Here is a 57,022-nt window from a genome sequence, read left to right as displayed (position 1 = left end):
TCGGCCTCCAGGTCAACGTCACCGGCTGGCTGGCCCTCGCCGAGAACATGCCGTCCGGCAACGCCACCCGCCCCGGTGACGTGCTGCGCATGTACAGCGGCAAGACCGTCGAGGTCCTGAACACCGACGCCGAGGGCCGGCTCGTCCTCGCCGACGCGCTGACCCGCGCCTCCGAGGAGAAGCCGGACGCGATCGTCGACGTCGCGACCCTGACGGGTGCGATGGTCCTGGCGCTGGGCAACCGCACCTTCGGTGTGATGGCCAACGACGACGCCTTCCGTACGTCGATCCACGAGATCGCCGAGGAGGTCGGCGAGGCCTCGTGGCCGATGCCGCTCCCCGCCGACCTGCGCAAGGGCATGGACTCCCCGACCGCCGACATCGCCAACATGGGTGAGCGGATGGGCGGCGGCCTGGTGGCCGGCCTGTTCCTCCAGGAGTTCGTGGGCGAGGGCATCGCCTGGGCGCACCTGGACATCGCGGGCCCGGCCTTCCACGAGGGCGCGCCCTACGGCTACACGCCCAAGGGCGGCACCGGCTCCGCCGTCCGCACCCTGGTGCGGCTGGCCGAGCGCACCGCGGCCGGCGACCTCGGCTGAGTCCCGGAGCCGGCGTCCCCGCACGGACCCCCGCGCGAGGTTCGCTCGCGGCGCACCACGGCCCCGGGCATACGTCCGGGGCCGTGGGTGTTCCCCCGGTGGCTCCGACCGCCATTTTTCCGGAAATCTGTACGTATCGGTAACCGTCCGGACAGGATCCTGGTCCGGCTCGGAGCAGGGGCCCGCGTCCCGTCCGCCCCCAACAAGTGCGAAGATGGGTTCTCGGCAGGACAGGGCCCCCACCACAGGGCCGAATAACGCAAGCGGCCGAACACCAGCCGACCGGCCGGTCACACCCCAGCGACGGGGCCCGGCGTACGGCGCACATGCATGGAGGACGTGACGTGGCGAACGACGCCAGCACCGTTTTCGACCTAGTGATCCTCGGCGGTGGTAGCGGCGGTTACGCCGCGGCCCTGCGCGGGGCTCAGCTGGGCCTGGACGTCGCACTGATCGAGAAGGGCAAGGTCGGCGGCACCTGCCTGCACAACGGCTGCATCCCGACGAAGGCACTGCTGCACGCCGGCGAGATCGCCGACCAGGCCCGCGAGGCCGAGCAGTTCGGTGTGAAGGCCACCTTCGAGGGCATCGACATGGCGGCCGTCCACAAGTACAAGGACGACGTGATCTCGGGCCTGTACAAGGGTCTGCAGGGTCTCATCGCCTCGCGCAAGGTGCACTACATCGAGGGTGAGGGCCGGCTCTCGTCGCCCACCTCGGTCGACGTGAACGGCCAGCGCGTCCAGGGCCGGCACGTGCTCCTGGCGACCGGCTCCGTGCCGAAGTCGCTGCCCGGCCTGGAGATCGACGGCAACCGCATCATCTCCTCGGACCACGCGCTGAAGCTCGACCGCGTGCCCACGTCCGCGATCGTCCTGGGCGGCGGCGTCATCGGCGTCGAGTTCGCCTCGGCGTGGAAGTCCTTCGGCACCGACGTCACGATCGTCGAGGGTCTGAAGCACCTGGTCCCGGTCGAGGACGAGAACAGCTCCAAGCTTCTTGAGCGCGCGTTCCGCAAGCGCGGCATCAAGTTCAACCTCGGCACCTTCTTCGACAAGGCCGAGTACACGCAGGACGGCGTCAAGGTCTCCCTCGCCGACGGCAAGACCTTCGAGGCGGAGGTGCTGCTGGTCGCGATCGGCCGCGGCCCGGTCTCGCAGGGTCTGGGCTACGAGGAGGCCGGCGTCGCGATGGACCGCGGCTACGTCCTCGTCGACGAGTACATGCAGACCAACGTGCCCACGATCTCGGCCGTCGGTGACCTGGTCCCGACCCTCCAGCTCGCCCACGTCGGCTTCGCCGAGGGCATCCTGGTGGCGGAGCGGCTCGCCGGCCTCAAGACCGTGCCGGTCGACTACGACGGCGTGCCGAAGGTGACGTACTGCCACCCCGAGGTCGCCTCCGTCGGCATCACCGAGGCCAAGGCCAAGGAGATCTACGGTGCGGACAAGGTCGTGGCCCTCAAGTACAACCTGGCGGGCAACGGCAAGAGCAAGATCCTGAAGACCGCGGGCGAGATCAAGCTCGTCCAGGTCAAGGACGGTGCCGTGGTCGGCGTCCACATGGTCGGTGACCGTATGGGCGAGCAGGTCGGCGAAGCGCAGCTGATCTACAACTGGGAGGCGCTGCCGGCCGAGGTCGCGCAGCTCATCCACGCCCACCCGACGCAGAACGAGGCGATGGGCGAGGCCCACCTGGCCCTGGCCGGCAAGCCTCTCCACTCCCACGACTGATCCAGTCCCGGGGACGACCGACCACTTCCGCACTTTCGTAAGGAGCAACTGAAACCATGTCGGTTTCCGTAACCCTTCCGGCGCTCGGCGAGAGCGTCACCGAGGGCACTGTCACCCGTTGGCTGAAGGCCGAGGGCGAGCGCGTCGAGGCCGACGAGCCGCTGCTCGAGGTCTCGACCGACAAGGTCGACACCGAGATCCCCGCGCCGGCCTCCGGCGTGCTCTCGGCCATCAAGGTCGCCGAGGACGAGACCGTCGAGGTCGGCGCCGAGCTGGCCGTCATCGACGACGGCTCGGGAGCGCCTGCCGCCGCCGAGGCGCCCGCCGCCGAGGCTCCGGCACAGGAGGCGCCCGCCGCCGCCCCGGCCCAGGAGGCTCCGGCCCAGGAGGCCCCCGCCGCCGAGGCTCCCGCCCAGGAGGCACCCGCGGCCGCCCCGGCCGGTGGCGCCTCCGGCACCGACGTCACCCTCCCCGCGCTCGGCGAGAGCGTCACCGAGGGCACCGTCACCCGCTGGCTGAAGGAGGTCGGCGAGGAGGTCACGGAGGACGAGCCCCTGCTCGAGGTCTCCACGGACAAGGTCGACACCGAGATCCCCGCCCCGGTCTCCGGCGTGCTGCTGGAGATCGTCGTCGCCGAGGACGAGACCGCCGAGGTGGGCGCCAAGCTCGCCGTCATCGGCGCCCCGGGTGCCGCGCCCGCCGCCGCTCCGGCGGAGGCCGCCCCGGCACCCGCCGCGGCTCCGGCCCCGGCGGCTCCCGCAGCACCGGCCGCTCCGGCTCCGGCTCCGGCTCCGGCGGCCCCTGCCGCTCCGGCACCGGCCGCACCCGCCGCCCCGGCACCGGCTCCGGCACAGGCCGCTCCGGCCACTCCGGCACCGGCTGCGCCCGCCCCGGCTCCGGCCGCGCAGGCCCCGGCCGCTCCGGCCGCAGCCTCCTCGGGTGACGAGGGCGCGTACGTCACGCCGCTGGTGCGCAAGCTCGCCGCCGAGAACGGCGTCGACCTGGGCGCGGTCAAGGGCACCGGCGTCGGTGGCCGTATCCGCAAGCAGGACGTGGTGGCCGCCGCGGAGGCCGCCAAGGCCGCCGCTCCGGCTCCGGCCGCCGCCGCCGCTCCCGCGGCCAAGGCCGCGCCGAAGCTCGAGGCGTCCCCGCTGCGCGGCCAGACGGTCAAGATGACCCGCATGCGCAAGGTCATCGGCGACAACATGATGAAGGCGCTGCACTCGCAGGCCCAGCTGACCTCGGTCCTCGAGGTCGACATCACCAAGCTGATGAAGCTGCGCAACCAGGCGAAGGAGTCCTTCGCCGCCCGTGAGGGCGTCAAGCTGTCCCCGATGCCGTTCTTCGTGAAGGCGGCGGCCCAGGCGCTGAAGGCCCACCCGGTCGTCAACGCCCGGATCAACGAGGACGAGGGCACCATCACGTACTTCGACTCGGAGAACATCGGCATCGCCGTGGACGCCGAGAAGGGTCTGATGACCCCGGTCATCAAGGGTGCGGGCGACCTGAACATCGCCGGTATCGCGAAGAAGACCGCCGAGCTGGCCGGCAAGGCGCGCGGTGGCGGCCTCACCCCGGACGACATGTCCGGCGCGACCTTCACCGTCAGCAACACCGGTTCGCGCGGTGCGCTGTTCGACACGGTCATCGTGCCGCCGAACCAGGCGGCCATCCTGGGCATCGGTGCCACGGTCAAGCGTCCGGCGGTCATCGAGACCGCCGAGGGCACCGTCATCGGCGTCCGCGACATGACCTACCTCTCGCTCTCCTACGACCACCGTCTGGTGGACGGCGCGGACGCCGCCCGCTACCTGACCACGGTCAAGGCGATCCTCGAGGCGGGCGAGTTCGAGGTCGAGCTCGGCCTCTGAGCCGTACAGCTGTAACCAGCCTCACCAGCGGCGCCCCCGTCCGGACCACTTCCGGACGGGGGCGCCGCCGTATTGTCTAGACACCGCCGGTCATCTCCGGCCGCCGTGTCGGCGCAGGCAGCACCGGTTCGCCCCGAAGGAGCCCCCCATGACCCCGCCCGTCGTCCACTCGCTGCGCGAACAGATCCGCGAGCACATCGTGGAAGGGATAGTCAGCGGGCGCTGGAAGCCGGGCGAGCGGATCGTGGAGCGCCGGATCGCCACCGAGCTGGAGGTCAGCCAGACGCCCGTGCGCGAGGCGCTGCGGGAGCTGGAGACGCTGCGGCTCATCGAGTCGGCTCCCAACAAGGGGGTCCGGGTGCGCAATCTCAGCGCGGCCGATCTCGAGGAGAGCTACCCCGTGCGGGCCGGGCTGGAGCAGATCGCCGCGGAGCTGGCGGCCCCCGCGCTCGCCGAGGACTGCTCGGCGCTGGCCCCGCACGTCGCGGCGCTGTACGAGGCGGACCGGCTGGCCGACGGCGAGGCGCAGGTGAGGCACACGGTGGCCTTCCACCGGGAGATGGTGCGGGCCGCGGGGAACGCCGTGCTGCTGCACACCTGGGAGGGACTGGGCATCGAGGTGTTCACGGCCCTGTCGATCCGCTGGCTGGGCACGGTGCAGAAGTCGTACGCGGAGGAGCACGAGGCGCTCATCGAGGCGTTCCTGCGACGGGACCCGCAGATCGCCGTGCTGGTGAAGGAGCACGTCCTCGGGTGCGCGCCGCGCGCGTGAGGACCGGCGGACCGTCGCGCCCATCTGCGGCGCGCGTCGCTCCTCCGTGCAGGTCAGTGCCCGTTTCACCCCCTTGATCCCGTCACTGCGTGCCCTGTTTCGCGGCACCCCATGCCACTTTTCTTCATATCGAGAAGTTTTGCCTTTCACCCTTTGATCGATCATCGATCGGCGACTTACAGTTCAGTCGCGGGCCCACCGGCCCGATCGCCCTGTCCTGCCAGTCAGGGCCTTCTCCACCCCCTCCCACTCCGGAAGGCGGCGATCATGACCGACCCCGTAGCAAAGCTTCCGAGCGAGCTCGACCAGCTCCCGGACCGCGACCCCGAGGAGACCGCCGAGTGGGCGGCCTCCCTGGACGCCGTCACCAAGGCCGCGGGCCCGCACCGCGCCGCCTACCTGATGCGACGTTCGCTGCAGCACGCCGAGGGCGCCGGCATCGCGCTGCCCAAGCTGCTGGAGACGGACTACGTCAACACCATCCCCACCTCCGCCGAGCCCGCGTTCGACGGCGACCTGGAGATGGAATCGAAGATCACCGCGTGGAACCGCTGGAACGCGGCCGCGATGGTCACCCGCGGGGCCCGGTACGGCGTCGGCGGCCACATCGCCACGTTCGCCTCGGCGGCCTGGTTGTACGAGACCGGCTTCAACCACTTCTTCCGCGGCAAGGAAGGTGACGGCTCCGGCGACCAGCTCTACATCCAGGGCCACGCCTCGCCCGGCATCTACGCCCGCGCCTTCCTCGACGGCCGCCTCTCCGAGCAGCAGCTCGACAACTTCCGCCAGGAGTCGGGTGGCGACGGCCTGCCCTCCTACCCGCACCCGCGGCGGCTGCCCTGGCTGTGGGAGTTCCCCACGGTGTCGATGGGCCTCGGCCCCCTCTCGGCGATCTACCAGGCGCGCTTCAACCGCTACCTGACCAACCGCAAGATCAAGGACACGTCGAACTCGCACGTCTGGGCCTTCCTGGGCGACGGCGAGATGGACGAGCCCGAGTCGACCGCTGCCCTCGCCCTCGCGGCCCGTGAGCAGCTCGACAACCTGACCTTCGTCATCAACTGCAACCTGCAGCGCCTCGACGGCCCGGTCCGCGCCAACTTCCGCGTGGTCCAGGAGCTGGAGGGCGCGTTCCGCGGAGCCGGCTGGAACGTCGTGAAGACGCTCTGGGGCAACGCCTGGGACGAGCTGTTCCAGCTGGACACCACGGGCGCGCTGATCCGCCGTCTCCGCGAGGTCCCGGACGCGCAGTTCCAGACGTACGCGACGCGCGACGTGGCCTACATCCGCGAGCACTTCTTCGGCACCGACCCGGCGCTCGTCGAGCTGGCGAAACTCCTGAGCGACGCGAAGATCGGCGAGTGTTTCTACAGCTCCCGCGGTGGTCACGAGGCCCGCAAGGTGTATGCGGCCTACCGTGCCGCGCTGGAGCACAAGGGCGCGCCGACCGTGATCCTGGCCCAGACGGTCAAGGGCTACACGCTGGGCAAGGGCTTCGAGTCGAAGAACGCCAACCACCAGATGAAGAAGCTGTCGATCGACGAGTTCAAGGGCATGCGCGAGCTGCTCGGCCTCCCGATCCCGGACAGCGCCTTCGAGGACGGGCTGGTCCCCTACGGCCACCCGGGCGCCGACTCCCCCGAGGTGCGCTACCTCCAGGAGCGCCGTGCGGCTCTCGGCGGCCCGGCCCCCGCCCGCCGGGTGCACGCCGTGGCGCTGCCCGAGCCGGAGGAGCGTGCCTTCAAGGCCCTGTACAAGGGGTCCGGCAAGCAGGAGATGGCCACCACCATGGCGTTCGTCCGCCTGGTGAAGGACCTGATGCGGGACAAGGAGACCGGCAGGCGCTGGGTTCCGATCGTCCCGGACGAGGCCCGTACCTTCGGTATGGAGTCGCTGTTCCCCTCGGCGGGCATCTACTCCCCGCTCGGCCAGACGTACGAGCCGGTCGACCGCGACCAGCTGATGTACTACAAGGAGGCCAAGGACGGCCAGATCCTCAACGAGGGGATCACCGAGGCCGGTGCCATGGCCGACTTCATCGCCGCCGCCTCGTCGTACGCGACGCACGGCGAGACGATGATCCCGTTCTACATCTTCTACTCGATGTTCGGCTGGCAGCGGACCGGCGACCAGATGTGGCAGCTCGCCGACCAGCTCGGCAAGGGCTTCATCGTCGGCGCCACGGCCGGCCGTACGACCCTGACGGGTGAGGGCCTCCAGCACGCCGACGGCCACTCGCACCTGATCGCGTCCACGAACCCCGCGTCGCTCAACTACGACCCGGCGTTCGCGTACGAGATCGCGGTGATCGTCAAGGACGGTCTGCGCAGGATGTACGGCCCCGAGGCCGAGGACGTCTTCTACTACCTGACGGTCTACAACGAGCCCAAGCAGCAGCCCGCGATGCCGGAAGGCGTCGAGGAGGGCATCGTCAAGGGCCTCTACCGCTTCAAGGAGGGCACGCCCTCCGCCGCGGACGCGCCCCGGATCCAGCTGCTGGGCTCCGGTACGGCGATCCACTGGGTCCTGGAGGCCCAGGAACTGCTCGCCGCCGACTGGGGCGTCACGGCGGACGTGTGGTCCGCCACCTCGTGGGGTGAGCTGCGCCGCGACGCGCTGGAGTCCGACGAGGCGCTGCTCCGCGGCGAGGAGCGGGTGCCGTACGTGACCCAGGCGCTGTCGGGTGCGGCAGGCCCGGTCCTGGCCGTCAGCGACTGGATGCGCGCGGTCCCGGACCAGATCAGCCAGTGGGTGGAGCAGGACTGGTCCTCGCTCGGCACGGACGGCTTCGGTCTCTCCGACACCCGCGAGGGCGCCCGCCGCCACTTCGGTGTCGACCCGCAGTCCGTCGTGGTCGCCGCGCTGGCCCAGCTGGCCCGCCGTGGCGAGATCCCGGTCTCGAAGGTCAAGGAGGCCCGGGAGAAGTACGGGATGTGAGCCCGCGCGGGGGCGGGTGCCGGGGCGACCCGGTACCCGCCCCCGTCGTGCTCGCCGGGCCGTCCCACAATGGGGCCATGCGTGCTGCCCGGCTGATCAAGATGGTGCTGCTCCTGCAGTCCCGGCCCTCCATGACCGCCGCCGAACTGGCGCGGGAGCTGGAGGTGTCGGCGCGCACCGTGACCCGGGACGCCCAGGCGCTCTCCGAGGCGGGTGTGCCGGTGTACGCCGACCGCGGCCGGGCGGGCGGCTACCGGCTCGTGGGCGGCTACCGGACGGGACTCACCGGACTGGCCCGTCATGAGGCCGAGGCCCTCTTCCTGTCGGGACTGCCCTCCGCCCTGCGGGAGATGGGGCTCGACGACGCCGCGTCGGTCGCCCGGCTGAAGGTCTCCGCCGCCCTGCTCCCCTCCCTCCGGGACGCTCCGCGCACCGCGTCCCAGCGCTTCCACCTGGACGCCCCCGGCTGGTACCACGACCCGGCCACCCCCGAGCTGCTGCCCGCCGTGGCCGAGGCCGTCTGGGACGACCGGCTGGTCCGGGCCCGTTACCGCCGCACGTCGGGCGAGGTGGAACGGGAGCTCGCCCCGTACGGACTCGTCCTGAAGGCCGGGGTCTGGTACCTCTGCGCGCGGGCCGGGAAGGACGTCCGGGTGTACCGGATCGACCGGTTCACCGCCGTCGCCGTCTCGGAGACCCGCTTCGTGCGGGACGAGGAGTTCGACCTGCCGGGCTTCTGGGACGACCGGGCCGCCCAGTTCGCCCGGTCGATCCTGCGCACCGAGGTGACCGTACGGCTGTCGGAGGCGGGCATGCGGTCGCTCCCGCACGTCGTGGACCGGGCCGCCGCCGACGAGGCGCTCGCCGGGGCGCCGGAGCCGGACGCCGGGGGTCTGCGCACGGTGGTCCTGCCCGTCGAGTCGGAGGAGGTGGCGTACAGCCAGCTGCTGCGCCTCGGTTCCGAGGTGGAGGTCCTGGCTCCCGCCGCCCTGCGCGAACGTTTTGCCGATACCGCCGAACGAATGCGCGACCTCTACCGCTGAAGTGGCCCGTACGTGAGGCCGAAGGCTTCATTTCGGTGTCTGGGCGTGCGTCGCCCGCCACCGGGGCAGATGCTGGACCCGTGATGGACGAGACGGAGTTCTGGGAGATCATCGACAGCACCCGCGAGGCCGCCGAGGGCGACCCCGAGGAGCACGCCGACCTGCTCGTCGAACGGCTGATGCGGCTCGATCCAGACTCCGTGCTCGACTTCGCCCGGCATTTCGAGGCCCGGTACAACCGCGCCTACCGCTGGGACCTGTGGGGTGCGGCGGCCGTCCTGCTGGGCGGGGCGAGCGACGACGCGTTCGACTACTTCCGCTGCTGGCTGATCGCGCAGGGCCGGGAGGTCTTCGAGGGCGCGGTGCACGACCCCGACGCCCTGGCCGAGCTGCTGGACGACTTCGACGAGGAGCTGGACGGGGACGGCGAGGAACTCGGTTACGCCGCCGACGAGGCCTACGAGCAGCTGACCGGGGTGGTCGCCCCCGATCTGGGGCTGCCGCCGCAGCCCTCGGAGCCCGCGGGCACGCCCTTCGGCTTCGACGACGACACGGCGCTGGCGGAGCGTTTCCCCGCGCTCTGGGAACGTTTCGGACCGGTCTGACGGCCTTCCGAGGGCTCAGGGCGTCAGTGGACGGCCCATCAGCACGTCGTCGACGTACCGTCCGCCCAGGAAGAACTCCCCGGGCAGTACGCCCTCGACGGCGAATCCTTCCGCCTCGTAGAGCGCCCGGGCGGCGGTGTTGTGGCCGAGCACGCGCAGGGTGAGCCGTCCCGCACCCCGACGTCGCGCCTCGGCGAAGGAGGCGCGCAGCAGCGTGCGCGCGATCCCCTGGCGCCGCGCCCAGTCGGCGACCGCGAGGCCCTGTATCTGCAGGACGTGGGCGTTGCAGGCGAGCGGGGTGGGGCGGGCGAGCCTGATGTAGCCGGCCGGACGCACCTCGCCGGCGCCGGTCACCGCGTCGGCGACCAGGAACTCGCGGGGCGGATGCCGGTCGTCGAAGAACGGCCCGTACGGCGGCTGCGGCCTCGGCTGCACGGCGTGGAGGGTCGACCAGGTGGCCCGGTCGAGCTCCCCGAGCGCCGTCTCGTCCTCGGGCACGGCGGGGCGGACGGGGCACGGGGACCGGAACAGGGGCGCGGACATGGGCGCCACTGTGCCATGCGTGTTTCCCGGTCCTCTCCGGCGCTCCCCTCCCGCGTGACGGGACGCGCATGGGGCAGGATGGTCGGCATGCTGCGTTCCCGAATCGCCGTCACCGGATCGACCGGCCTCATCGGAGCGGCGCTCGTGCGCTCGCTGCGCTCCGACGGGCACGAGGTGGTGCGCCTGGTGCGCCGCCCCGCCGCGACGGGCGACGAGGTGGAGTGGGACCCGAAACGCCAGTACGTCGACGCGGCGGGCCTGGTCGGCTGCGACGCGGTCGTCCATCTGGCCGGGGCCGGAGTGGGCGACCACCGGTGGACGGACGCCTACAAGCGGGAGATCCGCGACAGCCGGGTCCTGGGCACGGCTGCCGTGGCCGAGGCCCTCGCCTCCCTGGACACACCGCCGAAGGTGCTGCTGTCCGGATCCGCCATCGGCTTCTACGGCGACACCGGTGACCGCGCGGTGGACGAGGGCGCGCCCCCCGGCGAGGGCTTCCTGCCGTCGGTGTGCGTGGAGTGGGAGGAGGCCACGGCGCCCGCCGAGGAGGCGGGCGTACGCACCGTCCACGCGCGGACCGGTCTGGTCGTCTCCCGGCGGGGCGGAGCCTGGGGGCGCCTGTTCCCCCTGTTCAAGGCGGGACTCGGCGGGCGGATGGGCGACGGCCGGCAGTACTGGAGCTTCATCGCGCTGCACGACCACATCGCGGCGCTGCGGCACATCCTGGACACGGAGACGCTGTCCGGCCCGGTGAACCTGACCGGCCCCTCCCCCGTCACCAACGCCGAGGTGACGGCGGCGATGGGACGGGTGCTGCGGCGTCCGACCCTCTTCACCGCTCCGGCGCCCGCGCTGAAGCTCGCGCTCGGTGACTTCGCCGGGGACGTCCTGTCCAGCCAGCGGGTGCTGCCCGGCCAACTTCTCGACTCGGGCTTCGTGTTCGCCTTCCCCGGCATCGACGACGCCATCCGCGCCGCGCTGCGCTGATCACGGCCTGGCCTGCCGGGAGCCCGCGGTCCGGGCGCCCGTGCGACCCCGTGCACCGGTGCCCGGGGTACGCGCGACTGCGCCGCTCTCGGCCATCGACCTAGCCTCTACCCGAACTCGGGCATTCCGGGGGCCTGTTGGGGGCAATAGCCCCCCAGCAGCCGCACCGACTCGGGGAGGGGCACGTGCTGAGGGCACACACATCGGACCACGCGGATGTGGTCATCATCGGGGCCGGGATCGCCGGCCTGTCGGCGGCCCACCAACTGATCAGCGCAGGAGTGGACGTCAGCGTCCTGGAGGCCGCGGCGCATCCCGGCGGCCGGATGGCCACCGACGACGTGGACGGGTTCCGGCTCGACCGTCTGGGCCCGCTGCTGAGCTCCGCCTGTCCGGAGCTGGGCAGCACCCCGGGGCTCGACGGGCTGGTCCTGCGGGACTTCGCCCCCGGGGTGCTCGTCCACAGCGAGGGCCGGCAGTACCTCGCCGGGGACGTACGGAGCGCTCGGGGCGCACTTCGTGCTGTGCGCTCCCGTCCGAGCGCCCCTCACGCGCCTCTCGGTGGGGCGATCGAACAGGCCAGGCTCGGCGCCTGGCTGGCCCGCCTGGCCGGCGCTCCGGAGTCCCGGATCGCGGCCCGGCCCGACGGGGCCGCGCTCGACGCGCTCCCGGCGCGCGGTCTCCCGCCCCGCGTCGTGGACGGATTCCTGCGCCCCCTGCTCTCGGCGCTGCTCGCCGACCCCGGACTCACCACGTCGAGCCGCACGGCCGACCTCGCCCTCCGGGACTACGCGCGGGGGCGGCTCTGCGTGCCCTCGGGAGGCTCCGCGACGCTGCCGGGGCTGCTGGCCGCCGCCCTGCCGCCCGGGACCGTACGCACCGGGGTGCATGTGACGGCCGCCGACATCACCTCCGTACGCACCAAGGAGCACGGCGAGCTCGGCTGCCGGTCGCTCCTGCTGGCCACCGGAGCGGGAGCCGCGGCGGAACTGCTGCCGGGGCTGCGGACACCCGCCTTCCATCCCGTGACCGTGCTGCACCACACCACCGCCCAGGCGCCGCCGACGGGCGCCCGGCTGCTGCTGGACGCGGACCGCTCGGGTCCGGTGGCCCACACGGCCGTGATGAGCGAGGTGGACCCCTCGCGCGCGCCGCACGGCCGGGTCCTGATCACGTCCACGGTGCTCGGCCCGCCGCCGCCGGACCTCGACGACGCGGTCCGCGCCCACCTCGCCGCGCTGTACGGCACGCCCACCGACGACTGGGAGCTGCTGGCCGCCCACCACGACCCCGAGGCGGTCCCCGCCATGCCGCCGCCGCACGATCCGCGGCGGCCGGTGAGGCTGCTGGCCGGGCTCTACGTCTGCGGCGACCACCGCGACACGAGCACGGTCCAGGGCGCCCTTCGCTCCGGGACGCGGGCCGCCTCGGCGATCCTGGCCGACCTGGGGGTGCGCCGCCCGCAGGCGGACGGGACGGGGCTGCCCACCGCCGCGTAGGACCCGGCCCGTCCGGGCCGGGCGGGTGCCGGTCGCGGTCAGCCCAGAGCGGCGACCCGTTCCCGGTATCCCCGTACGGCGGCGGCGTCCCGGTGGGGCTCCAGCCGGCGCTCGAAGTCCCGCACGTACTCCGTCGCGCGCACCGACCTCATCTCCGCCGCCTGCTGGGCCGCCTCGGCACCCAGCAGGCACGCCTGGTCCAGCTCACCGAGCCCGAGCCGGGCGGTCGCGAGCACCACCCGGCAGAACAGCCGGCTCCGGGCGTACGCCGGTGCGCGCAGCTGGAGTGAGCGCTCGGCGTGCTGGGCGGCGACACGGTACTGCTGCAGGTCGCGGTGGCAGTGGCCGAACTCGTCGGCCAGCTGTGCCTCGTCGAAGTAACGGGCCCAGTGGGGCACGTCGTCCCCGGGCCGGGAGATCCCCAGGGCCCGCTCCGCCCGTACGAGTGCGGCGACGCAGGCCCGGGTCTCCCCGAGCACGCCGTGTCCGCGCGCCTCGACCGCGTGCAGCAGGGCCAGGACGACGGGCGGCGCGGAGGACCCGATGCCCTGCTGGGCCACGCGGGCGAGCTGGACGGCCTCCCTCCCGTGCCCGAGGTAGACCGCCTGCCGGCTCATCGTGATCAGGACGAAGGCGCCGTACGCCCGGTCCCCCGCGGCCTGGGCGAGCCGCAGCGCCTGGACGAAGTAGCGCTGGGCGAGGCCGTGCGCGGCGATGTCGTACGAGGTCCAGCCGGCCAGCCGGGTCAGGTCGGCCACCGCCGAGAACAGCCTGCGGCCGATCGCCTCGCCGTACCTCCCCCGGAGCATCGGTTCCGCCTCGTGCTCCAGGTAGCGGACGAGGGCCTGCCTGGCGTGGCCGCCGCCGTAGGAGTTGTCCAGCGCCCGGAAGAGCTCGCCCACCGACCGCAGGGCCGCGACGTCGCCGCTGCCGACCCGCTGACCCGTGCCGCGTTCGGTCTGCCGCTGGCGCGGGACGGCCTGGGGCGGCGTCGCGGGCGCGGGCGGACGCGAGGAGCCGGGGCCACGGGTGCCCGCGTGCCGGGGGCCGTGGACGGCCGCTCCGGGGGCCTGGAGGGTACCGGCCCCGCTGCCCTGCTGGAGACCGTGCGGGGGCCGCGCGCCGAGCGCCTCGGCGGACGTGCGCGGGGCGGGCAGGCCGGCGGCGCCGTTCGCCCGCTCCGGCGGCTCACCACGGCCGACCCATTCGTCGGCCCGACCGATCAGCCAGTCGCGGCTGGGAACGACCAGTCCGGCGGGTGTGAACGCGATCTTGCGCAGCTCCGCGTGGCTGCCCGAGTCCTTGCGCCACAGCCCGCTGACGATGTCGACGGCCTCACCGGGCGTGGCCGCGAACTCCAGGCCGGCGTAGACGGGCGCGCACGCGTCCAGGCCCAGGTCCTGGGCGGAGAGCCTGCGCCCGAGCCGTCTGGTGAAGACCTCGGCGATCAGCGCGGGGGTGGTGCCCCGGGGCTGCTGGCCGCGCAGCCAGCGGGTGACCGAGGTCTTGTCGTACCGCAGGTCCAGCCCGTGTTCGAGGCCGAGCTGGTCCACGCGGCGGGCCAGGCCCGCATGGGAGAACCCGGCCTCCGCGATGAGGGCAGCGAGCCGCCGGTTCGGGGTGCGCTGCGGAGGTCGTTCCGACATCAGCTGTGAGGTCTCCTGCCTTCGGCGCCGGGCGGGCAGCCCTGTACGGGCTCCCCCACGATGGGTGGCGGGCGAGCCCGTTATGGAACGGCGCGAACTTAACGGCCATGGCGGTGGCGCCGACGGGCTTCGCTCCACGTTCATCCGATCGTGTGAGGATTGTCGGATCGCTGACGGAATCCACCCGCACACACCTGCCGGACCTCCCCCTCCGGAGCGGTCGTACAGTGGCCGGGGGCGCACATCAGTGCATGGTGACGTGGTTCCGGGGACACCCCCCGGCCCTGCGGCACCACGAGTAGGGAGGCACCCGAGTGAGTGAGCTGCGGTTCGTCCGTCTGGGATTCGGCGAGGAAGCGGTCGACTACCAGGAGGCATGGCAGAAGCAGCGCGAGGTGCACGCCGCCCGGTTCGAGGACACCGTCCCCGACACCTGCCTGCTCCTCGAGCACCCGCCCGTCTACACGGCGGGACGGCGCACCACCGAGAGCGAGCGGCCGCTGGACGGCACCCCCGTCGTCGACGTCGACCGCGGCGGGAAGATCACCTGGCACGGCCCGGGACAGCTGGTCGGCTACCCGATCATGAAGCTCCCCCGGCCGGTGGACGTGGTCGCCCATGTCCGCCGCCTCGAGGACGCGCTGATCCGCACGGCCGCCGAGTTCGGCGTGGAGACCAGCCGGGTCGAGGGCCGCAGCGGCGTCTGGGTCCTCGGTGACCCGGTCGAGGACCGCCCCGCGCTCGGTGGGCTCTCGCTGGACTTCGACCCCCGTCTGCACGACGAGGAGTTCGACCCGCGGCTCAACGGCCCCGAGTACGCGCCGTCCAACGCGGGCCAGCGCCGCGAGGACCGCAAGCTCGCGGCCATCGGCATCCGGGTCGCCAAGGGTGTGACCATGCACGGATTCGCCCTCAACGTGAACCCGGACAACACCTGGTTCGACAGGATCGTGCCCTGCGGCATCCGCGACGCCGGAGTGACCTCGCTGGCCTACGAACTGGGCCGTGGGATCACGATCGCGGAGGTCCTCCCGGTGGCCGAGAAGCACCTGCGGGACGTCCTGGAGAACGCGGAGCTCGCCCCCCGCGCGGTCGGGGCGGCCGTCCCGGAGCCGTCGAACGCGGTGGCCCCCGCCTGAGGCGCCCCGGGGCCCGCGCGGAATAGGGCCCCTCGGCCACAGGTTGGCCATACGTAAGACCGTTCTAACCACGGGCGTACCCTGGTGTTCGCCGAAGAATCCAATGCAGCGAAAGCAAAGGGGTGCCGGAGTGTCCGGTGTCGCACCCGACGGGCGCAAGATGCTGCGCCTGGAGGTCCGAAACAGCCAGACCCCCATCGAGCGCAAGCCCGAGTGGATCAAAACCCGGGCGAAGATGGGCCCCGAGTACACGAAGATGCAGGCGCTCGTGAAGGGCGAGGGGCTGCACACCGTGTGCCAGGAGGCCGGCTGTCCGAACATCTACGAATGCTGGGAGGACCGCGAGGCGACGTTCCTCATCGGCGGCGACCAGTGCACCCGGCGCTGCGACTTCTGCCAGATCGACACGGGCAAGCCGCAGGCGCTGGACCGTGACGAGCCCCGCCGTGTGGGCGAGTCCGTCGTGACGATGGACCTGAACTACGCCACGATCACCGGCGTCGCGCGCGACGACCTGGACGACGGCGGCGCGTGGCTGTACGCGGAGACCGTGCGCCAGATCCACGCCCAGACCGCGGGCCGGGAGGGCGGCGCCACGAAGGTGGAGCTGCTCATCCCCGACTTCAACGCGGAGCCCGCGCAGCTCGCCGAGGTCTTCTCCTCGCGCCCCCAGGTGCTCGCGCACAACGTCGAGACGGTCCCCAGGATCTTCAAGCGGATCCGGCCCGGCTTCCGTTACGAGCGTTCGCTGGAGGTCATCACCCGTGCCCGTGAGGCCGGTCTGGTGACGAAGTCCAACCTGATCCTCGGCATGGGTGAGACCCGCGAGGAGGTCAGCGAGGCACTCAAGGACCTGCACGACGCGGGTTGCGAGCTCATCACGATCACGCAGTACCTCCGGCCCTCCGCGCGGCACCACCCGGTCGAGCGCTGGGTGAAGCCGCACGAGTTCGTGGAGCTGAAGGACGAGGCCGACGCGATCGGTTACTCGGGCGTCATGTCGGGACCGCTGGTGCGTTCCTCCTACCGCGCCGGCCGCCTCTTCCAGCAGGCGATGGAGCGACGCGGCGTGACCGCCGCGGCCGCCCAGGCCGTGTGAATCGGCGCACAAGGGATCACTGAACAGCAGGAGCCGCGACGACGCGGTCCGCACGTCTCCCGCAGGTAGGGGGCCCGTACGGACCGCGTCGACGTGCGCGGCGCCGAAATCAGAGTTTCATTGGTGTTTGACCGACCGGTCATGCACTGGTAACACCGAGCAGTGACCCTAGGTACATACGCGGTGGCTCCCGCAGCCCCCGTCGTCATTGCTTCCCGCTACTCAGTGCGCGCCGGACGCGCGCATCCGCTCCGAGGGGGAACACCCACGATGCACGCAGCACCGGTACGAGCCAACACCATCCCGACCGTCACCACCGCGCTCCGCGCGGTCGAGTCGCTGCTGATGAGCAGCGGCCAGCGCACCGCCCGCCGCAACGCCTGGACGGCCGTCCTGGAGGACCGCCGCAGGGCGCAGGACCGGGTCGACGCGGAGCATGTGCTGAAGGCTGTGGCCGACCACCGTTCCTAGGTCACTCCCGCGCCACGTAAACTTCGGTACATGGCGAGGAAGGCACAAACTGAAGGCGCGGACAGCGCCGAGAACGCGGGGCGGCTCAAGCAGATCGCCCTGACCTACAAGATGACCAAGCGGTCGGACCCCAAGGTGGGTCTTGTCGTCGCGGGTGTGGGAATCATCACCTTCGGTGTCCTCCTCGCCATCGGTTTCCTGATCGGTCACCCTGTCTACGCGGGAATCCTGGGCTTCGTCCTGGCCTTCCTCGCGATGGCGATCATCTTCGGACGGCGTGCCGAGCGCGCGGCCTTCGGTCAGATGGAGGGCCAGCCGGGCGCGGCCGCGGCGGTGCTGGACCGGGTGGGACGCGGGTGGACCACCACTCCGGCCGTCGCGATGAACCGCAGCCAGGACGTCGTCCACCGGGCGGTGGGCAAGGCCGGCATCGTGCTGGTGGCCGAGGGCAACCCGAACCGCGTGAAGAGCCTGCTGGCGGCCGAGAAGAGGCGCATGGCCCGCATCGTCGTGGACGTACCGGTGCACGACATCATCGTCGGTGACGGCGAGGGCCAGGTGCCGCTGAAGAAGGTGCGCACCACGATGCTGAAGCTTCCGCGGGTCCTCACCGGCCCCCAGGTGACCGCCGCCAACGACCGGCTCCGGGCGATGGGCGACCTGATGAGCAACATGCCGCTGCCCAAGGGGCCGATGCCGAAGGGCATGCGGATGCCGCGCGGCGGGAAGATGCGCTGACCGAGCACATACAGGAGAGCGGCCCCGGACGAGGTGATCGTCCGGGGCCGCTCTTCTGTTTCCGGGCAGAACCGTGGAGCCGTGGTGGCCGCGCAGTCACCGGGGCCGTGAAGTCACCGGAACCGTCCCACTCCGCGGACGCCTGGGCGGGCGCCGTGCGGACGGCCGGGACGAGCACCTGTGCGAGCGCCGTCACGGAGCCTTCAGATACGGACCTGGACGGCGCGGGCGAGCCTGTCGTGGAGGCCCCGGCTGTCCCGGTCCCAGACGATGGCGGGGATCACGAGGAGGAGCAGCACGCTCCGCAGGGCGACCCGTACGGCACCGAGCCGCCCGCCGTCCTCGGCGATCACCCGCAGGCCGAGGATCCGCTTGCCCGGTGTGGAACCCACGGTGCCGACGGTCAGCAGGCTCATGACGAGGAAGACACCGAGCGCCCAGTTCCCCGCGGCCTGCTGGTCACCACGAGCGAACAGCCCGTATGCGATCAGCATGCTCACGGCCCAGTCGACGAAGAGTGCCCCGAAGCGCCGGCCGAGCGGGGCCACGGACCCCGGGCCTTCCCGGGGCAGACCGAGGCGCTCGCCCCGGTAACCGAAGTCGGCGCCCATCTCCTCGGCCGCCGCGCGCGGCCCCGAGAGCCACGATCCGATTGCTTGCCTGTTGTCCACCCGTCCACGGTACTGCGCCCACGTTTGCACCTGGCCGGGCGGGGCACGGAACACGTCGCCGAGGTGCCGTCCGCAACCGGGCTGGTTAACTTGTGCGAAACAAATGGGTCATGCTGGAGAAATGCCGTCTGCCTATGGTCGGTCCAGCGTGCGCCACCGCACTGGCCACACAGACGAGCTGCAACCCCGCCCTTTCCCGGGTCGGGAGTAGGAGGAGTTGGATGTTCCAGAACGCCGACGAAGTCCAGAAGTACATCGCCGACAACGACGTCAAGTTCGTCGACGTCCGGTTCTGCGACCTGCCGGGTGTGATGCAGCACTTCACGATCCCCGCGGCGTCCTTCGACCCGGCCGAGGAACTGGCATTCGACGGCTCGTCGATCCGTGGCTTCCAGGCCATCCACGAGTCGGACATGGCGCTCCGCGCGGACCTGTCGACAGCTCGTGTCGACCCGTTCCGCCGCGACAAGACCGTGAACATCAACTTCTTCATCCACGACCCGATCACGGGCGAGCAGTACAGCCGTGACCCGCGGAACGTGGCCAAGAAGGCCGAGGCCTACCTCGCCTCGACCGGCATCGCCGACACGGCGTTCTTCGGCCCCGAGGCGGAGTTCTACGTCTTCGACAACGTCCGCTTCCAGACGTCGGCGAACGAGAGCTTCTACCACATCGACTCCGAGGCCGGCGCCTGGAACACCGGTGCGGTCGAGAACAACCGCGGCTACAAGGTCCGCTACAAGGGCGGCTACTTCCCGACGCCGCCGGTGGACCACTTCGCCGACCTGCGTGCCGAGATCTCCATGGAGCTGGACAAGAACGGCCTCCAGGTCGAGCGCCAGCACCACGAGGTCGGCACCGCCGGCCAGGCCGAGATCAACTACAAGTTCAACACGCTGCTCGCCGCGGCCGACGACCTGATGCTCTTCAAGTACATCGTGAAGAACGTCGCCTGGCGCAACGGCAAGACCGCGACCTTCATGCCGAAGCCGATCTTCGGTGACAACGGCTCGGGCATGCACGTCCACCAGTCCCTGTGGTCCGGCGGCTCCCCGCTGTTCTACGACGAGCAGGGCTACGCGGGCCTCTCGGACATGGCGCGCTACTACATCGGCGGCATCCTGAAGCACGCCCCGTCGCTGCTGGCGTTCACCAACCCGACGGTGAACTCCTACCACCGCCTGGTCCCGGGCTTCGAGGCTCCGGTCAACATGGTGTACTCGCAGCGCAACCGCTCCGCCGCGATGCGCATCCCGATCACGGGATCGAACCCGAAGGCCAAGCGCGTCGAGTTCCGCGCCCCGGACCCGTCGTCGAACCCGTACCTGGCGTTCTCGGCGCTGCTGATGGCCGGTCTGGACGGCGTCAAGAACAAGATCGAGCCGCCGGAGCCGATCGACAAGGACCTCTACGAGCTGGCCCCCGAGGAGCACGCGGGCGTCCAGCAGGTCCCGACCTCGCTCCCGGCGGTCCTCGACGCGCTCGAGGCCGACCACGAGTACCTCCAGGCCGGCGGTGTCTTCACCCCCGACCTGATCGAGACGTGGATCGACTACAAGCGCACCAACGAGATCGCCCCGATCCAGCTGCGTCCGCACCCGCACGAGTTCGAGCTGTACTTCGACCTCTAGGCCGCGGATCCACGCGAAGGCCGCCACCCGCTCGGTGCGGGTGGCGGCCTTCGCCGTGCGCAGGACATCTGCGGGGACGGCCGGGCGGTGCCCGGCCGTCGCGCGCCCGGAGGGTCAGTCCGTCAGCAGCTCGCGCAGTTCACCGACCGCCTCGCGCAGGTGTTCCGCGAAGGCGTGCATCTGGTCGGCCACCGCGAGCGGGGTGCTCAGATAGAGGTTGAAGCGGTCCGGGAGCAGGACGTAGGCGACGCCGATGCACTTGCTGCTCGTGGAGCCGAAGCCGAAGTACTGGATGTTCTCGGACGGTGCCGAGCTGGTGCTCAGGTAGTCGTCCCGCATCGTGAGCCAGCCCGGTGAGCGGTACAGGGCGGGCTGTCCGGTGACGCCGAGTTCCTCGCCCCGGCGGCGCTGGATGAGTTCCAGCTCCCAGAGGTGCTGCTCGGGGGCCTCGCCCGCCTGGCATTCCTTCGCGCGCGCCACATGGGCCGCGGCGGCGGCCCGGAACGCGGCGCGGCGGGTGTCGCGGCCGGCCCCGGGGTCGTCCATCGCCGCGACGAACGCCTGCATCTCGGGGGTGACCACGCGCATCGCCTCGGTGCGGCCGTAGCGGTACTGGCGGGTCGCGATCGACTCGTACGTCGCTCCCAGGTGGCCCTTGGCCCACTGGTGGGCCAGCTGGTACGCGGACTGGACGAAGGCGTCCGGGGACACTCCGAGTGCCTTGGCGGCCCTGCTCCCGAAGTCGCCGAACGACACGGTGCGGGTCGCGGTGTCGTTCCCGTACGCGGCGAACGCCTCGGCCGCCGAACGCACCCGCGCGCGCTGGGCGGCGTCCAGTTCGAAGGTCAGCGGCCGCGGCACCGGTACGCCCTGGGGGCGCGCCCCGGACGCGCGGGAGTGCTCGTCGGGCGGGGTGCCGAGCAGCGCGTCGGTGAAGCTGAGGACGGTCGTGCCGTCCAGCTCGCAGTGCTCGACGTTGATGCCGGCCCGGCCGTCCGCGAAGACGACGAAGGAGACGGCCTTGTCGAACCAGCGGTTGCCGCGGTCCCCGTGGAGCAGTTCGTCGCAGGCGGCCTGGATGTCCCGGGGGGCGAAGTCCTCCAGGCACACACAGAACAGGGCGGTCTCGATGTCGTCCAGTGTCCGGGCGTTCGCGGGGCGGTCCTCGACGAGCGACGCGCGGGTGGCCGCCCACTCGGCCCGCGCCATGGTGGTGAGATGGCCCGCCCGGTCCTCCTCGGCCGTGTGGACGTCGGACTTGGTGACGGCGCGCAGGCCGGCCTGGATCTCATCGAGGCCGTGCGGAACGCCGTCCGGTCCGATGACGTCCAGCCGGAACATGGTGCCCCGGAAGAACACCACGATGTGGCGGGCGGTGGACGGCCCGGGGGCCTGCTCGCTGTAGGGGGCGCGCACCGTGTCCAGCGGCACGCCGGGGACGCGGGTCGTGGAGAAGAGGTACTGGTTCTGCACCATCGACTGCGGCACGCCCCGCTGCTCGACCGGTGCGATCAGCCCCTCGTCGAGCTGCCGCTTGTAGTGGAGCGCGCCCGCGACAAGCCCGGCGGCGCGGTCGAGTTGTCCCTCGCCGGTGTCCTTGAAGAGGAAGAAGAAGTTGGCGTTGAGCGCGATCCGGTCCCGGCGGCCGAGGTAGCGGTACGGCCAGAAGGTGTCGAGCCAGCTGTGCACTCCGTCCGTCGCGTCGTACTCCTCCAGCGCCGCGTGCAGGATCCGGCCGGTGCCGCCGGGCCGCAGGAAGGCGGTGACCTCGGCCTCCGTCGCCGCCCTCTCCTCCGCGGTCAGCAGCGGGGCGCACCAGGCGAGGAACCTTTCGCAGCTCGCCTCGAGCGTGGGAAGGGGCACCCGCGGGAGGCTCCTCTCACGGGCGGAGGCGGTGCCGGCTGCTGCTTCCTGACTGACGTTCAATGCGGCTCTCTTCTCGGGTGAGTGGGGTGGAGAGGGCTAGGGGTGCTGCGGCCTGGAGAGGTGGAGCTGAGCGTAGAGCCAGCCGTCCTCCTCCAGCCCGCTCGCGTCGAGACCCGCGGCGGCCATGCCGTCCAGCACGCCACGCTGTTCCTGCGGGCCCGCGAACCGCCGCTGCCGGAATACCCCGTCGACCCGGACCGTCCGGTAGCCCAGCTCCGCGAGGGCCTTCTCCATGGGGTCGAACGGGAACATCCGCAGGACGAAGTGCGCCATCCAGGGGAGGCGGCCGTCCTGCGCGCGCACGACGCGGGTGAGGGTGCGCTCGGTGACGTAGCCGACGCATCCCGTCGAGATCACCAGGTCGGCCCCGGCGAGCAGGTCCCGCTGGGCGGGGGTGGGGTCGTTCGACTCGAGGTCGGCGTTGACGGTGGCGTCGAGGAATCCCGCCTCATGGGCGTAGGCCAGGGCAGGGGCGGAGGCGTCCAGGCCGGTGAAGCGCAGCGGGTGCGCGGGGCGGCGGGAGTGTGCGAGGTCCCGGTCGCGCTCCAGCAGTCCGGCGCGGGAGGCGGGGCCGCTGCCGTCGTAGCGCGCGTACAGCTCGTCCATCGTGGTGTCGTACTTGAGCAGGGCGGCGTTGATCCCGTACGAGCAGCCGATGTCCAGCACGTGGGGGACGGCCACGTGCTCCGTCTCCCGGTACTCCTTGAGGATCTTGTCGAACCAGGGCTTGGCGAGTTGGGGGACCTGGTAGCCGAGCGGGCGGAGCGCCTGGAAGTAGGTGCGGGGGTCGGGCGCGGTGTAGATGTGGTCCAGCGAGACTTTTCCGGACGCGTCGAGACGCAAGGGGCTTCTCCTCGGTGGTGCGCGTGGCGGTACCTGGGACCGTTCGCGAGGTCCTAGTCCAGAAGCCGGTCCCCCCGCACGGCCCGCCCCTCCGCGGCCAGGTGTCCGGGCAGGACGCGGCCGAAGAGCTGGCGGGTGCGCGCCACGCTGCCGATGACGCCGGGTCGCTCGCTGTAGGCGAAGATCGCGCTGTGCCGCGCGAGGCCGCCCCGGACGGGGCTGACCCGGTGCAGTGAGTAGCGGCCCTTGAACAGCTGGAGGTCGCCCGGCCGCAGCGGAAGACGCTCCGGCTGCCGCGTGCCGTCCAGGACGTCGCGGACGTCGTCGAAGCACTCGTCGGCGGCGGACCGGATGTTCGGGCAGTACTCGAAGGAGCCGCCCTCCTCCGCCTCCTGGGTCAGCATGCTGACCGTGTACTCGTTGGTGTCGAAGTGCCAGGGGTGTTCCATGCCGGGCCGTACGACGTTGAGCACGAGGCCGGAGAGCGGGTCGGCCAGCTCGTACAGCCGGGGCAGTCCGAAGCAGTCCGCGACGAAGCGCTGGAACGAGTGGTGGGTGTGGAGCCTGCTGATGAGGGAGCCGCCGGGGATCCGGTCGCGGGCGACGAACGCGTTGCCGCGCTCGAAGGTGCGCCGGCCCGGGTGGTCCTCGGGGAGATCCGTGTCCACGTCGATGTTGTAGACGTTGACGGTCTCGACGTCGAAGTAGGCGTGCGGGGCGAGCGCGACGCACTCCTGGCGCAGGACCCCGTGCAGCTCGGGCCGGACGAAGTCGGGCAGGACGGTGCAGCCGACCTCGGCCAGTTCGCGGCGCGCCCGCGCCACCACGGCACGGGCTTCGGTGCTGTCGGGGTCGGACAAGGGGTAGCGGTCCGTGTCGACCACCTGGTCGAGCGTGATGGCTTGCAGAGTGCTCATACGACCCTCTCCACGCGCACGTCGATAACTCAACTGACGAGTAACAGCGTTGAAGTTCCCACAGCCCCGACTCATTGTCTGTGACACGTCACACTTCTGGCCCGCGGATGCCGTGGTCAGGGCCTCTCCCGTGCCGCTTCCCGTCAGTCGAGACCGATGACGGGGCGCACGCCGAAGTCCTCGAACATGTCCTCGCCCTCGGGGCCGTGGAGGAACTCGGCCGTGGCCGGATTGCGGTTGGCGGTGGCCAGCGGCAGCCATTCGAGGAGGGTGCCGTACCCGCCGCAGACCGCCTCTCCCCCGTCGCCGCCGTATACGGAACCGGGGTCCGAGGTCATCTCGGCGGTGTCGTAGACGTCGGAGGCGATCTGCAGCCCGAAGGCGTTGCGCCGGTGGTGCGGGCCGTCGCCGGCGCCGTACGGGGACGCGCCCTGCGGGACGTCCCCGCCCCAGCGGAACAGCGTGCGGGCGCCGGCGCCGCAGGCGTGCTCCCACTCGTCGGGGCCCGGCACCCGCAGACCCTGCTCGGCCAGCAGGGCGGGTACCAGCGCGGGGAGTTCGGGGAGCTTGCGGGGCTCCACGGCCATGAGCACGGTGGGCAGGACGGCCGTGCGGAGCGGGGTCATCACGCGGGCGAGGTGGGCGCGCGGGTCCTCGTCGAAGCCGAACCCGCCGGCCACGCTCTCCTCGCGGTAGGAGACGAGCTGTTCGGGGGACGGCTCCCAGGCTTCCACGTCGAACCCGACGGTCACCTCGCCACCGGGGACCAGTGCGTACCGCTCACCGTCGCGCTCGATCACGGCACGGTGCAGCGTCCCGCCGAGGTGCGCGGTGGCATCCACCGACAGGACGGAGCCGTCCACGCGGCGGGCGGCCTCCTCCGCGAACCGGGCGGCGGCGGCCGTGTCCAGGGTGCGCCAGCGGGCGAAGGTCAGGTCGCTGAGAGACATGGCGCGCAGTCTGCCACCCGGTCCGGACACCCCTGCGCCCGCCCGGGCCCCCGGACTTCCGGGGCCCGGGCGGACCGGGTCAGCGGCCGTAGCGGATCAGCGCACGGACCATGCGGCAGGTGGTGTCGGACGGCGGGTGCATGGCGAGGCGGTCGGCCGTCGCGCGTATCCGGGCGTTGTCGGCGGTCGACGGCTGGTACACCCCGGAGTCGAGCAGGGCGATCGTCAGGCGCATGGCCTTCAGGCGGCGGTTGTGGGAGACGTACCACTCGCGGGGCCGGCCCGCGGGGAGCCGCTTCTTCCGCAGCGGCTTGTGGAGCGGCTCGGTCGTGACTGTGGCGACGGCCATCGGCAACCTCCTGGCACGGTGGTGGAACCCTCACGAACTCCCCCTATTCTACGGTCCCCCACTGACAATCGCCCCTGGCCAGAGGCCATTTCGAGGATCCCTCCCGTACCCTTGGCCCCATGGAGATCTGGATCAATCCCGCATGTTCCAAGTGCCGCAGCGCGGTGAGTCTGCTCGATGCCGAGGGCGCCGACTACACCGTCCGCCGCTACCTGGAGGACGTGCCGTCGCCCGACGAGATCCGGGCGGTGCTCGGCCGTCTCGGACTGGAGCCGTGGGACATCACGCGCACCCAGGAGGCGGACGCGAAGGAGCTGGGGATCGCGGACTGGCCGAAGGACGCCGGATCGCGTGAGCGGTGGATCACGGCGCTGGCCGGACACCCGAAGCTGATCCAGCGGCCGATCATCACCGCGCAGGACGGCTCGGCGGTGGTGGCGCGGACGGACGAGGCGGTCAGGGACGCGCTCGGGCGCTGAGGAACTCCTCCATGCGCAGGCCGACTTCGGATGCGCCGGGATCCGTCTGCGGCAGCGAGTGATGAGTGGCGCCCGGAAGCGTGACCGTCTCGGCGTCCGGGAGCAGCCGGGTGGCCCTCGCCGCCACCCGCCCGGCATCGTGGGCCCGGCTGTCCCCGGCGAGCAGGACGAGCGTCCTGGTGCGCAGCCCGCGCAGTTGACCGGGCGAGGGCCGCGGTCCGGTGACCGGACGGGCGGAAGGGAAGCCCACCGCCTCGTCACGCAGCCGGGCACGGGCGGGGTCGGGGGACACGCCTCCCGTCTCCCAGTCCAGGAAGGCGCGGCTACGCCGGACCGTGGGGCGGAGCAGCATCGGCAGGGCGCGCAGCAGATAGCCGGGGCGCAGTCCCGCGAAGCACCCGGTCGGATCGACGAGTACGAGCCGGCCGACACGCCGGGGCGCGTACAGGGAGTACCGCAGGGCGATCCAGCCGCCGTACGAGTGGCCGCAGAGGGCGGCCGACTCCACGCCGAGCCCGCCCAGCAGGGCGTCGAGCCACGCGTTCAGATCGGCCACCGTCCTGATCGGCCGCTCCCCCCGCACGCTGCGGCCGGGTTCGCCGACGAGATCCACCGCGTGGATCCGGTGGGTGCGGCCGAGCAGGGACGCCTGGGCGGACCACACGGTGGAGGTGGCGCCGCCGCCGGGCAGCAGGACGAGGGGTGGCGCACCCACGGGACCACAGCTGTTGACGTGCGTCGCGCCGTACGGGGTCGGGACCAGGGACGACGACGTTCCGGCGGGCCAGTGGGCCGCCAGGACGTCGTCGTACGCGGCGAGCAGACCCGGCGGGACAGGGCGGTTCGCGTGCGTCATCGATGCCTCCTGCGGAGCATTTTATCTCGCCGAGCGAGATAAAATGCGGCAATGACCGAACAGGACGAGCAGGACGGGCCGGAGATGGAGACGGTCCATCTGCTGCGCCGGGTGTCGATGGAGTTCGGGCTGCGGCAGGCGGAGTTCGCCCATCGGAACGGGATGCACCCCACCGACGTGCGCGCCCTGGTCTGCCTGCTCGACGCCGGCCGCGCGGGGACGCCCGCGACCGCCGGCTGGCTGGGGGCGCGGCTGGGGCTCAACTCCGCCGGGACCACCGCGCTCATCGACCGGCTGGAGGGCCTCGGCCACGTGACCCGCACCCGTGACCCGCACGACCGGCGCCGGGTGCTCCTCACGGTCGACGCGCGCGCGGTGGAGCGGGGGCGGGAGTTCTTCGGGCAGCCACTGGCCCGGATGGCCGGCCTGCTGCGCACCTTCGACGACCGGGAGACCGCGGCCGTCCTGCGCTTCCTCCAGGAGGCGCACGCGGCGCTGGGCGGGGACCGGGACCGATCCGCCGCTCAGGGCCGCGGGCCCCTCGGGGTCAGCGCCCCAGCTCCGCCTCGGCCTGCGCGAGGACCTCGGTGAGCCGCAGTCCGAAACGGACGTCGCAGTCGTGCGCGACCCCCGTGCGCGCGGCGTCGGACAGCGCGTCCACGGCGGCCCGGAACGCGTCGAGCGCGTCGCCTCCTCCCTCCGGGAGGGCGGACACCCCCGCCGTGCCCCGGAACTCGACCTCGGTGCCCGCCGCGCCCTCCGGCGCGCCCAGGGCCAGCGTCACCGTGCTCGACGCCCCCGAGGTGTGCCGGAGCAGCAGGTGGACGGCGTCCGCGGGACCGCGGGCCGCGACCACGTCGGTCACGTCGCCCAGGACCGGGATCAGGACCGAGAGCGCGTGCGGGCCCACGTCCCACAGGCCCCCCTTCTCGCGGCGCCAGGGCGAGGCGGTGAACTCGCTGGGCGCGTCCGGGGCGAACAGCGCGCCGATCCACGACGCGCGTGCCGTGAACCAGCCGCCCGTGGCAGCCTGTTCGGCGATCCACCCCGCCGTGCCCCGGGCGAACCGCAGGGTGCAGAAGACCACGGAGGCGACCCCGGCCCGCTCGGCGGCGTCCGCGGTCCCACGCGCCCCTTCCACCGTGGTGGCGACCGGTTTGTCCAGCAGCAGGTGGCAGCCCGCGTCGGCGGCCCGCACGGCCAGGTGTGCCTGGACGTCCGGCGGGACGGCGAACGCCACGGCGTCGCTCGTGGCCAGGAGTGCGTCGAGGCCCGCCTCCCCGCTGTAGGCCTCGGTGCCGTGGGCCGCGGCCAGTGCCCGCGCCGCCTCGGGCCTGCGGCCCCATACGCCGCCGAGCACGGCCCCGGGGTGGCCGGCGAGTGCGGGGGCGTGGGTCAGGCGTGCCCAGGGGCCGGCCCCGACGAGGCCGATCCGCAGCGGCGGGGCGGAGGAGACGTGTGTGGTCATGCCGCCAGTCTGCCCGGACGTCCGGCCGGACAGGGGCGGGAACGGTCCCGGCGCTGCCTGGAAATGGGTCCCGCCGACCGGAACGTATCCAGTGCGCCGCAGGCTGAGACGGCCCCGGGCGGCGGCACCAGGCGCCCGACACCCCCGGGAAACACCGGTAACACCGGGTTCACACGCGGGCAACGGTCGGGAAATCGCACTTTGCGAAGCTGCGCGGCATAGACCGCAGCACCCGCAAAGGATGGCGTCCGTGACGTTCAAGGCTGAGTACATCTGGATCGACGGCACCGAGCCGACCGCGAAGCTTCGCTCGAAGACGAAGATCATGGCGGGCAGCCCCACGCAGGACGTGGCGGACCTGCCCATCTGGGGCTTCGACGGTTCGAGCACCAACCAGGCCGAGGGCCACGCCTCCGACCGGGTGCTGAAGCCGGTCTTCACGTGTCCGGACCCGATCCGCGGCGGTGACGACGTACTCGTCCTGTGCGAGGTCTTCAACATCGACATGACTCCGCACGAGTCCAACACCCGCGCCGAGCTGCGCCCGGTCGCCGAGCAGTTCGCGGGCCAGGAGCCGGTCTTCGGCATCGAGCAGGAGTACACCTTCTTCGACGGCCACCGTCCGCTGGGCTTCCCCGAGGGCGGCTTCCCGGCCGCGCAGGGCGGCTACTACTGCGGTGTGGGCGCGGACGAGATCTTCGGACGCGACATCGTCGAGAAGCACCTCGACAACTGCCTGACGGCGGGTCTGGCCATCTCCGGCATCAACGCCGAGGTCATGCCCGGCCAGTGGGAGTTCCAGGTCGGACCGGTCTCGCCGCTGGAGGTCTCGGACCACCTGTGGATCGCGCGCTGGCTGCTCTACCGCACCGCCGAGGACTTCGGCGTCTCCGCGACGCTGGACCCGAAGCCGGTCAAGGGCGACTGGAACGGCGCGGGCGCGCACACCAACTTCTCGACGAAGGCGATGCGCGAGGGCTACGAGGCCATCATCACCGCGGCCGAGTCGCTCGGTGAGGGCTCGAAGCCGATGGACCACGTCAAGAACTACGGCGCCGGCATCGACGACCGTCTGACCGGCCTGCACGAGACCGCCCCGTGGAACGAGTACAGCTACGGCGTCTCCGACCGCGGCGCCTCGGTCCGCATCCCGTGGCAGGTCGAGCAGGACCGGAAGGGCTACATCGAGGACCGCCGTCCGAACGCCAACGTCGACCCGTACGTCGTCACCCGGCTGATCGTCGACACCTGCTGCACCGCGCTGGAGAAGGCCGACCAGGTCTGATCCCGCACCGTCCGTCCCGAAGGGGCGCCCGTCCGACGGGCGCCCCTTCGGCGTACCCGGACCGGGACGGCCGGTGAACGGGCGGAAACGGACGGTACGGAAGGGGTGCGTGAGGAACCTGACACGGTGGTCCGTATCGACGGGTGAGAGGACCCTGCTGCGCGGCCCCGAACTCTGCTTCAATAGGGACATGGCCAGCCACCAGTACACCGCGTCGGGTCGCAGCGACCTCGAGCCGTTCTGGCCCTCCCGTCAGCACCATGACTTCGACCGGGTGTGTTGCCGCGCGTGGAACGCGCAGGCCCTCTAAAGCCGCCTCATCCCGGCCTTCGGCCCGCGCGCACGACGTACGTCCTCGACGACTCCTCGCGCGAAAGAGCTGACCCCTCATGGCGAACACCCGTACCTTCTCCACCGCGGCGACCGCGGTGCCCGCTGCGGCCACCACCCGCACCCCCCTGTCACCCAACCGCCCCCGGCTGCGTGCCGTCGACCGTGACGAGGTCTCCGACCTCGCGGACGTGGCCGGCTTCCTGCCTCCGGGCGCGACGTGGCTGCCCGCGCCCCAGCACACACTGCCCGCTCTGCCGGGCCGGCCGCCGATGGTCGGATACCTGGTCCTCGTCCCCGCCGACCAGCAGCCGGACCTGGCGGGGGCGGGGGCGGTGGCGTCCGCCCAGCACCGCGCCTTCGTCCCGGAGCCCGCGGCCGACGTGCCGGCGAGCGGCCCCGTGCAGATCGACTCCACCCGGCGCACCGCCGCCGTGGACGGCGTCACCCTGGACCTGACCTATCTCGAGTTCGAGCTGCTGGCACACCTGGTGGCCCACCCGCACCGGGTGCACACCCGCGATCAGCTGGTGACGACGGTCTGGGGGTACGGACACGTGGGCGACGGGCGCACCGTCGACGTCCATGTGGCCCGGTTGCGCCGCAAGCTGGGCGCCGAGCACCGCAGGTCGATCCAGACCGTGCGGCGCGTGGGTTACAAGTACGCGCCCTGACCGCGCACCGTGCGCACCAGGAGGCCCCGGGTCCTGACCCGGGGCCTCCTGGCGTCGCGGGGCCACCGGGAGGGTGACGGGGGTGGTGCCAGGTACACCCCCGTCGGGTGGCGGAACGGCTGACGGTGCCCCTGGCGCGCGGGAGAGACTGAGGGCCGAACGGGATCCGACGTGGGGCCCGGCGAGGGGAGAGACCATCATGAGATCGGCCAAGAGCCGGGTACGGACCGCGCTGCGGAGCGGCGGACGGGCGTTCGTCCTCTCCTTCGAGGCCCTGGCGGGCTCGGCCGTCCTCCTCGTCCTGTCGCTGCTCTCCTTCACCCTGGTCCTGCTGGGCGTGGGCCTGGTCACGACACCCAGGCTCACGGAGGCGGTGCGCAAGCACGCCGACCGGCGCCGCCGGCTCGCGGCGACGTGGTCGGACGTCCGCATCCCGGTCCCCTACCGGCCGTTCCCGAAGGACGTGCGCGACGGCCTCACCGGGCAGGTCGAGCGCACCAGGCACATCCTGAAGGACCCGGCGACCTGGCGGGACCTGCGGTGGCTGCTGCTCGACATGACCGCGGGCTACGTGCTGCTGGCCTTCTGCTGGGCGCTGCTGGTCTATCCGGTGGAGGGGTTCGCCCTGGCGGCGGGGCTGTGGCGGGTGTTCGAGGACAACACGTACTGGTACGGCTTCGTGCCGGTCGACAGCCAGGCGACGGGGCTGGCCGCGGCGGCGCTCGGCGTCGTGCTCCTGCTCGTGGGGATGTGGGCGAGCCCGTCCCTGCTGCGGCTGCACTTCGTGCTCGCCCGGTCGGTTCTGGCACCCACCCGGGAGGAGCTCGCACAGCGCATCGACCGGCTCACCGAGACCCGGCACGAGGCCGTGGACACGGCCGCCTCCGAACTGCGGCGCATCGAGAGGGATCTGCACGACGGCGCCCAGGCCCGGCTGGTGGCGATGGGCATGAACCTCGGCACCATCGAGGCGCTCGTCGAGAAGGACCCGGCGCAGGCGAAGAAGATGCTGGCCATGGCGCGCGCCTCCTCCGCGGAGGCCCTGACCGAACTGCGCGATCTCGTACGGGGCATCCACCCGCCGGTGCTCGCCGAACGCGGGCTCGGGGACGCGGTGAAGGCCCTGGCCCTCCGGCTGCCGGTCGCCTCGGAGGTGACCGTGGAACTCTCCGGGCGCGCCGAGGCCCCGGTCGAGTCGGCGGCGTACTTCGCCGTCAGCGAGGCGCTGACGAACACGGTGAAGCACGCGGGCGCGGACCGCCTCTGGGTGGACGTCCACCACAGCGAGGGGATGCTGCGGATCTCGGTCACGGACAACGGCAGCGGCGGCGCGGCGATCGGCACCGGCTCGGGGCTCAGCGGAATCGAACGCCGGCTGGGTACATTCGACGGCGTACTGGCCGTCAGCAGCCCCGCGGGCGGCCCCACCATGGTGACCATGGAGATCCCTTGCGCGTTGTCCTAGCCGAAGATCTCTTCCTGCTCCGCGACGGCCTCGTGCGGATGCTGGAAGCCTACGATTTCGAGATCGCGGCGGCAGTCGAGAGCGGGCCCGAACTGACGAAGGCTCTGGCGGAGTTGCGGCCGGACGTCGCCGTCGTCGACGTGAGGCTCCCGCCGTCCCACACGGACGAGGGACTGCAGTGCGCGCTGACGGCCCGCCGCGAGCGGCCGGGGCTTCCCGTGCTCGTCCTGTCGCAGCACGTGGAGCAGCTCTACGCCCGGGAGCTGCTGGCCGACGGCAACGGCGGCATCGGCTATCTGCTGAAGGACCGGGTGTTCGACGCCGACCAGTTCATCGACGCGGTGCGCCGGGTGGCGGCGGGCGGTACGGCGATGGACCCTCAGGTCATCTCGCAGCTGCTGTCGCGGCGCTCGGTGGACGAGCCGATGGGCGCCCTGACGCCCCGGGAGCGTGAGGTCATGGAGCTGATGGCGCAGGGCCGTTCGAACGTGGCGATCGCCGCGCAGATGGTGGTCACGGAGCGGGCGGTGGCCAAGCACACCTCGAACATCTTCAGCAAGCTGGGGCTGCCGGTGTCGGACGACGACAACCGCCGGGTGCTCGCGGTCCTCGCCTACCTCGACCGGGGCTGACCCGACGGCCGGCGTACCCGTGGGTGCCGTGCCTTGCCGGGCCTGCTGGCCGAGGTGCGGCAGAGGGCCTGAGCCGTTCGGCACCCGGACCGATTCCGCGGAGGTCTGAACGGGCGGGGCCCGCGTTCCGTATGAGACGTCACGCTTCTGACTCGAAGCCTCGAAGCGGAGGAGTTCCATGGGACGCACATCGCGCAAGAAACGTTCGACCGCGGCCAACCGGGCGATCGCCGCCTCGGCCGCGCTGATCCTGGGCGGAGGTGGGCTGGTCGCGGTCAACGTCCACGCGAGTGCGGGCGAGGGCGCGTCCGGTCCGCCTCCCGGGCGGTTCCGGGAAGCGGCCCGTCAGCTGTCCACCATCGACTGTCCCGACGCGGGCTTGGCCCTGCCCGACGTGCCGGACCGGGCCCGGCCGGAGGTCGACCGCGAGCTGGCGGCGATGGATACGCAGATCACCGACGCCTACCGGCAGTTCGCCGACCGCAGGGAGCGGATCGCCCGGGATCCGGATCTCGCCGAGAACGCCGTGCTCGGCCCGTTGAGGGCGAAGCGGACGGCCAGCCTCGACCGGATCGGGACCGCCGTCGAGCGGGTGGCGGGCAACCGGCCGCAGGGCCTGGACGGGCTCGCGGGCTGCGGGCTCCGCGCCGACGACCAGAGCGGCGGCGACGACGGGGGCGGCGACGGTGCCGGTGGTGGTGACGGCCAGGGCGGCGACGGCGGCCAGGACCCCGGGGACGGCACGGACCAGGGCCATGACGGCGGCCAGGAGGAAGGCCAGGACGGAGGCGGCGGCGCGGACGACGGTCAGGGCCGGGTGGGCAACGGCCCCGAGGCGGCCGACTTCGTCGACATCCGGTCCGTCCAGCCGGACACGGACCGCCCACGCAACCGCCGGGGCGCGTCCCGCGGCACGTTCACCACGGACTGCGGCCGCAACGAGAACGGCAAGTTCAACCCCGACAACGTCATCGCCGCCCCCGGCGTGAGCAACGGCGCCCACCACATGCACGACTACGTGGGGAACCAGGCGACCGACGCGTTCGCCGGCGACGACGACCTGGCCGGCGGGGAGACGACCTGCCGGAACCAGGGCGACCGGTCCACCTACTACTGGCCCGTGCTCCGGCTGCAGAACGGCCAGGACGAGGACGACGTGGACGCGGACGGCGGCGGCAGGGACGGGAACGCCGGGGAGATCCAGACCCCCTCGCAGGTCACGCTGCGGTTCGTCGGATCACCCGTCGGGAAGGTCACGGCCATGCCGCGCTTCCTGCGCATCATCACGGGGGACGCCAAGTCCTTCACCAACGGCGACGCCAACGCCAACGCGTCCTGGAGCTGCACCGGTTTCGAGGACAGGCAGCTCGCGGACAAGTACCCGATCTGCCCCGAAGGCAGCAAGGTGGTGCGGTCCTTCGCCTTCCAGAGCTGCTGGGACGGCCGGAACACCGACAGCGCCAACCACCGCACCCATGTGGCCTTCGCGCGGGAGGACGGGCGGTGCCCGGACGGTTTCAGGGCCGTCCCGCAGCTGGTGCAGCGCATCGTCTACGACGTCCCGCCGGGTCCCGGCTTCGCCGTCGACTCCTTCCCCGAGCAGCTGCACAAGGCCGGTACCGACCACGGCGACTTCATCAACGTCTTCGACGACAAGCTGATGAAGAAGGTGGTGAGCTGCATCAACGGCGGACGCAGGTGCCGCTGACGCCCGGCGCCCCCGGGGCGGCGTCCGTCCGCCCCCTCGATCCTGCGCGGTCAGCTCCCGTGGTGACCGGAGTGCCCTTCCTCGCTCCCCCCACCGCCACTGTTCCCCGAGTGGTGCGGCGAGGCGGTCTCCACCGTCCCCCCCAGCCGGCCGCGCAGTGCCGCGACGACCTCCGGGTCACCGACCGCGACCCATTTCCGGCCGACGAGGTAGGAACCGCCGTAGTCGTTGGCCTCGTTGATCCACTCCCGCTGCCCGCGGTCGGTGGCGAAGGTGGCCAGCACGTAACGTCCGTCCTCAGTCGTGCAGTTGGCCTGCCTGAGCTCCTCGGCGTCGGTCTGCAGCCTGGGGTCGCAGTCCGCCTTCGAGGCGAGCTGTTCCAGGGTGCCGCTCGCGGTGGGCGGCTTGGCGGGCCGGTCGTCCCGGTCCGCTCCCCCGCCGCACCCGGCGAGCGCTGCGCACGCCGTGAGCAGGGCGAGCCCCGCCCGCACGGCCGCCGTGGTCCGGCGGACCCGTCCTCGTCGCCATCCCAGCCGCTGCGCCATGCGGTCATCGTGCCCGGTGCGCCCGGCGCGCGTGGGGAAACCGCGCAACCCGCCCGGAGCGTTCACGCCGGAGTGACCATCGCACCATTCGCTCGTTCAGCTGAACATGCCCCCTCTGCGAGCAGTACCGCCGTCCGCCGGCCGCCCGTACGCGGAGCAGGCCGGCGGGGAGCGGGCCGAGGCCGTGCCCGCCGAGCACTACGCCCGGCTGGCACGGATCGCCTATCTCGTCCTGGCGCCCTCCCTCGGCCGCAACCGCCGGGTGGTCTCGGCCCACTGGCTGACCCAGCGGGCCCTGGCCGCCGGACAGGGCCCCGACCCGGGGCAGGCCTACGCGTACGTACGCCTGCGGGTGCTGCGTCTCGCGCTGGAGGCGGGGCTGCCGCTGCTGCGGTTCGCCCGGCCGCGCCGTGCCCAGTTCCCACCGCTGGTTCCGCAGGTGTGGGGACTCCGGCTCTTCCCGCACTCCTGCGGCGCGGACGAACTGGCGCTGGAGCAGGCCCTCGCCGAGGTGTCGGCCCCCTGCCGGGCCGCGCACGTGCTGCGCGGGCTCGAAGGGCTCGACGACGCCGAGGTGTGCCGGGTTCTCGACGCGGTGGGCGTCGGGGATCCACGGGCGTCGCTGCTGGAGGCCGACGGGCTCACGGCGCCCCACGCGCTGCTGTCCTCACCGGAGTTCGATCCGTGCTCCTTGCAGGTCAGACCGGCCGATCCGGCCCGTCGGCGACGGCGGGGGCGCACCCTCCTGGCCGGTGCCGGCGCGCTGCTGGTCTGCGGGACGCTGCTGCTGATGCCGGGTGACGGCCTGGGCGGCCCGAGTGCCGCCTCCGCACCGCTCTACGCGCGCCATCGCACCGCCCAACAGGCGCTGGATCCGTCCGCGTTGCGCCGGGTGCCCGACGGCCTCTGGCGGACCTCCGCACGGCGGGACTTCAGCGTGTGGCCGACCCGTGGCGACCGGACCGGGGACACCGGTCTGCTGCGGCGGGCGCTCGCCGCGTGGGCCCGGCCCGGACCGGCGGTGGTCTCCTCCGCCACACCCGGAACCCCCGACGGTCCGCCGATGGGCCCGCCACAGCTGCTGTACGCGGGCGAGGTCGGCCCGGCGTCCGTGGTGCTGTTCCACGACGGCCTGCGGGTCGTGCGGTACGCCGAGCCGCGCAACGCCGACCCGTCGAGGGGGGCCGCGCTGGACTTCGCGCGGGTGGACGGTGCCGACGCGGTGGCGGCGGGTGCGCTGGTGGCGCAGCGCCGGGACGGCCGCATCCGCTATCTGACGGCGCCCTGGGTGCGGGAGGTCGGCGTACGGGATCTGCTCGCGCCCCGCGGGCCGGCCCGCCCGCTGTCCCGCGACCGTCACGGGGTGACGGATCCGCTGACGGGGCCGGGTACGGAGTCGGAGGGCGGGGCGGACTGCCGTTCCTGGCAGGCCCTGGAGCTGCGGGACGGCTCGGCGGCGCGGCTGATGACGGACCTCGGTGAGCTCACTCCGGTGCGGCTGACGTCCGGCGCGCCGTCCGCGCCGCACGACGTGTCGGGGCGGGCCGAGCGGGAGAGCTGGGCGCGCACGGCCTGTCTGCTGCCGGCGGTGCGGTCCAACGGGGTCCGGTCGGTCAACTCCTGGCCGTACGCGAAGCAGCGGCTGCCGGAGGGCGCGGGGGAAGCGCTGTGGTTCTGCACCCGGGCGGACACCTGGCGGGGCACCGGCAGCAGGGTGCTGGCGCAGTTCCAGGCGCCGCCCGAGCTGTCGGGCGGGGCCCGTGCCCCGGGGGCGGTCGCTGCGCGTTCGGAGGACTCGCCGGACTGCGGGGTCCGCAGACCTCGGGTGCTGGCGGGCGTGCTGTGGAAGTCGGACGGCGGGCGGTGGTACGTACTGGCCGCCGGTTCGCGGCAGTTCGCCTCCCTGACCGCGTCCGGGGGTGTGCGGGGCCGGGCGGACGGGCGGCTGCTGACGCTGCCGGCGGCGGAGGGGGACCGCCCCCGGCTCGCGGGGCTGCTGACGGACGGCAGCCGGGCGGGCTCGCTGCACTGACTCCGGACGGGCGGCGGGTGTGCCGGGAGTCCGGGAACCGGCCGGTGGGAGTGCGGATGAGGGCCACCTGCCCTGCCCCGTTAGGCTGTTCGGCATGACGACCCGGGTACGGCGCAGGATGGGTGTCGAGGAACGCAGGGCCCAGTTGATCGGTGTCGCACTGGAGTTGTTCAGCCACCGCTCGCCCGACGACGTGTCGATCGACGAGATCGCTGCGGCCGCCGGCATCTCGCGTCCGCTCGTCTACCACTACTTCCCGGGCAAGCGCAGTCTGTACGAGGCGGCGCTGAAGCGGGCGGCCGACGAGCTGGCCGGCCGCTTCCTGGAGGCCCACGAAGGGCCCCTGGGGGCCCGGCTGACCCGGGTGATGCACCGCTTCTTCGATTTCGTCGAGGAGCACGGCCCCGGGTTCGCCGCCTTGATGCGGGGCGGTCCGGCCGGCGGTTCGTCGACGGCCGACGCCTTGGTCGACGGGGTGCGCCAGGCGGCGTACGAGCAGATCATCGCGCATCTCGGTGTGGCGTCCCCGCCCGCCCGGCTGGAGCTCGTGGTGCGGTCGTGGGTGTCGCTGGCCGAGTCGACGGCGCTGCTCTGGCTGGACGGGAAGCGTGTTCCGCGTGCCGAGCTGGAGTTGCAGCTGGTGCACGACTTCGCGGCGCTGGGGGCGGTGAGCGCGGCGTACGACCAGGAGATGGCCGGCGTCATGCTGCGGGTCTTCGCGCAGGAGCCGGCGGACGGCCCGTTCGGCGAGCTGCTGGCCAGGCTCTCCGTCCTGGCGCCCGCCGCACCGGCCGTCCCGCCGCAGCGGCTGCCTCAGTCCTTGCGGTAGGACGCGTCCAGGTCCCTGACCTCGGCCGAGGCGTGGACGGTGAGTCCGTCGACGGGCTTCAGATGTCCGGCCAGCAGCTCCAGCACGGCTTCCGTCAGCTGCGCCTTGATCTCGGGGGTCCGGCCCGGCAGCATCGCGATCCCGACGTTCACGACGGCGTCGCCCGTGGCGGCGTCACCGACGACGGAGTCCTCGGCCCGGCGGAAGCGGGTCTTGCAGGCCGGGATCTTGGTGGACACGGTCTCGGCGACGAGCGGGTGCAGGGCCAGCGCGAAGCCGCGGCGGTCGAAGCTGTCGTCGAGCTCTGCGGAGTAGTCGACGGTGATCTGCGGCATCAAGCGCTCCTGGGTGCGGTTCGGGTGCGTATACGTGTACGGCGTGCATGCACGTGTACGGCTTCAGCTTCGCGTGATCGTGCCGCCCGCACAAGGGAGACCCTCCGCGACACGGGAACGGCCGGTCCCGGCTCCGGGCCGCGGGGCTCGGAGCCGGAGACCGGCCGGTGGGACGGGTCCCGTCAGCGCTGGGAGAACACGGCGACCGTGCGTCCCGGCACGGTGAAGCCGCCCGACTTCCTTTCGTACGAGGACTTCTTGACGGTGGCGTCCGCGCCCGAGGCCTGGACGGGGTGCAGCGCGTACGTCTTCCCGGCCAGGCCGGGGAGCGCCTGGACCTGTGTGTCCGGGGTGGCGTTCATGACGACGACCAGGTCGCCCAGGCGCATCGTGATCACCCCCGGGGTCTCCTCCGTGCCGGAGAGCGGGAAGGACAGGGTGTCCTGGACCTGCCCGGTGGTGGCCAGGCCGAAGTCCTTCTCGGTGCTGCGGATCGTGAGCAGGTCCTGGTAGGCGGCGGAGGCGCCGGTGATCTGCGCGCACCCGGGGCTCAGCGCGGCGTTGGTCAGCAGCGGCTTGCCGTAGGACCACTTGTCCTGATTGTCGGCGGCAGGCGGCAGTCCCCGGCCGAAGCCGTTGCCCTTGCGGCAGTCCCAGTGGAGCGCGTTGAACCAGTCACCGCTGTCGTAGGAGTTGCGGTCCAGCGACTTGGAGCGCAGCAGGTCGGTGCCGGCCTGGGAGAGCGCCGGCCCCTGGGAGAGCACGGCGGTCGCCATCGCCACGACCTGCATGCGGGCCCGGTCGGCGGCCGGGGTGTCCGCCGGGAGCTTGAAGGCGAGGGCGTCGTAGAGGGTCTCGTTGTCGTGGGCGTCGGCGTAGGCGAGCGCGTCGCCGGGCGCCGCCGCGTATCCGGCGGGGGCCCCGTTGTAGTCGACTGCCGAGCCCTTGACCGTGCGGCCCTGCGTGTCGGTGAAGGTGTAGTCGGCGAGGTTGCCGGTGAGGCCGACCTTGATCAGGTCCTGGTAGTGGAGCAGCCGGGCCTTCTGTTCGGCCTCGGTGCCGTTGGCGGCCGAGGTGTTGGGGTCGGTGTAGAGGCCGGAGGCGAAGCCCTGGACGCCGGGGTCCTCGTCGAAGGGGCCGCCGCCGCGCACGGCGTCTCGGGCCCGGTCGGAGAAGGTGGCGATGCCGGTACCGGCCATGTTCTTCTGGGTGGCCTGGACGAAGCGGGCGTCGTCGGCGATCTCTCCGAAGTTCCAGCCCTCGCCGTACAGGATGATCTTCTTGCCGTCGACGCCGTCCTTCGCCACGGTGAGCTCGTCGAGGGCCCTGCGGACCGCCAGGATGTTGGCCTTGGGGTGGTGGCCCATCAGGTCGAAGCGGAAGCCGTCGACCTTGTACTCCTTGGCCCAGGTGACGACCGAGTCCACGACGAGCTTGCCCATCATGGTGTTCTCGGTCGCGGTGTTGGCGCAGCAGGTCGAGGTGGCGACGGTGCCGTCCTCCAGGAGCCGCTGGTAGTAGCCGGGGACGATCCGGTCGAGGACGGACTTGTCGTCCTGGCCGGAGGCGACGGTGTGGTTGTAGACGACGTCCATGACGGTCCGCAGTCCGGCGCCGTTGAGTCCCTGGACCATCTGCCGGAACTCGGTGGTGCGCTTCGTGCCGTCGGGGTCGGAGGCGTACGAGCCCTCGGGGACCGTGTAGTGGAGCGGGTCGTAGCCCCAGTTGAAGCCGTCCTTCGCGGCGGCCTTCGCGACGCAGGCCTGCTGTTCCTCGGAGTCGGGGGCGTAGACGGACAGGTCGCAGGCGGGCTTACGCTGGTCGGCCTTCTTCTCCGGGACGGTCCCGATGTCGAAGACGGGCAGCAGGTGCACGTAGCTGGTGCCGGAGTCCGCGAGCTCCGCGAGGTGCTTCATGCCGTCGGAGCGGGTGTCGGTGAAGGCGAGGTACTCGCCGGGGTGCTTCGACGTCGGGTCCGTGATCGAGAAGTCACGGACGTGCAGCTCCTGGATCTGGGCGTCGCGGAGCGGGACGGCGGCGGGCTTCTTCAGTGCGGACCAGCCGCGCGGCGCGAGCTTCGGGTCGTCGAGGTCGACGACGAGACTGCGGGCGGAGTCGGCGGTCAGGGCGGTGGAGTAGGGGTCGGTGACCTTGTTGGTGACCAGCTTCTGGACGGTGGGGGCCCAGACCTGGACGGCGTAGCGGTAGGGCTTGCCCGTCCAGGACTTCTTGCCGGTGACCGACCAGACGCCGGTGCGGTCGTCGCGCCGCATCGGGACGGTCTTCCCGTCGAGTTCGAGCGAGACCGTACGGGCGGTGGGGGCCCAGACGGAGAGGGTCGGGGCGTCCTTGCGGAAGACGGGCCCGAGGGCGGCGCCGCTCGCCGCCTTCCCGTACAGCTCGTCCAGGACACCCGCGGTCTGTACGCCGGTGGCGGCGAGCAGGGCTCCGTTGGCGGCGCGCTGGGTGGCGATCAGCTGGCCTCGGAGGGACTCGCGGACGCGGTCCCGGTCCCGTGTGTCGACGGTGAACGCCGGATAGTCCTTGAGGTGCGGGTACTTCGCCTTCTGCGCGTCGGTGAGCCCGGTGGCGCCGAGCCGGAGCCACTGCCCCTCGTCGGAGAGCGCGCCGTCGACGACGGAGATGCCGCCCTCCTTCGCGTACACGAGCTGCTGGCTGGTGGCGTCGGTGGCCTTCACCTTCCAGACGACGGTGTCCGCGTCGATCCACTGGGCCTCGGCCTTGGCGAGGTCGGGCGTGGGCACCCCGCCGGCCTGCGGCAGCAGGTAGCCGGGCTTGCCGCCGAGCATCCAGACCTCGTGCCCGTAGGAGGCGATGTCGAGGGACTGGTCGCTCGGGAGGTCCTTCTCGTCTCCCTTGTGGAGGATGTAGCTGAGCGAGGTGGCGCCGTCGGTGAGCGGGACCTCGAAGGTGACTCCGTAGGCGTCGCTCTTCACGGGCTGCAGGGGCTTGGCCCAGTCCGTGGGGGCGGCGGCACCGGTCCAGGTGTGCAGGCCCCAGCCGTCGTAGTCGCCGTCGGCCCGGTGGTAGTGCAGGACGGCCTTGCCCGTGTCCTGCGGCGGGGCCTCGGGCGCCTCGGTGCTCTGGCCCTCCTTGCCCTGCTCGATCCAGACCTGGCCGGTCCTGGCGAGGTCGACGGTCCGCTCGTGGCCGTCGGCCGTGCCGTCCTTCTCGACGGTGTACGGCACCGAGGAGGCACCCTCGTCGAGGTCGATCCAGGCGAAGGCGCCGTAGGCGTCCCGGCCGATGAAGTCGGCGGTGCTGTCGCCGGACCTGAGCTGCCAGCCCTCGTAGTCGCCGTCCGCGCGCTTGTAGTGGACGACGGCCTGGTCACGGTCGACCGCGACGGGCTTCGGGGCGGGCGGGGTCCGGCCCGCGGTCGTGGAGGCGAGGGCGCTCGTGGTGCGCCCCACCCGGTCGACGGCCACGGCCTTGTAGCGCAGCGCGGTCCCGGCCTGCACCGACGCGTCGAGGTGCTGGGTGACCTTGTACGGGGCGTGGTCGGCGGAGCCGAGGGTGGTCCACTTCCCGTCGCCGGTCTGCGCGGCGAACACGACGCGGTTCAGGTCCCCGCCGTCGACGTCGGCGGTGAGCTCGACGGTGCCGGTGGCTCCGGCCGCCGGGGCCTTCAGGGTGAGGGAGGGCGTGGTGGCGGGGGTACCGAGCTGCTTGTCGGCGCGGAGCACGAGGCTGGACAGCGCGGGCACGGTGACCTCGACGGTCTTGTCGGCGGCGCTGCGGACCGTGCCGTTACCGCCGTACAGCGTACGGAAGTTCATGCCGGCGGACTCGGTGGGGAGCTTCACCGTCCGCGCCTCGGTGCTGTTGTTGGAGGCGACGAGGTATTCGTACGGGCGCGTGGTGTCCGTGCGCGAGAAGGCGTGGACGGAGTCCTTCGCGTAGCGCTCGGTCTGGGTTCCGTCGCGCAGGGCAGGGTGCTCCCGGGTGAGCTTCGACAGGGCCGCTATGGAGCGGTAGAGCGGGTGGCCGGTGTCGTACGCGTCGGAGGCGTGCGTGCGGTCGGTGCCCAGCTGGTCGTCGTCGAGGTAGTCGGCGGTCTTCGAGGCGAACAGCGTCTGGCGGGCGTCCTTGTCGCCGCCCGCCCCGGTGTAGCCCTGCTCGTCGCCGTAGTAGACCACCGGGTTGCCGCGGCCGAGGAACATCAGCTCGTTGGCCAGGCGGGCGCGGTCCAGGAGCTCGGCGTCGGAGGCCTTCGGGTTGTCCTGCTTCAGGAAGGTCCCGATGCGGCCCATGTCGTGGTTGCCGAGGAAGGTGACCTGCTCGTAGGCGTTGGCCTTGTCGGTGGTGTAGCGGTAGTCGTCCGCGTAGACGGCGGCGAGCTTCGAGGCCGGGGCGCCCTGGGACGCGTACTGCCGGGCGGCTTCCTGGAACGGGAAGTCGAGGGTCGCGTCGAGCCTGCCGCGCGTCACGTAGGGCGAGGTGATCGCGGTGTCGGCGGAGTAGACCTCGCCGAACATGAAGAAGTCGTCCCGGCCGTGCTTCGCCGCGTATCCGTCGAGGGCGGTGGCCCACTGGGTCCAGAAGTCCATGTCGACGTGCTTGACGGTGTCGATGCGGAAGCCGTCGATGTCGAAGTCGCGGACCCACTTCTGGTAGATCTTCTCCATGCCGGAGACGACCTCGGGGCGCTCGGTCCACAGGTCGTCGAGGCCGGAGAAGTCGCCGTACTCGGTGGACTCGCCGGCATAGGTCGAGTCGCCCCTGTTGTGGTACATCGTGGCGTCGTTGAGCCAGGCGGGGACCTTCTTGCCGGTGTTCACCGGGGTGTACGGGAAGGAGTCGGCGTCCACCTTCGCCATGCCCCGGGTGTCGTCGAAGGGCCGGCCGTCCTCGTCGAGGTACGGGAAGGCGCCCTTGGGCTTGTAGCCGTACTTCTTCTCGGCGTAGTCGACGGTGTCGGCCGTGTGGTTGGTGATGACGTCGAAGAAGACCTTCATGCCCTTGCCGTGGGCCTTGTCGATCAGCTTCGTGAGGTCGGCGTTCGTCCCGAAGTGCGGGTCGACCTGGGTGAAGTCGGTGATCCAGTAGCCGTGGTACCCGGCCGACGTGTTGTCGCCGGTGCCCTGCACGGGCCGGTTCTTGAAGATCGGCGCGAGCCAGATCGCGGTGGTGCCGAGCCCCTTGATGTAGTCGAGCCGCTGGGTGAGGCCCTTGAGGTCACCGCCCTGGTAGAACCCCTTGTCCGTGGGGTCGAAGCCGGTCTCCGTCCGCGAGCCGGTGAGGCCGCCCCGGTCGTTGGAGGTGTCGCCGTTCGCGAACCGGTCGGGCAGCACGAAGTAGAACTGCTCACGGGTCAGGTCGTGCCTGGCCGGTTCCTTCGCGAGTTTCGCGTCCGAGGGCGGTGCGGGGGGTCTGGGTGCGGCGGACGCGGTGGCCGCCGGCACGACGGGCAGCAGCGCCGCGCACAGTGCGGCGACGGCTCCCCGACGGAGGGTGGTTCGGGACACGGGCGGGTACTCCTCGGCGTTCGGGGATCGGGCTGTGCGGTGGAGCGGTGCGGGCCGGGAACGCTCACCCTCGCGTCCCCGGCCCGCGACGAGCGGGGTCAGCTGCGCCAGACGTCGGCGGTCAGCGCGACCTTTCCGGAGGACGGCACGGTGGCGGTGCGGTTGGCGCCGCTCTCCCACGTGACGTTGCCGCTCGCGTCCTTGCGGAGGTACTTGTACTCGAAGGAGGTCCCGGCGGGCAGTGCCACGTCGAGCTTCCAGACCGGGTAGGAGGCCGGGTCGAGCTTCAGTGCGCTGCCGGGTGCCCAGCTGCCGAGGGCCGCCTGGCTGCCGGTGACGTAGATGTTCTGGCCGACCTGGGTGGTGGCGTTCACGCCGAAGGAGGCTCCGGACTGACCGGTACCGGGGTCGGGGGTCGTACCGCCGCCCGTGCAGGTCCGGGCGCCCACGTGCAGGGCGACGGCGGTGTTGGATCCGAGGGTCGCGGTGAACTGCCCGGAGCTGTTGACGGTGACGCCCTTGCCGGACTGGACGTCGCAGTAGTCACCGGCCGGCAGCGACGTCTGGAAGGTGCGGCTCAGCGACGAGCCCTCGTGGTTGATGGCGACGTACGCCTTGGAGCCCCGGCCGAACGCGATCTGGTCGCCGCCGTTGTCCCACCAGTTCGTGACCGCCTGGCCGCGGGCGGTGTTGCGGAAGCCGACCATGGAGGAGATCTCGCGCCAGGCGTGCTGGCACTTCCAGCCGTCGCTGTAGCAGGCGTTCACCTGGCCGCCGTTGGGCGGACCGGCGTCCTTGTCGGACCACTCGTAGCCGGAGTGGACGTCCGGGGAGCCGTAGGGGTAGGCCAGCATGAAGACGCTCGCCAGCGTGTAGTTGGCGCCGTCCTTGTAGTTCAGGGTGTCGCCGCCGCGCTCGGTGTCGTGGTTGTCGACGAAGACGGCGGACCTGCCCGACTCCATGAAGCCCCAGCCCTCGCCGAAGTTCTTCAGGTAGGCGAGGTTCTCGTTGTTGAAGACCTGCTTGAGACCGCGTCCGTAACGGAACTCCTGGACGTCACCGCTGCCGAGGTACTCGGAGGGCGACACGGCCTCGCCCGCCCCGTAGATCGCCTCGTGCTTCCAGTACACACCCGGGTTGCTCAGCCGGGACTTGATGTTCGCGAGGTCGGCGGCCGGCATGTGCTTGGCCGCGTCGATACGGAAGCCGTCGACGCCGAGGGAGAGGAGATCGTTGAGGTACCCGGCTATCTTGCCGCGGACGTAGTCCTCACCGGTGTCCAGGTCCGCGAGACCGACCAGTTCGCAGTTCTGGACGTTGGCGCGGTCGCCGTAGTTGCTGATCTGCGACTGGCAGTCGTTCATGTCGTTGGCCGAGTAGAGGCCCGGGTAGTTGTACTTGGTGTACGAGGAGCCGCCCGTGCCGGTGCCTGATCCGGCCGACATGTGGTTGATGACCGAGTCGGCGATGACCTTCACACCCGCGGAATGGCAGGTGTTCACCATGTTCGCGAAGGCGGCGCGGTCGCCGAGACGTCCGGCGATCTTGTAGCTGACGGGCTGGTACGAGGTCCACCACTGGGCACCCTGGATGTGCTCCTGGGGCGGCGAGACCTGGACGTACCCGTATCCGGCGGGACCGAGGCTGCTGGTGCACGCCTGGGCCACGGAGCTGAACTTCCACTCGAACATCACCGCGGTGACGTCCTTCTCTCCGGGTGGCGCGGCCTGCGCCGTACCGGCGGCGCCGAGCCCTGCGGGGACGGCGAGCACGGCGGCGCCCATGGTGAGGGCCAGCGCGCCGGACAAGGGCCTGCGTGCCATGACGTTCCTCCTGCGGTGGGGGAAGTGCGGGGGATGGCGGAGCAGCCTCCATGGCAACGCGCCGTGCCTTCAAGGCTCATGAAGGTTCTTGCAGCAAGGATGCAAAACCCTGTGTGCCGCAGACCGTACGAGCCTGACCTGCCCTGGTCAACCCCCTGGACACGACCCGATTACACGCCGCTCACATCCGCGAAATCTCGGAGATTTCTTCCTGCAAGGTCTTACGCAAAATATTGCGCGGCTGTTAAGTTCGTCCCGACTCCGGCCCGGTCGGCCGGGGGGCCGGTCCGCCGGGCCCCACGCGCCCGGCCGACCGGTCCGGTCACGCCATGGAGGGGCCCGGACATCGCTTCCCCGCCGGCCCGCCCTGGGCCGATGTCCGGCCCCTTCCTGCGCGTGACCCCGGTGACGACGGAGAGCGCCGCCGCACGTCCCCCCGACTCACCGTGCGAGCGGGCGCCCCGCGCGTCGCCGCACACCTTCGCCGCCTTGGGCAGGTCGTGCACTCAGTAGGTGTGCCCGGGCCAGTGCGGGTCCTCCCAGCGGGCGGGCCCGGAGACCCCGAGCAGCCGTACGCAGTGGCGCAGTTCCTCGGAGGCGCCCTGGGAGTCCAGACGAGCGGGGGCGTGGACGGCCAGCCAGGCGCTCAGCTCGCCTATCAGCTTCTCGTCGTGGACCCAGGCGTACCAGGGGAGTTCGCCTCCCAGCAGGTCGTACTCCCAGTGGTCCACGGCTTCCACGAGCCTCCGGTCGGCCGTGGGGTCGACCGCCCTCTCCCATTCGGCGAGCCAGGGAGCCACCGCGCCCGAGGCCTCGGCGCACAGGGCGAAGACTTCGTACGCCGGGACGGCGGGGTCGGGCGCCGTGAGACTGTCGGCCCACCACGCGTGCAGGAACTCCCGCACGGATGCGGCCTGCGGGGCGGGCCACTGCTGCCATCCGCCACGTGCGAAGGACTGGCCCACGTCCCCCATGTCGAAGAGCGGCTCCACCCGGCCGTCGACGAGAGCGGCGGCGAACTGGGGCAGTATGCGGCGCAGTACGGCCCCGTGATCGCACCAGTCGACCGCCTGCCAGGTGCGTCGCAGCAGGTCGGGGGCGAGTTCCACGTCGGGTGTCTTGAGCTGGGCGAGTTCCTCCGCGCTGCCCCAGTGACACTCGCAGTTGTTCTCGTCCGGGACGGCCGTCATCCCACCGAAGGTGGTGGCGAGGTCGGCGAGCGCGGCGTCGAGACGGAGGCGGGACGGTGTCCGGCCGGTCTGGGTCATGGGCTGTCGCCTTTGTGACTCCGGACGGTCGCGCCGACCGAAGAGCGACACGTTACAGGCTTCCGAGCCGGCTCACTGCTCGGACGGCGCGTCCTCGCCGAAGATCTCTTCGGCGGTGGCGACCACGGCGGAACGGAGCAGCCACCCGCGCAGGAGTTCCGGGTCTCGGCAGGTGGTGATCTTCTCCCGGGTGGCATGAGCGACGTCGATGCGACGCGCACCGAGAACGATCAGGATGTTCTCGGCCCGGCCCTCAGCCCGGCCCTCTTCCCGGATTTCCTCGGAGAGGGGTGAGACGTAGAAGGAGAGATCAGCCATGCGTTTTCTCCGCTCTTGTGCAGGCGAGAGACCTGTGCCGGTGCACGGGGCCGCCGGCACCGGCACCGACGTCGGCACTACCGGTGGGCGGGGGCTTCCTCGTCGAAGATCTCGTCGGAGGTGGTGGCGAACGCCGCACGAACCAGCCACCGGCGGAGCAGGTCCGAGTCACCGCAGGCGGTCACCTTCACGCGAGTGGCGTGGTTGATGTCGACACCACGCGCATCAAGGACGAGCAGCACATCCTCGGCGGCCCTCTCGACATGCCCCTCGGCACGGCCCTCGTCCCGGATCTCCTCGGACAGCGGCGAGGTGTAGAAGGAAAGATCCACGGCCACCAGATTCCTCCACTGTTGTGCGGCCGGGCGGTTGCCCAGGCCTTGTGCGATGAATTCGACGAAGGGTCCTACGATCACATCCGGTGCGTCGCGCAGAGCGACGGACATCGTCTTCAGTATCGCATCGACGTCCGGATTGTCAGCGTGTGTGATCGCCGAGAGCGTGGCGAGCGCGAGGTCTTTTCGCGCCTCTGCCACGTTCCTGATGACGGGCATGTTGTGGGGTCCCGCCACGAGGGGGCGGGTCGTGACTGTCGGCCATTGGGGCAGGCCGATGGTGAGGGGACGGGCCGCCCATGCGGCAGTGGCGTGATCCTGGCAGATCACGAGGAGCAGCACCGGGATCCGGTACTTGTTGTTGAGGTACGTGACGTAGTAGGGCCAACTGGCCGTCTTGCCGGGGTCCTTCTTGCCCTGGGCTTCGACGATGAGGAGGAAGGGCCCGTCGTTCTGCGTCTCGATGCGCAGGAGGGTGTCGACGCGCCGTTCGAGCGGTTCGGTCTCGGTGAGGTCGACGGTCAGGGGCTTGCCCGCCCCGAGGGGCGGCAGGTCGAGCCCGAGGACGCCGGAGAGCCGGGAGAAGAGGCCCGGGTCTTCCTGGAAGATGCGGTGCATCGCTTCGTGGGGTGCGCTGACCATGGAGTTCCGTTCGGGATCAGGCGGTGGGGGCAGGTCGGTCTGCTGGGTACCCATCGGGAAGCCTTCGCTTCCTCGTCGGTCCAGGCCCTCGATCGGGTGCCGATGGGGGCGAGCATATGCCCGGTAATACGTACTAAATCCAGCTCAGTTGCTTCATGTCACCCGCGTGAGTGACGGCGGGTCGAGCCGGGCACCTCGGGCTCCGCGCCCCGGCGGCGGTGGTCACCGGACGAGGTCGAGTTCGGCCCAGACCGTCTTGCGCAGGGCGGGTTCGGCATCGATGCCCCAGCGGTCCGCGAGCGCCCCGACGATCAGCAGACCGCGCCCCGACTCGGCTTCGCCTCCGGCCTCCACGACGGTCCCGGGCGCAGGAGGCAGCCGTTCGCCCCGGGCGTCGGTCACCTCGATGCGGAGTACCGCGTCGCGGTGAACGGTGAGGCGCAGCCGGAAGTCCCGGCCCTCCGCGCGGCCGTGCAGCACGGCGTTCGTGGCCAGCTCGGCCACGATGTGCGCGGCCGCCCCGGTGGGCAGCCCCCAGTCCCCCAGGTGCGCCGTTGACAGCAGACGGGCGAGCCTGGCGCCCCGGCGGGTGGGCGAGAGCAGCACGGTGAACTGGCGCGTGGGAGCGGAATGTTCGGTTCGAGTGATTTCTTGGGTCACGTCCTCCAGAGTGGCCCCGCCTGCCTACCGTGATGAGCGACAAACCGGTTACGTACGGTGATTGTCCCGACCTTGTCCAGTGCTGTCCCGGCTGTCCGGGGTGACTCGCGGGGGACGGCCGACGTTGGTGCGGGAACGGCAGGCGCATCGGAAGTGGGGTACGGATGACCGTGGATGAGACCGGTACGGCTCAGGGTGACGCAGGGGCGGACGAGCCCGGCTGGGACGTGGATCCCGACGACGAGTCGGGAGCCGCCATGGCGGCGACGGTGGGTCGCCAGATCAAGGCCTGGCGGGAAGCGGCAGGCATGCGGGCCAGCGAGTTCGGGGCCGCGATCGGATACGGGGAGGACCTGGTCTACAAGGTCGAGGGCGGCCGTCGCATCCCCCGCCCCGAGTTCCTGGACCGTGCCGACGAGGTGCTGGGGGCGGGCGGCAAACTCGCACTGATGAAACGGGAGCTGGCGGAGGTCCGCTACCCGAAGAAGGTGCGGGAGCTGGCGAAACTGGAAGCGCGGGCAGTCGAGCTCTTGGCCTACGGCTGCCATAACCTGCACGGCCTGTTGCAGACGGAGGAGTATGCGCGGGCGTTGTTCGGGATGCGGCGTCCGGCGTTCTCGCTGGACGAGGTGGAGAGGTTGGTGGCGGCTCGCGTGGCTCGGCAGTCCATCTTCGATCGATCACCTGCACCGGAGCTGAGTTTTGTCCAGGAAGAGGTGACACTGCGGAGGCATCTGGGGGGCAGAATGGTTCTACGTCGGCAGCTCGAACACCTGCTCACACTTGGGCAGTTGCGGAACGTCGAAATCCAGATCATGCCGACCGGGCGCGACGACCACGCGGGCATGGGGGGTGAGATGCAGGTGCTGAAATTCGGGGACGGCTCAGCAGTCGGACGCTCCGAGGGGGACTTCGGAAGCCGCCCGGTCGCAGACCCGAAGCATCTACGGATCATCGAACTGCGGTGTGGCATCATCCGGGCTCAGGCTCTCACGCCTCGGGAGTCACTGGCCTTCATCGAGCAAGCGCTAGGAGAGACATGACCCACAAGCCCTCCGCCGGTGAATCCACGGAGCTGAAGTGGTTCAGAAGCAGCTACAGCGACAGCAGCAACAGCAACGAATGCGTCGAGGTGGCGACCACCCCCGGCGCCGTCCACGTCCGTGACTCGAAGGACGATCGCGGCCCCCACCTGGGATTCGCCCCCACCACCTGGGAAGCCTTCCTCGCGTACGCCTCCGCGAACTGACGACTGAGCTCCGGCCGGCGGGAGCTCAGCGGTCACGTACAGTTCCCGTCCCTGGACCGTGAACGGCGAGGGCCGGTCAGGCGCGACCCGCGAAACGCAGGGCCCGCGCCAGCCAGTCCAGTTCCCCGGAAGCGTCGGGAGAGGCGTGCTGCCCGCGCACCCGGGCGACGAGTCCGCGGTAGCGCTCCGCCCCCGCCTCGATCCCGGCCTCCAGGCACACCAGCACGGCGGCCCGGTCGGTGTCGGCGAACAGCTCGGACAGCAGATCGGCCGCCGCCGGTTCCTCGGGAGCGACACCGCCCGCCCTGACCTCCCCGACCCTCTGCACGATGTGCCTGGCCCACCAGATGGACGCCCCCGGGGGACGGGCGTTCCCGGGTGACGGGATACTCAGCTCCAGCATGGTGCGCATGCGGGTGCGGAATCCGGGGTCCCGCACCAGCTCCGCCAACTCGATCCAGGCGTCGACCTGTTCGGGCGTGGGGTCGTCGGGCAGGTCGATGCTGAAGGTGCTCATGCGGTCGTACAGGCGCGATTCCCCGTGGAGACCGCCGAACACCTCCACCTTGAACTCGTCGATGATCTGCTTTCGTTCGGCGGCGGAAAGCCGTGCCAACCGGTTCATCAGGGCTGTCTCCTCAGCGGTCGAACCGCGTTTCGATACGGTGGCCAGGACGGCCCTGCTCACCTCGAGGGAGCGGATCTGCGCGTCGAGCGCGGCCACGTGCACCTCCGCGACCTCGGCGACCGTGCTGCGGCCGCTCAGGACGCGGCGCACCTCGTCGAGCCCGAGGCCCAGCTCCCTCAGGGTTCGGACCAGCTCGACGCGGGCCACGGACTCCCCGTCGTAGAGCCGGTAGCCGCCCACCGTGCGGGCAGCGGGCGGCACCAGTCCCTCGTCCGACCAGAAGCGCAGGGTGCGCACCGGGAGTCCGGTGCGGTGCGCGAGCCGGCCGATGGTGAGCGCGTCGGGTCGTTCGTCTTCCATGAGCGAGATCCTGGACCCTCCAGCCGCTGGAAACTCAAGGGGCTGGGCACGTGACGACGGCTCAGCCGGTCGGACGCACCGGGGCCGCGTCCGTTCGGTTCCCGGAACGCCGCCGTCCGGGGGACCGGGTAACTACTTCCACGCGACGGCCACGACTGCCGCCGCCGCAGTGAACGTCCCCACGGCGTAGAAGGCCCATGGCCGCCTGTTGCGCATGCCGACCAGCGCGGTCACTGCAACCAGGACATCCAGGGCCAGCTTCACCTGCATCTTCGTGTCATCGACCGGCAGGTCCTGGGATATCCGGGTCCAGATGAGCCCCGCACCCGTGACCAGTTGGACGACCGCGCTGCTCACCATGTAGCCGCCGGTCACCGGGTCCTTCCCCCTCAGCTGGTAGAAGACGCCGCCCATGAGTGCGGCGAATCCGAAGAGGTGGAAGACGAGGAACACATACCGAAGGATCTCCATGCCAGGCATCTCTCTGCTAGGACGAGTTGACGATCCCTCATGTACGGGAAGGCCCACTGCTGCCACCCACGGTTCTCACGCCAGCCATGAGGCACCGGTGATTCACCGCAAGGTGAGGGGCGTCGCGGATTCGATGCGCGACAGCTTCTCAGGGTTGCGGACGGCGTAGAGACCGGTGATGCGGACGCCTTCCACGTGGACCGCGACGATGCTGTCCAGCTCACCGTCCAGGCGTAGCGCGAGCGCTGGACCGCCGTTGACCGTGGTGGGGCCGAAGGTGAGCCTGGTCATGTTCCTGCCCATGCCACCGGCCAGCAGGCGGGCCACTTTGCCGGCGCCGACGATCGGCCGTAGCGCGGCGTGCTTCACGCCGCCGCCGTCGCCCAGGTAGACGACGTCGGGCGCGAGTACGTCGAGCAGTTCCTGCAGGCCCCCGCCCTTCAGCGCCCGCACGAACGACTCCACGACCGCCCGCGCCTGTTGTTGGGGGACCACGGTGCGTGGACGCCGGGCGTCCACGTGACGGCGTGCCCGGTGCGCGATCTGGCGGACGGCTGCCGGGGTCCTGTCGACCGCCGCCGCGATCTCGTCGTAGCCGACGTCGAAGACCTCTCGCAGCACGAAGACGGCCCGTTCGGTCGGTGCCAACGTCTCCAGGACCAGCATCACGGCCATCGACACGCTCTCGGCGAGTTCGGCGTCCTGGGCCACGTCCGGCGTGGTCAGCAGCGGTTCCGGCAACCAGGGGCCGACGTACGACTCCTTGCGCCGGGACATCGTGCGCAGCCGGTTGAGTGCCTGCCGGGTGGTGATCCGGACCAGGTACGCGCGCCGGTCGCGCACCGTGTCGAGGTCGACCTCGACCCACCGCAGCCACGTCTCCTGGAGGACGTCCTCGGCGTCGACCGCCGAGCCGAGCATCTCGTACGCGACGGTGAAGAGCAGGTTGCGCTGGGAGACGAAGACCTCGGTCGCCCGGTCGACGGCGCGTTCCTCGCTCATGCGGTCCTCCACCATGGTGCTGTCTCCCTCGTTCCGGACGGTCCGAGCTCAAGACACCACCTGGGCACCCCCTGTGACACCCTGTGACGCGGATCACCTCATGGGGACGGTGGCCGGCCGCCGTGCCCGAGCACCACCCCGAACCACTGCTCGGCGCCGTACTCCTCGAACCGCTCCACCTCGGTGAACCCGAGCTTCACCGCGAGGCGCATCGAGCGTTCGTTGGCCTCCTGGGTGCAGAGCACCACCGGCTCGCCGGGGCTCGCGTCGGCGAACCAGGCCAGCGCCGCCCGGCACGCCTCGGCGGCGTAGCCGTGCCCCCACGCTTCGGGCAGGAAGGTGTACCCGAGTTCGGCCTCACCGGCTTCCGGGCGGACGTGCCCGGGGCGTTCCGCGTCGCGCCGGTCGAGCGCGACCATGCCGATCATCGCGCCACCGAGCTCGACCACGAAGAGGCCGGGGCGCCGCCCGGGTACCTCGGGCACCGCGTGTTCGAGCTCGTCGCGCGGGCGGGCGCCGCCGAGGTAGGTGTGCACCTCCGTCGAGGCGAACATCTCGATGAACGCCGCACGGTCCCGGGCCTCGGACTCGCGGAGCACGAGCCGTTCGGTCCGTATCGGGGCGGGTGGCCAGGCGACGGTTCCGAGTCCGGTCATGGCGGGGAACCTATCGCACGGCGTGACAGCGGTCCGGGCCCTCCGGCCGGTCAGGCGGTCGGGACGGGGCCGGGTCCCCCCCCCTCCGGACCCGGCCCCGCACCTCCCCCTGTGCACCGCGCCCGTTCAGGCGCCGCGCGCCGCCGCGGTGGACCCCCGTACCACCAGCTCGGGCTGGAACACGTACTCCGTGCGCTGCACGGGACTTCCGGCGATCTCCTCCAGCAGCGCCCCCACGGCCGCAGCCGCCATCGCCTGCACCGGCTGACGCACGGTGGTCAGGGGCGGGTCGGTGAAGGCGATGAGCTGGGAGTCGTCGAAGCCGACGACGGAGACGTCCCGGGGGACGTCGAGTCCCCGCTCCCGCGCCGCCCTGACCACGCCGAGCGCCATCAGGTCGCTGCCGCAGACGATGCCGGTGCAGCCGCGGTCGAGCAGCGCGCCCGCCGCGACCTGGCCGCCTTCGACGCTGAACAGCGTCGAGCAGACCAGGAGTTCGGCTTCCTCGCGGTCCATGCCGAGCACGGACACGGCCGCGTCGACGAAACCGTCCCGCTTGCGCCGGGACGGCACGTAGCGCTGCGGCCCGATCGCCAGGCCGATCCGCCGGTGACCGAGCTCGGCGAGATGACCGACGGCCATCCGCACGGCGGCCTGGTCGTCCGGCGAGACGAACGGGGCGCTGATGCGCTCGTTGTAGCCGTTGATGAGGACGAACGGCACGCCGCGTTCGGTGAGCGCGGCGTAGCGCGACGGGTCGGCCGAGGTGTCGGCGTGCAGCCCGGACAGGAACACGATGCCGCCCACACCGCGCTCGACGAGCTGTTCGACCAGTTCGTCCTCGGTGGCGCCCCCGGGCAGCTGGGTGCAGAGCACCGGCGTGTAGCCGTGCCCCGCGAGCACCTGCTCCACGGACTGGGCGAACGCCGGGAAGATCGGGTTGACCAGTTCGGGCGTCACCAGCCCGATCAGCCCCGCGCTGCGCTGCCGCAGCCGTACGGGGCGTTCGTAGCCGAGGATGTCGAGCGCCGCGAGCACCCGCTGACGCGTGGTGTCCGCGACGCCCGGCTTCCCGTTCAGGACGCGGCTGACGGTCGCCTCGCTGACCGCGGCCTGACCGGCGATGTCGGAGAGCCGCAGCGCCGGTCCGGTCCTGGGCGCGGGGACGGTCACACCGTCCACCACACCGTGGTGTCGGCGGGCAGCTCGACGGTGGTGCCGTCGACGGCGACGGGGCCGCTGGCGAGCAGCAGCGCGCCGGGGGCGGTGATCCGCACCGGCGCTCCGGTGGTGTTGACGGTGGCGACGAAGCCGGGGCGGCCGAGGGCGAGCACGCCCTCGGGGGCGTCCAGCCACTCGACGTCCGTGCCGGCGCCGAGGCCCGGGTGCTCACGCCGTGCGGCGATCGCGGCGCGGTACAGCTCCAGCGTGGAACCCTGCACGCCGTCCTGGGCCTCGACGGAGAGCGCGCCCCAGGTGTCGGGCTGCGGCAGCCAGCTGCCACCGCCGCCGAAGCCGTACGAGCTTCCCTCGCGGGTCCACGGGATCGGCACCCGGCAGCCGTCGCGGAACCCGTCCTGGCCCTCGGCGCGGAAGAACGACGGGTCCTGGCGGGCCTCGTCGGGCAGGTCGGTGACGTCCGGGAGGCCCAGCTCCTCGCCCTGGTAGACGTAGGCGGAACCGGGCAGCGCCAGCATCAGCAGGGTGGCCGCGCGCGCCCGGCGCAGTCCGAGCTCGCGGTCTCCGGGGGTGCGGATCTGGGTGCCCAGGCCCGGCGGGTTGGCGAAGCGGGTGGCGTGCCGGGTGACGTCGTGGTTGGAGAGCACCCAGGTGGTGGGGGCGCCCACCGGACGCATCGCGTCGAGCGAGGAGTCGATGACGGCGCGCAGCTCGGCGGCGTTCCAGGCGGTCGACAGGTACTGGAAGTTGAAGGCCTGGTGCATCTCGTCCGGGCGCACGTAGTTGGCCGTGCGCTCGACGGTGGGGGTCCACGCCTCGGCGACCAGGACGCGGTCGCCGGAGTACTCGTCGAGGACGGTGCGCCAGCTGCGGTAGATCTCGTGCACGCCGTCCTGGTCGAAGAACGGCATGACATCGTTGCCCAGCAGTTTCAGCTGGTCGTGCGAGCCCAGGTCCGGCAGGCCCTCCGCCTTGACGAGGCCGTGGGCGACGTCGACACGGAAGCCGTCGACGCCCATGTCCAGCCAGAAGCGCAGGATGGAGCGGAACTCGTCGGCGACGGCCGGGTGCTCCCAGTTGAAGTCCGGCTGCTCGGGCGCGAAGAGGTGCAGGTACCACTCGCCGGGCGTGCCGTCGGGGTCGGTGGTACGGGTCCAGGCCGGGCCGCCGAAGATGGACTCCCAGTCGTTGGGCGGGAGTTCGCCGTCGGCGCCCTTGCCGGCGCGGAAGTGGTAGCGCTCGCGCAGGGCCGACCCGGGGCCCTCGGCGAGGGCGCGCTTGAACCACTCGTGCTGGTCGGACGAGTGGTTGGGCACCAGGTCGACGATGATGCGCAGGCCCAGTCCGTGGGCTTCGCGGATCAGGGCGTCGGCGTCCAGCAGGGTGCCGAACATCGGGTCGATGGCCCGGTAGTCGGCGACGTCGTAACCGGCGTCGGCCTGCGGGGAGGCGTAGAAGGGGCTGAGCCAGACGGCGTCGACACCGAGGTCCCGGAGGTACGGGAGCCGCGCGGTGACACCCGCGAGATCCCCCATGCCGTCGCCGTTTCCGTCGGCGAAGCTGCGCGGGTACACCTGGTAGATCACCGCGTCCTGCCACCAGCCGGTGCGGTGGCCCGGGGCGTCGTCGGACGTGCCGGTGGAGGGGGCAGCGAGGTGCTGGGTCATGTCGTCCCTGGGGTGTCTGGGTGGGGGGCGGCGCCGGTGCCCGGTCGGGGTCCGGCGCCGCCGTGACGTTGCGTGCGGTCGTACGGGGACTGGGTGCGTCAGCCCTTGACGGCTCCGGCGGACATGCCGGTGACCAGGTGCTTCTGCGCGAACAGGAAGACCAGCGCGGCCGGGATCGCGATGAGCACGGACGCCGCGGTCATCGGGCCCCACTGGGCTCCGTACTGGTTGACGAACTTCTGCAGTCCGCCGGCGAGCGTGAGGTTCTCGTCACCCACCATGAAGGCGGAGGCGTAGGCCACTTCGCCCCAGGCGGTGATGAAGGAGTAGAAGGCGGTGACGGCGAGGCCGGGCTTGGCGAGCGGCAGGATGAGCCGCCAGAACGTGCCGAACGGGGTGAGCCCGTCGACCTGCCCCGACTCGTCGATCTCGCGCGGGATCGTGTCGAAGAAGCCCTTCATCATCCAGGCGCAGAAGGGCACCGAGATGGTGAGGTAGGTGATGACGAGTCCGGCCGGCTGGTTGAGCAGGCCCATCGTCGACATGATGTTGTAGATCGGCACGATGAGGACGGCCACCGGGAACATCTGGGTGACGAGCAGCGTCCACATCAGCCCGCGCTTGCCGGGGAAGCGGAAGCGGCTGACGGCGTAGCCGGTGGTGGCGGAGACGAAGACGCCGATGACGGTCGAGAGTCCCGCGACGATCACGGAGTTGCCGAACCAGGCCAGGAACTCGGTGTCCTTGATCAGGTTGGTGTAGTTCTCGAACGTCGTCTCTTTGAAGAAGTCTGTGGTCGACGCGAACTTCGCGGGCTTCAGCGACGTCAGCAGGACCCACAGCACCGGGAAGACCGCGATCACCGAGGTGATGATCAGGGTGAGGTGCAGGGCCAGGGACGCGGCCGGCGAGCGGTCGCCCCGGCGGCGGACCTTGCGGGCGCCGTGCCGGGCGGAGGGTGCGGTGGCGGTGGTCACCAGTTGTCTCCCTGCGTGCGGAGCACTCGCCGGTACACCATGGCGAAGAGCATCAGGAGTACGAGGATCAGCACGCCCCAGGTGGAGGACTGCGCGAAGTCGCGCGGGCTGATCTCGAAGGAGAATTTGTACGCCTGGGTGACCAGGATCTGCGTGGCCTCACCGGGTCCGCCGCGGGTCAGCAGGAAGATCACCGGGAACATGTTGAAGGTCCAGATGGTGGAGAGCAGGACCACCGTGGTGGAGACCGGGCGCAGTCCGGGAAGCGTGACGTGGCGGAAGCGCTGCCAGGCGGTGGCGCCGTCCATCTCCGCGGCCTCGTACTGCTCGGCGGGGATCGACTGCAGTCCGCCGAGGAGGGCGACCATCATGAACGGCACGCCGAGCCAGACGTTGACGGCGATGACGGAGAACTTCGCCCAGGTGGGGTCGTTCAGCCAGGGTATGCCGTCGATACCGGCGCCGCCGAGGATCTTGTTCAGCAGCCCGTTGTTCTCGTTGTAGAGGAAGCGCCAGGCGAAGACCGACACGAAGCCGGGGATGGCCCAGGGCAGGATCAGGGCCATGCGGTAGGCGGAGCGGCCGACGATCCTGCGGTTGAGGATGTTGGCGAGGGCCATGCCCAGGCAGAAGGTGATGGTCACACAGGAGACCGTCCACACCAGGGTCCAGCCGAGCGTCCCGAGGAACT

51 protein-coding genes (2 of these 51 cut by a window edge) are annotated in these 57,022 nt (G+C 71.5%); 25 read left to right on the top strand and 26 right to left on the bottom strand.

Features of this window, described 5'->3' with window-relative positions:
- From IA22_RS0104005 to IA22_RS0103975, 7 genes are all read left to right on the top strand, one after another.
- Positions 1-599: the 3' portion of a leucyl aminopeptidase gene (locus IA22_RS0104005; RefSeq protein WP_015576881.1), read on the top strand. It extends 958 nt beyond the left edge of the window; only the last 599 of its 1,557 coding nucleotides appear in the window; the start codon falls outside the window, past its left edge; its stop codon occupies positions 597-599.
- Positions 600-943: 344 nt separating this feature from the next.
- Complete coding sequence (lpdA, locus tag IA22_RS0104000) at positions 944-2,332, top strand: dihydrolipoyl dehydrogenase (protein ID WP_014156658.1); 1,389 nt, start codon at positions 944-946, stop codon at positions 2,330-2,332.
- A 56-nt stretch (positions 2,333-2,388) separates the two neighbouring features.
- On the top strand, positions 2,389-4,203 hold the full coding sequence (gene sucB, locus IA22_RS0103995; RefSeq protein WP_030122757.1) for a 2-oxoglutarate dehydrogenase, E2 component, dihydrolipoamide succinyltransferase: 1,815 nt from the start codon (positions 2,389-2,391) through the stop codon (positions 4,201-4,203).
- Between the two features lie 148 nt (positions 4,204-4,351).
- The gene (locus IA22_RS0103990) at positions 4,352-4,975 is read left to right on the top strand and encodes a GntR family transcriptional regulator (RefSeq protein ID WP_014156656.1); all 624 of its coding nucleotides are present in this window, start codon (positions 4,352-4,354) and stop codon (positions 4,973-4,975) included.
- 267 nt (positions 4,976-5,242) lie between these two features.
- A complete protein-coding gene (gene aceE / locus IA22_RS0103985) occupies positions 5,243-7,912 on the top strand; it encodes a pyruvate dehydrogenase (acetyl-transferring), homodimeric type (RefSeq protein WP_030122756.1) in 2,670 nt (889 codons plus the stop codon).
- Positions 7,913-7,989: 77 nt separating this feature from the next.
- On the top strand, positions 7,990-8,955 hold the full coding sequence (locus IA22_RS0103980; protein ID WP_030122755.1) for a helix-turn-helix transcriptional regulator: 966 nt from the start codon (positions 7,990-7,992) through the stop codon (positions 8,953-8,955).
- A gap of 83 nt (positions 8,956-9,038) precedes the next feature.
- Entirely contained in the window at positions 9,039-9,560 is a 522-nt protein-coding gene (locus IA22_RS0103975) for a DUF4240 domain-containing protein (protein ID WP_014156653.1), read from the top strand.
- Positions 9,561-9,575: 15 nt separating this feature from the next.
- Here the strand turns inward: IA22_RS0103975 and IA22_RS0103970 are convergent, their stop codons facing one another.
- Complete coding sequence (locus tag IA22_RS0103970; RefSeq protein ID WP_030122754.1) at positions 9,576-10,103, bottom strand: GNAT family N-acetyltransferase; 528 nt, start codon at positions 10,101-10,103, stop codon at positions 9,576-9,578.
- A gap of 87 nt (positions 10,104-10,190) precedes the next feature.
- Here IA22_RS0103970 and IA22_RS0103965 point away from each other — a divergent pair, with 87 nt between their 5' ends.
- Both IA22_RS0103965 and IA22_RS0103960 read left to right on the top strand, forming a co-directional pair.
- Entirely contained in the window at positions 10,191-11,090 is a 900-nt protein-coding gene (locus IA22_RS0103965) for a TIGR01777 family oxidoreductase (RefSeq protein ID WP_015576885.1), read from the top strand.
- A 185-nt stretch (positions 11,091-11,275) separates the two neighbouring features.
- Positions 11,276-12,589, top strand: a complete 1,314-nt coding sequence (locus tag IA22_RS0103960; protein WP_015576886.1) for an NAD(P)/FAD-dependent oxidoreductase — start codon at positions 11,276-11,278, stop codon at positions 12,587-12,589.
- Positions 12,590-12,627: 38 nt separating this feature from the next.
- On the opposite strand, the gene IA22_RS0103955 is transcribed toward IA22_RS0103960, so the two are convergent.
- Positions 12,628-14,235 (bottom strand): NsdA family TPR-like regulatory protein, encoded by a 1,608-nt coding sequence (locus IA22_RS0103955; RefSeq protein WP_014156649.1) that lies wholly within the window; start codon positions 14,233-14,235, stop codon positions 12,628-12,630.
- Between the two features lie 314 nt (positions 14,236-14,549).
- Between IA22_RS0103955 and lipB the strand changes: the two genes are divergently transcribed.
- The 4 genes from lipB (at position 14,550) to IA22_RS0103935 (ending at position 17,682) form a co-directional block, all read left to right on the top strand.
- Positions 14,550-15,374, top strand: a complete 825-nt coding sequence (gene lipB / locus IA22_RS0103950) for a lipoyl(octanoyl) transferase LipB (protein ID WP_030122753.1) — start codon at positions 14,550-14,552, stop codon at positions 15,372-15,374.
- A gap of 130 nt (positions 15,375-15,504) precedes the next feature.
- The gene (gene lipA, locus IA22_RS0103945; RefSeq protein ID WP_030122752.1) at positions 15,505-16,473 is read left to right on the top strand and encodes a lipoyl synthase; all 969 of its coding nucleotides are present in this window, start codon (positions 15,505-15,507) and stop codon (positions 16,471-16,473) included.
- Between the two features lie 270 nt (positions 16,474-16,743).
- Positions 16,744-16,944 carry an SCO2195 family GlnR-regulated protein gene (locus IA22_RS0103940; RefSeq protein WP_014156646.1) on the top strand — a complete coding sequence of 67 codons (201 nt, stop codon included), beginning with the start codon at positions 16,744-16,746 and terminating at the stop codon, positions 16,942-16,944.
- 30 nt (positions 16,945-16,974) lie between these two features.
- On the top strand, positions 16,975-17,682 hold the full coding sequence (locus IA22_RS0103935) for a DUF4191 domain-containing protein (protein ID WP_014156645.1): 708 nt from the start codon (positions 16,975-16,977) through the stop codon (positions 17,680-17,682).
- Between the two features lie 203 nt (positions 17,683-17,885).
- On the opposite strand, the gene IA22_RS0103930 is transcribed toward IA22_RS0103935, so the two are convergent.
- Positions 17,886-18,353: an RDD family protein gene (locus IA22_RS0103930; RefSeq protein WP_015576890.1), complete on the bottom strand. Its 468-nt coding sequence runs from the start codon at positions 18,351-18,353 to the stop codon at positions 17,886-17,888.
- Positions 18,354-18,574: 221 nt separating this feature from the next.
- Here IA22_RS0103930 and glnA point away from each other — a divergent pair, with 221 nt between their 5' ends.
- Positions 18,575-19,984 (top strand): type I glutamate--ammonia ligase, encoded by a 1,410-nt coding sequence (glnA, locus tag IA22_RS0103925; RefSeq protein ID WP_014156643.1) that lies wholly within the window; start codon positions 18,575-18,577, stop codon positions 19,982-19,984.
- A 114-nt stretch (positions 19,985-20,098) separates the two neighbouring features.
- Here the strand turns inward: glnA and IA22_RS0103920 are convergent, their stop codons facing one another.
- The 5 genes from IA22_RS0103920 to IA22_RS0103900 form a co-directional block, all read right to left on the bottom strand.
- Positions 20,099-21,847: a choline/carnitine O-acyltransferase gene (locus IA22_RS0103920; protein ID WP_245229537.1), complete on the bottom strand. Its 1,749-nt coding sequence runs from the start codon at positions 21,845-21,847 to the stop codon at positions 20,099-20,101.
- Between the two features lie 99 nt (positions 21,848-21,946).
- Positions 21,947-22,753, bottom strand: coding sequence for a class I SAM-dependent methyltransferase (locus IA22_RS0103915; RefSeq protein ID WP_014156641.1), 807 nt, complete (start codon positions 22,751-22,753; stop codon positions 21,947-21,949).
- A gap of 53 nt (positions 22,754-22,806) precedes the next feature.
- On the bottom strand, positions 22,807-23,670 hold the full coding sequence (locus tag IA22_RS0103910; protein WP_030122749.1) for a HalD/BesD family halogenase: 864 nt from the start codon (positions 23,668-23,670) through the stop codon (positions 22,807-22,809).
- 143 nt (positions 23,671-23,813) lie between these two features.
- Entirely contained in the window at positions 23,814-24,620 is an 807-nt protein-coding gene (locus IA22_RS0103905) for a hypothetical protein (protein WP_030122748.1), read from the bottom strand.
- Between the two features lie 79 nt (positions 24,621-24,699).
- Positions 24,700-24,969 carry a hypothetical protein gene (locus tag IA22_RS0103900; RefSeq protein ID WP_014156638.1) on the bottom strand — a complete coding sequence of 90 codons (270 nt, stop codon included), beginning with the start codon at positions 24,967-24,969 and terminating at the stop codon, positions 24,700-24,702.
- A 119-nt stretch (positions 24,970-25,088) separates the two neighbouring features.
- Here IA22_RS0103900 and IA22_RS0103895 point away from each other — a divergent pair, with 119 nt between their 5' ends.
- Positions 25,089-25,448: an arsenate reductase family protein gene (locus IA22_RS0103895; RefSeq protein WP_014156637.1), complete on the top strand. Its 360-nt coding sequence runs from the start codon at positions 25,089-25,091 to the stop codon at positions 25,446-25,448.
- Here IA22_RS0103895 and IA22_RS0103890 read toward each other — a convergent pair.
- A complete protein-coding gene (locus tag IA22_RS0103890; protein WP_030122747.1) occupies positions 25,426-26,304 on the bottom strand; it encodes an alpha/beta fold hydrolase in 879 nt (292 codons plus the stop codon). The two genes, IA22_RS0103895 and IA22_RS0103890, sit on opposite strands and share 23 nt — an antisense overlap.
- Before the next feature lie 51 nt (positions 26,305-26,355).
- On the opposite strand from IA22_RS0103890, the gene IA22_RS0103885 reads away from it, so the two are divergent.
- Positions 26,356-26,895, top strand: a complete 540-nt coding sequence (locus IA22_RS0103885) for a MarR family winged helix-turn-helix transcriptional regulator (protein ID WP_015576897.1) — start codon at positions 26,356-26,358, stop codon at positions 26,893-26,895.
- Here IA22_RS0103885 and IA22_RS0103880 read toward each other — a convergent pair.
- Positions 26,852-27,772, bottom strand: coding sequence for a Gfo/Idh/MocA family protein (locus IA22_RS0103880; protein WP_030122746.1), 921 nt, complete (start codon positions 27,770-27,772; stop codon positions 26,852-26,854). The genes IA22_RS0103885 and IA22_RS0103880 overlap by 44 nt on opposite strands.
- Positions 27,773-28,022: 250 nt before the next feature.
- Here IA22_RS0103880 and glnII point away from each other — a divergent pair, with 250 nt between their 5' ends.
- The 5 genes from glnII to IA22_RS0103850 all read left to right on the top strand — a co-directional run bounded on the left by glnII (position 28,023) and on the right by IA22_RS0103850 (position 33,866).
- Positions 28,023-29,057, top strand: coding sequence for a glutamine synthetase (gene glnII / locus IA22_RS0103875; RefSeq protein ID WP_014156635.1), 1,035 nt, complete (start codon positions 28,023-28,025; stop codon positions 29,055-29,057).
- 389 nt (positions 29,058-29,446) lie between these two features.
- Positions 29,447-30,061: a winged helix-turn-helix domain-containing protein gene (locus tag IA22_RS0103865; protein ID WP_030122745.1), complete on the top strand. Its 615-nt coding sequence runs from the start codon at positions 29,447-29,449 to the stop codon at positions 30,059-30,061.
- A gap of 199 nt (positions 30,062-30,260) precedes the next feature.
- Positions 30,261-31,526, top strand: coding sequence for a sensor histidine kinase (locus tag IA22_RS0103860; protein WP_030122744.1), 1,266 nt, complete (start codon positions 30,261-30,263; stop codon positions 31,524-31,526).
- Entirely contained in the window at positions 31,511-32,158 is a 648-nt protein-coding gene (locus IA22_RS0103855; protein WP_014156631.1) for a LuxR C-terminal-related transcriptional regulator, read from the top strand. Before IA22_RS0103860 ends, IA22_RS0103855 begins: the two co-directional genes overlap by 16 nt.
- Before the next feature lie 178 nt (positions 32,159-32,336).
- Entirely contained in the window at positions 32,337-33,866 is a 1,530-nt protein-coding gene (locus tag IA22_RS0103850; RefSeq protein ID WP_030122743.1) for a DUF1996 domain-containing protein, read from the top strand.
- A 50-nt stretch (positions 33,867-33,916) separates the two neighbouring features.
- Here IA22_RS0103850 and IA22_RS0103845 read toward each other — a convergent pair whose 3' ends face one another.
- Positions 33,917-34,411, bottom strand: coding sequence for a hypothetical protein (locus tag IA22_RS0103845; protein ID WP_030122742.1), 495 nt, complete (start codon positions 34,409-34,411; stop codon positions 33,917-33,919).
- A 106-nt stretch (positions 34,412-34,517) separates the two neighbouring features.
- On the opposite strand from IA22_RS0103845, the gene IA22_RS0103840 reads away from it, so the two are divergent.
- Both IA22_RS0103840 and IA22_RS0103835 read left to right on the top strand, forming a co-directional pair.
- Positions 34,518-36,443 carry a hypothetical protein gene (locus tag IA22_RS0103840; protein WP_030122741.1) on the top strand — a complete coding sequence of 642 codons (1,926 nt, stop codon included), beginning with the start codon at positions 34,518-34,520 and terminating at the stop codon, positions 36,441-36,443.
- Between the two features lie 94 nt (positions 36,444-36,537).
- Positions 36,538-37,272 carry a TetR/AcrR family transcriptional regulator gene (locus IA22_RS0103835; RefSeq protein WP_014156627.1) on the top strand — a complete coding sequence of 245 codons (735 nt, stop codon included), beginning with the start codon at positions 36,538-36,540 and terminating at the stop codon, positions 37,270-37,272.
- Here the strand turns inward: IA22_RS0103835 and IA22_RS0103830 are convergent.
- The 7 genes from IA22_RS0103830 to IA22_RS0103800 form a co-directional block, all read right to left on the bottom strand.
- A complete protein-coding gene (locus IA22_RS0103830) occupies positions 37,257-37,607 on the bottom strand; it encodes a 5-carboxymethyl-2-hydroxymuconate Delta-isomerase (RefSeq protein ID WP_014156626.1) in 351 nt (116 codons plus the stop codon). The genes IA22_RS0103835 and IA22_RS0103830 overlap by 16 nt on opposite strands.
- A 182-nt stretch (positions 37,608-37,789) precedes the next feature.
- Positions 37,790-43,096, bottom strand: coding sequence for a pullulanase-type alpha-1,6-glucosidase (gene pulA, locus IA22_RS0103825; protein ID WP_030122740.1), 5,307 nt, complete (start codon positions 43,094-43,096; stop codon positions 37,790-37,792).
- Between the two features lie 98 nt (positions 43,097-43,194).
- A complete protein-coding gene (locus IA22_RS0103820) occupies positions 43,195-44,919 on the bottom strand; it encodes a carbohydrate-binding module family 20 domain-containing protein (protein ID WP_015576907.1) in 1,725 nt (574 codons plus the stop codon).
- Between the two features lie 506 nt (positions 44,920-45,425).
- Positions 45,426-46,187, bottom strand: coding sequence for a hypothetical protein (locus tag IA22_RS0103815; RefSeq protein ID WP_030122739.1), 762 nt, complete (start codon positions 46,185-46,187; stop codon positions 45,426-45,428).
- A gap of 72 nt (positions 46,188-46,259) precedes the next feature.
- A complete protein-coding gene (locus IA22_RS0103810; protein WP_030122738.1) occupies positions 46,260-46,505 on the bottom strand; it encodes a hypothetical protein in 246 nt (81 codons plus the stop codon).
- A 77-nt stretch (positions 46,506-46,582) separates the two neighbouring features.
- Entirely contained in the window at positions 46,583-47,536 is a 954-nt protein-coding gene (locus IA22_RS0103805) for a hypothetical protein (RefSeq protein WP_081889742.1), read from the bottom strand.
- A 168-nt stretch (positions 47,537-47,704) separates the two neighbouring features.
- Entirely contained in the window at positions 47,705-48,142 is a 438-nt protein-coding gene (locus IA22_RS0103800; RefSeq protein WP_030122736.1) for an ATP-binding protein, read from the bottom strand.
- 164 nt (positions 48,143-48,306) lie between these two features.
- On the opposite strand from IA22_RS0103800, the gene IA22_RS0103795 reads away from it, so the two are divergent.
- Both IA22_RS0103795 and IA22_RS0103790 read left to right on the top strand, forming a co-directional pair.
- Positions 48,307-49,185, top strand: coding sequence for a helix-turn-helix domain-containing protein (locus IA22_RS0103795; protein WP_030122735.1), 879 nt, complete (start codon positions 48,307-48,309; stop codon positions 49,183-49,185).
- Positions 49,182-49,391, top strand: coding sequence for a DUF397 domain-containing protein (locus IA22_RS0103790; RefSeq protein WP_030122734.1), 210 nt, complete (start codon positions 49,182-49,184; stop codon positions 49,389-49,391). Before IA22_RS0103795 ends, IA22_RS0103790 begins: the two co-directional genes overlap by 4 nt.
- A gap of 76 nt (positions 49,392-49,467) precedes the next feature.
- Here IA22_RS0103790 and IA22_RS0103785 read toward each other — a convergent pair whose 3' ends face one another.
- From IA22_RS0103785 to IA22_RS0103750, 8 genes are all read right to left on the bottom strand, one after another.
- Positions 49,468-50,379, bottom strand: coding sequence for a helix-turn-helix domain-containing protein (locus IA22_RS0103785; protein WP_030122733.1), 912 nt, complete (start codon positions 50,377-50,379; stop codon positions 49,468-49,470).
- 132 nt (positions 50,380-50,511) lie between these two features.
- Positions 50,512-50,850, bottom strand: coding sequence for a hypothetical protein (locus tag IA22_RS0103780; protein ID WP_015576916.1), 339 nt, complete (start codon positions 50,848-50,850; stop codon positions 50,512-50,514).
- A 102-nt stretch (positions 50,851-50,952) separates the two neighbouring features.
- Positions 50,953-51,852 carry an RNA polymerase sigma-70 factor gene (locus IA22_RS0103775; protein WP_030122732.1) on the bottom strand — a complete coding sequence of 300 codons (900 nt, stop codon included), beginning with the start codon at positions 51,850-51,852 and terminating at the stop codon, positions 50,953-50,955.
- Positions 51,853-51,950: 98 nt separating this feature from the next.
- A complete protein-coding gene (locus tag IA22_RS0103770; RefSeq protein WP_014156616.1) occupies positions 51,951-52,508 on the bottom strand; it encodes a GNAT family N-acetyltransferase in 558 nt (185 codons plus the stop codon).
- A 126-nt stretch (positions 52,509-52,634) separates the two neighbouring features.
- A complete protein-coding gene (locus IA22_RS0103765) occupies positions 52,635-53,693 on the bottom strand; it encodes a LacI family DNA-binding transcriptional regulator (protein WP_030122731.1) in 1,059 nt (352 codons plus the stop codon).
- Positions 53,678-55,354, bottom strand: a complete 1,677-nt coding sequence (locus tag IA22_RS0103760; RefSeq protein ID WP_030122730.1) for a glycoside hydrolase family 13 protein — start codon at positions 55,352-55,354, stop codon at positions 53,678-53,680. The genes IA22_RS0103765 and IA22_RS0103760 overlap by 16 nt, the downstream gene beginning before the upstream one ends.
- 98 nt (positions 55,355-55,452) lie before the next feature.
- Complete coding sequence (locus IA22_RS0103755) at positions 55,453-56,331, bottom strand: sugar ABC transporter permease (protein ID WP_030122729.1); 879 nt, start codon at positions 56,329-56,331, stop codon at positions 55,453-55,455.
- On the bottom strand, positions 56,328-57,022 hold the 3' portion of the coding sequence (locus IA22_RS0103750) for a carbohydrate ABC transporter permease (RefSeq protein ID WP_014156612.1). It continues 322 nt past the right edge of the window; only the last 695 of its 1,017 coding nucleotides appear in the window; the start codon falls outside the window, past its right edge — the gene reads right to left on this strand; the stop codon is at positions 56,328-56,330. Before IA22_RS0103750 ends, IA22_RS0103755 begins: the two co-directional genes overlap by 4 nt.

The organism is Kitasatospora papulosa (genome assembly GCF_000717245.1).
Classification (GTDB): domain Bacteria; phylum Actinomycetota; class Actinomycetes; order Streptomycetales; family Streptomycetaceae; genus Streptomyces; species Streptomyces papulosus.
Note: the sequence above shows the minus strand (reverse complement) of the source record. Positions and strands in the feature narration are given on the sequence as shown.

Bases quoted from the DNA above. Each gene is read 5' to 3' on its own strand.
- sucB (WP_030122757.1), top strand. From the start codon at position 2,389: ATGTCGGTTTCCGTAACCCTTCCGGCGCTCGGCGAGAGCGTCACCGAG.
- IA22_RS0103990 (WP_014156656.1), top strand. From the start codon at position 4,352: ATGACCCCGCCCGTCGTCCACTCGCTGCGCGAACAGATCCGCGAGCAC.
- aceE (WP_030122756.1), top strand. From the start codon at position 5,243: ATGACCGACCCCGTAGCAAAGCTTCCGAGCGAGCTCGACCAGCTCCCG.
- IA22_RS0103980 (WP_030122755.1), top strand. From the start codon at position 7,990: ATGCGTGCTGCCCGGCTGATCAAGATGGTGCTGCTCCTGCAGTCCCGG.
- IA22_RS0103975 (WP_014156653.1), top strand. From the start codon at position 9,039: ATGGACGAGACGGAGTTCTGGGAGATCATCGACAGCACCCGCGAGGCC.
- IA22_RS0103970 (WP_030122754.1), bottom strand. From the start codon at position 10,103: ATGTCCGCGCCCCTGTTCCGGTCCCCGTGCCCCGTCCGCCCCGCCGTG.
- IA22_RS0103965 (WP_015576885.1), top strand. From the start codon at position 10,191: ATGCTGCGTTCCCGAATCGCCGTCACCGGATCGACCGGCCTCATCGGA.
- IA22_RS0103955 (WP_014156649.1), bottom strand. From the start codon at position 14,235: ATGTCGGAACGACCTCCGCAGCGCACCCCGAACCGGCGGCTCGCTGCC.
- IA22_RS0103940 (WP_014156646.1), top strand. From the start codon at position 16,744: ATGCACGCAGCACCGGTACGAGCCAACACCATCCCGACCGTCACCACC.
- IA22_RS0103935 (WP_014156645.1), top strand. From the start codon at position 16,975: ATGGCGAGGAAGGCACAAACTGAAGGCGCGGACAGCGCCGAGAACGCG.
- glnA (WP_014156643.1), top strand. From the start codon at position 18,575: ATGTTCCAGAACGCCGACGAAGTCCAGAAGTACATCGCCGACAACGAC.
- IA22_RS0103910 (WP_030122749.1), bottom strand. From the start codon at position 23,670: ATGAGCACTCTGCAAGCCATCACGCTCGACCAGGTGGTCGACACGGAC.
- IA22_RS0103905 (WP_030122748.1), bottom strand. From the start codon at position 24,620: ATGTCTCTCAGCGACCTGACCTTCGCCCGCTGGCGCACCCTGGACACG.
- IA22_RS0103900 (WP_014156638.1), bottom strand. From the start codon at position 24,969: ATGGCCGTCGCCACAGTCACGACCGAGCCGCTCCACAAGCCGCTGCGG.
- IA22_RS0103895 (WP_014156637.1), top strand. From the start codon at position 25,089: ATGGAGATCTGGATCAATCCCGCATGTTCCAAGTGCCGCAGCGCGGTG.
- IA22_RS0103890 (WP_030122747.1), bottom strand. From the start codon at position 26,304: ATGACGCACGCGAACCGCCCTGTCCCGCCGGGTCTGCTCGCCGCGTAC.
- IA22_RS0103885 (WP_015576897.1), top strand. From the start codon at position 26,356: ATGACCGAACAGGACGAGCAGGACGGGCCGGAGATGGAGACGGTCCAT.
- IA22_RS0103880 (WP_030122746.1), bottom strand. From the start codon at position 27,772: ATGACCACACACGTCTCCTCCGCCCCGCCGCTGCGGATCGGCCTCGTC.
- IA22_RS0103865 (WP_030122745.1), top strand. From the start codon at position 29,447: ATGGCGAACACCCGTACCTTCTCCACCGCGGCGACCGCGGTGCCCGCT.
- IA22_RS0103860 (WP_030122744.1), top strand. From the start codon at position 30,261: ATGAGATCGGCCAAGAGCCGGGTACGGACCGCGCTGCGGAGCGGCGGA.
- IA22_RS0103850 (WP_030122743.1), top strand. From the start codon at position 32,337: ATGGGACGCACATCGCGCAAGAAACGTTCGACCGCGGCCAACCGGGCG.
- IA22_RS0103845 (WP_030122742.1), bottom strand. From the start codon at position 34,411: ATGGCGCAGCGGCTGGGATGGCGACGAGGACGGGTCCGCCGGACCACG.
- IA22_RS0103840 (WP_030122741.1), top strand. From the start codon at position 34,518: ATGCCCCCTCTGCGAGCAGTACCGCCGTCCGCCGGCCGCCCGTACGCG.
- IA22_RS0103835 (WP_014156627.1), top strand. From the start codon at position 36,538: ATGACGACCCGGGTACGGCGCAGGATGGGTGTCGAGGAACGCAGGGCC.
- IA22_RS0103830 (WP_014156626.1), bottom strand. From the start codon at position 37,607: ATGCCGCAGATCACCGTCGACTACTCCGCAGAGCTCGACGACAGCTTC.
- IA22_RS0103820 (WP_015576907.1), bottom strand. From the start codon at position 44,919: ATGGCACGCAGGCCCTTGTCCGGCGCGCTGGCCCTCACCATGGGCGCC.
- IA22_RS0103815 (WP_030122739.1), bottom strand. From the start codon at position 46,187: ATGACCCAGACCGGCCGGACACCGTCCCGCCTCCGTCTCGACGCCGCG.
- IA22_RS0103810 (WP_030122738.1), bottom strand. From the start codon at position 46,505: ATGGCTGATCTCTCCTTCTACGTCTCACCCCTCTCCGAGGAAATCCGG.
- IA22_RS0103805 (WP_081889742.1), bottom strand. From the start codon at position 47,536: ATGGGTACCCAGCAGACCGACCTGCCCCCACCGCCTGATCCCGAACGG.
- IA22_RS0103795 (WP_030122735.1), top strand. From the start codon at position 48,307: ATGACCGTGGATGAGACCGGTACGGCTCAGGGTGACGCAGGGGCGGAC.
- IA22_RS0103790 (WP_030122734.1), top strand. From the start codon at position 49,182: ATGACCCACAAGCCCTCCGCCGGTGAATCCACGGAGCTGAAGTGGTTC.
- IA22_RS0103785 (WP_030122733.1), bottom strand. From the start codon at position 50,379: ATGGAAGACGAACGACCCGACGCGCTCACCATCGGCCGGCTCGCGCAC.
- IA22_RS0103780 (WP_015576916.1), bottom strand. From the start codon at position 50,850: ATGGAGATCCTTCGGTATGTGTTCCTCGTCTTCCACCTCTTCGGATTC.
- IA22_RS0103775 (WP_030122732.1), bottom strand. From the start codon at position 51,852: ATGAGCGAGGAACGCGCCGTCGACCGGGCGACCGAGGTCTTCGTCTCC.
- IA22_RS0103770 (WP_014156616.1), bottom strand. From the start codon at position 52,508: ATGACCGGACTCGGAACCGTCGCCTGGCCACCCGCCCCGATACGGACC.
- IA22_RS0103760 (WP_030122730.1), bottom strand. From the start codon at position 55,354: ATGACCCAGCACCTCGCTGCCCCCTCCACCGGCACGTCCGACGACGCC.